Genomic DNA, 55,888 nt, shown 5'->3' on the forward strand with positions numbered 1-55,888 from the left:
CCACGGCCCGGGGTCCGGGCCCGGGCCCGGGCCCGGAGCGGGGGTGGGGGTGGGTCAGGGGGTGGGGGTCAGGGCGGTGGGGAGGTGGGGGAGGAGGAGGGTGATCTGCCACTCGCGGGCGTGGTGGGCGCGCAGGGCTTCGGCGACGGTGGTGTCGCTGATCTCCTCGGGGGGTTGCCAGGCGACCCGGCGGACGGTGTCGGGCGAGATCAGGTTCTCCGGGGGCAGGTTGTGCTCCCCGGCCACCCGCAACACCACCTCCCGGCAGCGGGTCAGCCGGGCGGCGGCAACCGGGTCCCGCTCCGCCCACCGGTGCGGTGGGGGTGGGCCCTCCACGGTCGGCGCCACCGGCAGGGCATCGTCCGGCAACTGCCGAGCGTCGTCCAGTGCCGCCAGCCAGGTACGCGCCAACCGCCGCACCGACCGACCACCGAAGCCGGGCAGGGTGAGCAGCGCCTTCTCGTCCCTCGGATCCAACTCCGCCGCCGCGACGATGGCCGAGTCGGGCAGCACCCGGCCGGGTGCCGAGTCCCGCCGAGCGGCGATCTGGTCTCGGGCGTACCACAGGGAACGGACCCGGGCCTGTGCCCGCGCGCCCCGGACCCGGTGGATTCCGGACGTCCGTCGCCAGGGTTCGGCGCGTACCCGGGGCGGTCGGGCACCGTTGCGCACGAGCGCGTCGAACTCCTCCGCCGCCCACTCGGACTTGCCCTGCCGGGCCAACTCCGCGTCGAGCGCGTCGCGTAGGTCGGTCAGCAGCTCGACGTCCAGTGCGGCGTAGGTCAGCCAGGACTCGGGCAGCGGCCGGCTCGACCAGTCCGCCGCGGAGTGGTGCTTCTCCAGGCTGAATCCGAGCACCTGCTCGGTGAGCGCGGCGAGCCCCACCCGCTCGAAGCCGGCCAGCCGCGCCGCCAGCTCGGTGTCGAACAACCGGCGTGGCCGCAGCCCCAGCTCCGCGAGGCAGGGCAGATCCTGGTTCGCCGCGTGCAGCACCCACTCCGTCTCGGCGATCGCGGCGTCGAGCGTGCTCAGGTCGGGCAGCGGCAGGGGGTCGATCAGCGCGGTGCCGGCACCGGCACGACGCAGCTGGACGAGGTACGCGCGCTGGCTGTAGCGGTAGCCGGAGGCGCGTTCGGCGTCCAGGGCCACCGGCCCGGCTCCGTCGGCGAAGCGCGCCACCACCTCGGCTAGCTGATCGGGGGTGGCGACTGGCTCGGGGGTGCCGTCGCGGGGCGCGGTCAGCGGCACGGACTCGCCGCCGGTGGGCTCGGTCCCCGCATCCGAGGGCTCCGACCGCGCCGACGGCGGGTGCAGCGTGTCGTTTCCCGTACGGCTTGCGGCGGCCCGACGGCGCAGGGGTGGTTCGTCGGTCACCTGACAACCCTAGTGCGCGAGTGGATCGAGTGCCGCCACCCGCCCCCGCCGCGTGTCGGCCTGGTCGCTCGGATGTGCTCAGCCGGTGGCGGCCGGGCGGCGTTCGGGCAGGGCGGTGACGCCGGGCGGCGGCAGGCCGGCGGTGGAGGCGAGCAGCGTGCACCAGGCGTCCAGGTGCGCGGCGAGGTCGACGCCGGTCGGTGTCCAGGAGGCGCGGATCTCGACGTCGCCGGCCGCGGGCGGCCCGGCCAGCTCACCGAACCGGGTCGACATCGTCTGCGTGATAGTGCCGCCGATGGCCCGGTACGCCGCGTCCTGGGCGTCGAGGGCGTCGGTCAGCCAGGTCCATCCCACTCCGGGCAGCAGCGGGTCGGCGGCCAGGTCGACCTCCATCTCGGCGGTCACGTAGGTGACCAGCCGCAGCGTGCCCTGCCACGCCTCGTGCCCGGCCGGATCGTGCAGCAGGATCAGCCGCCCGGACGCCACCTCGTCACCGTCACGCAGCACCGAGGCGGAGAGTGCGAAAGAGTAGGGGGCCAGCCGCTGCGGTGCCCCCACCTCCTCCAGCAAGATCTCCGGCCGGGGCGTCGCCGACCGGAGCCCTGCGACCGCGCGGGCGAACGTGTCCGGAAGCGCGATCGGGGGGGCCATGCCCGCAGCCTAAGCCGCCGCACGGGTCAGGTCGCGTCGGCACGCCGACGATCGACACCCCGTGATCCACGGATGCCAACGACGTTGATTGTCAGAAAGGGGCCTCTGCTGTACCGGAGGCGTTGACAAGGTGCCCGTCCTTCTACATCACAAAGGCGGCGGTGGGCGGGGGGCGACGATCGGCCGCGTGGCACGATTGCCGCGATGACCACCGACACCACGGGCACCGCCGCCCGAGACGACGAATCCCGCCCCGGCGGGCCCGCCGATTCGGCCTTCGTGCGGGCGTGCCGCCGCCGGCCGGTCCCGCACACCCCGGTCTGGTTCATGCGCCAGGCGGGCCGGTCGCTGCCGGAGTACCGCGAGATCCGGGCCAGCGTGGCGATGCTGGAGTCCTGCCGCCGGCCCGACCTGGTCACGGAGATCACCCTCCAGCCGGTTCGCCGGCACAACGTGGACGCGGCGATCCTGTTCAGCGACATCGTGGTGCCGGTGGCCGCCGCCGGGGTCGACCTGGACATCGTGCCCGGCACCGGTCCGGTGGTGGCCGAGCCGGTGCGTACCGCCGCCGACGTCGAACGGATCCGGCTCATCGGCCGCGACGACGTCGACTACGTCGACGAGGCCGTCCGGCTGCTGGTCAAGGAGTTGGGCGACAGGCCGCTGATCGGCTTCGCCGGTGCCCCGTTCACGCTGGCCAGCTACCTGGTGGAGGGTGGTCCGTCGCGTACCCACGCCAAGACCAAGGCGCTGATGCACGGCGAGCCCGAGCTGTGGCACGCCCTCGCCGGCCGGCTGGCCGAGGTGACCCTGGCGTTCCTGCGGGTGCAGATCGAGGCTGGTGTGTCGGCGGTACAGCTGTTCGACTCGTGGGCCGGCGCGCTCTCCGAGGCCGACTACCGCCGGTTCGTGCTGCCCCACTCGACGAAGGTGCTCACCGGGCTCGCCGACGCGGGGGTGCCCCGGATCCACTTCGGGGTGGGCACCGCCGAACTGCTCGGCGCGATGGGCGAGGCCGGCGCCGACGTGGTCGGCGTCGACTGGCGTACGCCGCTGGACGTCGCGACCCGCCGGATCGGGCCGGAGCGGGCCGTGCAGGGCAACCTCGACCCGACCCTGCTGCTCGCCCCGTGGCCGGTGGTGGAGACCGAGGTGCGCCGGATCCTGGAACAGGGCCGGGCCGCGCCGGGGCACGTGTTCAACCTCGGCCACGGCGTGCTGCCGGAGACCGACCCGGAGGTGTTGACCCGGGTGGTCGCCCTGGTGCACGAGCTGTCGGCCCGACCGGTCGACCGGGGCTGACCGTCATGGCGACGCGGCGGCGGGTGGCGGTGGTCGGCGGCGGCATCGCCGGCCTGGCCGCCGCGGTCCGGTTGCGCGACCAGGCCCCCGCCGACGTCGACATCACCGTGTACGAGCAGTCCGGCTCGCTCGGCGGCAAGCTGCGCACCGGCGAGCTGGCCGGCGGCCCGGTCGAGTTCGGCGCCGAATCGTTCCTGATCCGCGACCCGGCCGGCGGGGAGTCCGCCGCCGTGGCCCTGATCCGCCGGCTCGGCCTGGCGGGACGGATCGTCCACCCGACCGTCGGGCGGGCGGCGCTGGCCGTCGACGGCGGGCTGCGCCCGATCCCCGGCGGCACGCTTGTCGGCGTACCCGGTGATCTGGACAAGGTGGCGGCGGTGGCGCGGCCGACCCCGGAGGCCGACCGCGACGGTGGTGGGCCGCTGCTCGGCGACGACCAGGACGTCGCGGTGGGCGCGCTGGTCCGGGCGAGGTTCGGTGACGAGGTGGTCGACCGGCTGGTCGACCCGATGCTCGGCGGGGTGTACGCCGGCCGGGCCGACGACCTGTCGCTTGTCACCACCATGCCCGCGTTGGCCCGGGCCGCCCGGGTGGAACACACGCTTGTCGCCGCCGTGCGCGCGGCGCAGGCCGCCGCAGCGCGCGCCCCCGGCGAGCCGGTCTTCGGCACCCTCGACGGCGGGTTGAGCACCCTTGTCGACGCGGCGGTGGCGGCCAGCGGCGCGACCATCCGTCGCCACGCGGCGGTACGCGAACTCACCCCGACCGGCGCCGGTTGGCGGCTGACCGTCGGCCCGACCCGCGACCCGGAGCATGTCGACGTGGACGCGGTGGTGCTGGCGGTGCCGGCCCGGCCGGCGGCGCGGCTGCTCGCCGACGTCGCCCCGGAGGCGGCGAAGGAGATCGGCGGGCTGGACTACGCAAGCGTCGCGCTTGTCACCCTCGCGCTGCCCGGAGCGGTGCTGCCGGACCTCTCCGGCTTCCTGGTGCCCGCCACCGAAGGACTGCTGGTCAAGGCGTCCACCTTCTTCACCACCAAGTGGGGGCACCTGCGCCGGCCGGACGGGTTGGCCCTGGTGCGCGCCTCGGTCGGCCGGTACGGCGACGAGGAGCAGTTGCAGCGCCCCGACGAGGACCTCGCCGCCACCGTGCACCGGGAAGTGTCGGCGGTGCTGGGCGCGCCGCTGCCGGCCCCGGTCGCCGGGCACGTGCAGCGCTGGGGCGGCGCGTTGCCGCAGTACAACCCCGGTCATCTCGACCGGGTCGTCGCCGCCCGGTCGGCGCTGCGGGCGGCACATCCGACGCTGCGGCTGGCCGGCGCCGGCTACGACGGGGTCGGCATTCCGGTCTGCGTCCGCTCCGGCGAGACGGCGGCCGAGGAGATCATCACGGCACTGGAAGGATCGGGGAGATGACCGAGCAGACGAACGCGGCCCGACTGAAGGAACTCAACGACACCATCCGCTACACCATGTGGTCGGTGTTCCGGGCCAGCGCGCCGCTGCCGTCGCTGCGCGACAACGTCACCGGCGAGGTCGAGTCGCTGATCGAGGAATTGGCCGGCAAGGACGTGGTGGTACGCGGCACCTACGACGTGTCCGGGCTGCGCGCCGACGCCGACCTGATGGTGTGGTGGCACTCCTCGTCGAGCGACGCGCTCCAGGACGCGTACCTGCGGTTGCGGCGGACCGCCCTCGGCCGGGCGATGACCCCGGTCTGGTCGCAGATGGCGCTGCACCGGCCGGCCGAGTTCAACAAGAGTCACATCCCGGCGTTCCTGGCCGGTGAGGAGGCCCGCGCCTACCTCTGCGTCTACCCGTTCGTCCGGTCGTACGACTGGTATCTGTTGCCCGACGCCGAGCGGCGGGAACTGCTGGCCGAGCACGGCAAGATGGCTCGTGGCTACCCGGACGTACGGGCCAACACGGTCGCCTCGTTCGCGCTCGGCGACTACGAGTGGATGCTCGCCTTCGAGGCCGACGAGCTGCACCGGATCGTCGACCTGATGCGTGACCTGCGAGCCTCCCGCGCCCGGTTGCACGTCCGCGAGGAGGTCCCCTTCTACACCGGCCGTCGCCGCTCGGTCGCCGACATCGTCTCCGCCCTGGCCTGAGCCGGCCCGCCGGGTCGCCCGCCCGGCTCGTCCACTGAGCCGGGCGGGGCCGCGCCTGAGGGAGTGTGGCGCGGCCCCGGCCGGGGTCAGGTGGTGGCGGTGCAGGTCACCGTCGGTGTGGTCGTGCTGTTGCCGGAGGCCAGGAAGCCGAAGCTGGTGCTGGCGCCTGCACCTAGGTTGCCGTTGTAGCTGACGTTGGTGGCGGTCACCGTGGAGCCGCTGGAGCTGACTGTGGCGTTCCAGGCCTGGTTGACCTGTTGGCCGCTGCCGTTGGTCCAGCTCACTCGCCAGCCGCGGATGGCGGCGTTGCCGGCGGTCACCTGGACCTCACCCTGGAATCCGCCGGACCAGGTGGAGGTGACCCGGTACGTCGCCGAGCAGGCACCCGTCACCGGCGGGTTGGTGGTGGGCGGGGCAGTGGTCGGCGGGGTGGTGGTCGGTGGCGTGGTGGTCGGCGGCGTGGTCGTGGGTGGCGTGGTGGTCGGCGGGGTGGTGCCGCCACCGAACTGCACGTCGCTGCAGTGGTAGTACGACTGGTCGAAGTGGCTGGCCTGCCAGACGGTGAAGATGATGTGCCGGCCGGTGCGGCCGGGCGCGTTCACCGGAATCTGGATCGACACCCCGTCGACCTCCCGTTGCCACTGCGACGCCGGCGTGTAGCCGATCTGGCCGACCAGTTCCAGGTCGGACCAGGCCAGTGGCTTGGTGAGCGTGTCCACACCCTGCCGGGTGGCGTACACCCGGAGATAGTCGGCGCCGTGGCTGGCCTGGTCGAAGAACTTCAACTGGAAGCTGTTGGGGACCGGGGTGGTCCGCCAGGCACCCAAGGTGTCGAGGGCGTTGTAGCGACCGCCCTCGGCCCGCCCGCCCGAGCAGAGCTGGCCGTTCGGTACGGCCGCCTGGTGGTTGCCGCCCACCCCCTCGCGGAGTTGGCCGTTCCAGTTCCACATGGCGGCCGGGTTGGCCTGCCAGGCCTGCCAACACATCGGGTCCTCGGTGGCCATCCGCGGGTTCATGTGGTCACCACCCCAGCGTTCCCAGCAGCCGTAGGCGCGGGACCCGGGGTTGACCGTGGCGCCGTGCGCGGAGACGGGGTTTGTCAGCGCGGTGGTGAGCAGCAACAGGGCGACGGCCGCGACGGCCAGCAGCCAGGCGGCGCGTGGTGATCTGAGTACGTTCGACATGGAGCTCCCCAAGGGAATCGTCAGTTCGCGACTGCGCCCGGACGCTCGGGAGTTGCCTCTCCCGTGGCCGATCTGCGTTGCCCCTGTGGTGTTGGCTCCGGAGGAAGCGTGCCACGAAGCATCGGCGTACGTCAACGCGGGAAGCGCTCTCCGGAGCGGGACTCCGGCACCACCACCAGACGGGTGCTGGCCACCCGCCCGACTACCGGCGGCCGCTGCCTGACGTGCCGGTTGCCGGCTGAGCCGGGCGGGGCCGCGCCCGAGGGAGTGTGGCGCGGCCCCGGCCGGGGTCAGGTGGTGGCGGTGCAGGTCATCGTCGGTGTGGTCGTGCTGTTGCCGGAGGCCAGGAAGCCGAAGCTGGTGCTGGCCCCGGCACCGAGGTTGCCGTTGTAGCTGACGTTGGTGGCGGTCACCGTGGAGCCGCTGGAGCTGACTGTGGCGTTCCAGGCCTGGTTGACCTGTTGGCCGCTGCCGTTGGTCCAGCTCACTCGCCAGCTGCGGATGGCGGCGTTGCCGGCGGTCACCTGGACTTCGCCCTGGAATCCGCCGGACCAGGTGGAGGTGACCCGGTACGTCGCCGAGCAGGCACCCGCCGGTGGCGGGTTGGTGGTCGGCGGGGGAGTGGTCGGTGGCAGCGTGGTCGGTGGGGTCGTGGTGGGCGGAGGGTTGGTTCCGCCGCCGAACTGCACGTCGCTGCAGATGTAGTACGACTGGTCGGAGTGACTGGCCTGCCAGATCGTGTAGATGACGTGCCGGCCGGTGCGGCCCGGGGCGTTGACCGGGATCTCGATGGAGACTCCGCCCGGCTCCTGCTGCCACTGCCCGGCCGGCGTGTTGCCGATCTGACCGACCAGTTCCAGGTGCGACCAGGCCAGCGGGGTGGTCAGCGCGTCGTAGCCCTGCCGGGTGGCGTACACCCGGATGTAGTCGGCGCCGTGGCTGGCCTGGTCGTAGAACTTGAGCCGGAAGCTGTTGCCGACCGAGGTGGTCCGCCAGGCGCCCGGCACGTCCATCGCCCGGTAGCGGCCGTTCTCGGTGCGTCCGCCGGAGCAGAGTTGGCCGTTCGGGATGGCGGCCTGGTGGTTGCCGGCCACGCCCTCGCGGTAGAGGCCGTTCCAGTTCCACATGGCGTTGGTGTCGGTCTGCCAGGCCTGCCAGCACATCGGGTCCTCGGTGGCCATCCGGGGGTTCTGGAAGTCACCGCCCCAGCGCTGCCAGCAGCCGTAGTTGCGGGAGATGGGGTTGGCCACCGAGCCGTGCGCGGAGGCGGACCGCACGAATGCCGTGGAGAGCAGCAGCGTGGCGACGGCCGCGACGGCCAGCAGCCAGAGCGCCCGTGATGATCTGAGCGAGTTGGACATGGAACCCCCAGGGGGAGTCGTCGGATCTCGACATCGCCCGGACGCTCGGGAGTTGCCCTCCCCCGTGCCGTCGGTGTGGCCCTCGTGCGCTGACTCGGAAGGATGGCACGTTCAATCGTTTACCGTCAATGGGGAAAGCGATTTCCTGCACCCGGTGCGAGGGGTCGTCGAAGCGCTTCCACCACCGGGTTCGGGTCGCCTACCACTTCCGGCGCATGGGGGTGTGCGGGATGCCGTCCTCGACGTATTCCGGCCCGCTGACGGTGAAGCCGTGCCGGGTGTAGAAGTCGACCAGATGCGACTGGGCGTCCAGCACGCACGGTCGGTCGCCGATCTCGGCGAGCGCCGCCGTCATCAGGCGGCCCGCGTGCCCGGCACCGCGCACCGCCGGGGCCACCACCACCCGTCCGATCCTGGCCACCCCGCCCGGGTCGGCCAGGATCCGCAGGTACGCCACCGGAGCGCCGTCGTGGGTCAGCCACAGGTGCCGGGTGCCGGGCTCGACGTCCCGCCCGTCGATCTCCGGGTACGCGCACTCCTGCTCGACCACGAACACGTCGACGCGCAGCCGCACCAGGTCGTGGAAGGTGCGCGCGTCCAACTCGGCGAAACCGGCGCTGTGCAGCTGCGTGTCAGACATCCCGCCAGGCTAGTGCGCTCGCCGGCACGCGCCCTGGAGCTGGATTGAGGATCTTGGAGACTTTCCGTTAGCTGAACCGAATCTTTCCAAGATCTGGTGTGGCGTCCTTCGTTCTTCGGGTGGTTGGTTGCTGCGGATGATCGGTCGACGGGCGTCAGGCTGGGCGGGCGCCGACGGTGTCGCGGATCTCGGCGCCCTGCTCCGTCTCCACCGCGCGGGCGCAGTGGCCGCAGCAGAAGAACCGACCGGAGACCTCGACCCCGTGGCCGACGATCTTGATGCCACAGTGCTCGCAGATCGGCGCCAGCCGGTGGATCGCGCACTCGAAGCTGTCGAAGGTGTGCACGTCACCGCTGACCGTACGCACCTCGAACGCCAACCAGTAGTCGTTGCCGCAGACCTCGCAGGTTGCCACGCCCCGTACCTCCATCAGAAAGACCTTTTGTCCCATCTTGCGGCACGGCGCCAGACGGCTCTCGTTTTATTGACATCGGTCTTTACTGTTAACAAGGTTTAAATTATGTTTGGGGCACCTCACCAGGCACCACGCCGACAAGGAGTTGCCGCCATGCGTCGAAGATTCACCCTTCCGCTCGTCGCGACGGGCGCCATGGTCTCCACCCTGGCCGTCGCCACCCCCGCCCAGGCCCACGGCTACGTCTCGTCGCCACCGAGCCGCCAGGCACTCTGCGCCCAGAACCGGGTACCCGACTGCGGGCAGATCAGGTGGGAACCGCAGAGCGTCGAGGGCCCGAAGGGGTTGCGCAACTGCCACGCCAACATCTCGCACTTCGCCGTCCTCAACGACGACAACCGTGGCTGGCCCGCCACCTCGGTCGGCACCACCGTGACGTTCACCTGGGTCAACACGGCCATGCACGCCACCCGCGACTGGGAGTACTTCATCGGCAACACCCGGGTCGCGGTCTTCTCCGGCGGCGGGCGCCAGCCCGGCGCGACCGTCTCGCACACCGTCAACCTGTCCGGCTACTCCGGCCGGCAGAAGCTGCTGGCGGTGTGGAACATCTCTGACACCGCGAACGCCTTCTACTCCTGCGTCGACCTGCAGATCGGCGGTGGCGGCGGCAACCCCACGCCCAGCCCGAGCCCCACCGCCAACCCGCCCGCACCGTCGCCCACCCCGACGGTCGCGCCGACCACCAACCCGCCGAGCGGAGGCACCTGGGCCGCCGGTCGGGCGTACGCGGTCGGGGACCAGGTCACCTACGGTGGCCGCACCTACCGCTGCCGGCAGGCACACACCGCCATCGCCGGCTGGGAGCCGCCGAACGTACCGGCGCTGTGGAGCCAGATCTGACCAACGGGAGGTGCGGCCGGAGCTGGCCGCACCTCCCGCCCGCCGTACCGCCGCACCCGCCCGCCGTGCTGTGCGCGGGAGCTGGTGTGCTGTCGGCCGGAGCCGCCGTGTCGCGGGCCGGAGCCGGCGTGCTGGGGGCCCGAGTCGTCGGGTCGTCGGCCCGCTGGCCCACAGTGCGTGCCGTGGTGCGGGCACGGCGTGCCACGCTGCGTGTGCTGCCGCTGCACCTGATCGCGGTGCTGCTGGTTGCCGGCTGTGGCGGCTCGTCCGGGCAGCCCCCGCCCGCCGACGCCACGACGCCGGTGGTCGCGGCCTCTAGTGGGACGCCGGCCCGCACGCCTGATGCCACCAGCGAGATGACCGGTATCGACCTGCTGTTCCTGTCGATGATGGCCGGGCACACCGAGCAGACCCTCCAGATCGTCCGGCTCGTTCGGGACCGACTGACCGACAGCGAACTGCGCACCCTGGTCGCCGCCGTCGCGGCGACCGAGTCCGACGAACTGGCCACCGCACGCGGCTGGCTGGCAGGTGCCGGGCGCAGCGCCCGCGCCGACGACCACGCCGGACACGGCACGGGCCCCGAGCAGTTGGCGCGGCTGCGCGACGCCCCGGCCGCCGAGGTCGACGCGGTGCTGATCGAGGTGCTCAGCGCGCACCAACAGGCCGCGGCCGACCTGGCCCGGGCCCATCAGGCGGCGGGTACCGACGCACGGGTGCTCGACCTGGCCCGGCGTGTGGAGCAGTCCCGTACCGCTCAGGTCGCGCTGATGGCCGGCCGGCCCGCGTCCGGCTGACCGCCCGGCGGCGCGGGCCTGGGTCAGGCGGTGCTCGGGTCCAGGCGGATGGAGAGCGAGTTCACGCAGTGCCGGGTGTCCTTCGGGGTGAAGCCCTCGCCACGGAAGACGTGGCCGAGGTGGCTGTCGCAGCGGGCGCAGCGGATCTCGGTGCGGCTCATGCCGAGGGAGTTGTCCTCGATCTCCTTGATCGCGCCGGGGATGGCGTCGTCGAAGCTCGGCCAGCCGCAGTGCGAGTCGAACTTGGTGTCGCTCGGGTACAACTCGACACCACAGGCCCGGCACCGGTACATGCCGGGCGTCTTGGTGTCGACGTACTCGCCGGTCCACGCCGGTTCGGTGCCGTGCTCGCGCAGCACCCGGAACTCGGCGGGGCTGAGCCGGACCCGCCACTCGTCCTCGGTGTGGGGCAGTTCGCTGTCGGGAAGAGTCACAGGTCAACGGTACGCCGAAGGTCGGACCCATCGCATATGGTCGCGCAATGGGTGGCACGAAGGCTGCGGCCGAGCAGATCGAGGTGGCCGGGCACACCGTACGACTGTCCAGTCCCGATCGGGTGATCTTCCCGGAGCGGGGCTTCACCAAGGCCGACGTCTTCCACTACTACGTCAGCGTCGGCGACGGCATCATGCGGGCGCTTGGCGACCGGCCGACGACGTTGCAGCGCTTCCCCGACGGCATCGAGGGGGAGATGTTCTTCCAGAAGCGGGTGCCGACCCGGGGCGTGCCGCCCTGGGTGCAGACTGCCGAGATCAGCTTTCCCAGCGGGCGCAAGGCCGCGGAGCTGTGCCCGGCCGACCTGGCCCACGTGGCCTGGGCGGCGCAGATGGGCACCGTGGTGTTCCACCCCTGGCCGGTCCGCGCCGCCGACGTCGACCGGCCCGACGAGCTGCGGGTCGACCTCGATCCCCAGCCCGGCACCGACTTCGCCCATGCCGCCACGGCCGCCACCGAGCTGCGGGCGATCCTCGACGAGCTGGGCGTGCCGGGCTGGCCGAAGACGTCCGGCGGCCGGGGCGTGCACGTCTACCTGCGCATCCAGCCGCGCTGGACGTTCGTCGAGGTACGCCGGGCCACCATCGCACTGGCCCGGGAACTGGCCCGCCGCCGGCCCGACCTGGTCACCACCGCCTGGTGGAAGGAGGAGCGCGGCGAGCGGGTCTTCGTGGACTACAACCAGATGGCGCGGGACCGCACCATCGCCTGCGCGTACTCGCTGCGCGCCAACGCCCGGGCGACCGTCTCCACCCCGGTCACCTGGGACGAGCTGACCGACGTCGAGCCGGACGACTTCGACCTGCGTACCGTGCCGGAACGGCTGGCCCAGCGTGGTGACCCGCACGCCGGCATCGACGACGCCGGGTGGGACATCACCCCCCTGCTGGAGTGGGCCGAGCGGGACGCCGCCGCCGGAGAGGGTGACCTGCCCTACCCGCCCGACCACCCGAAAATGCCCGGCGAACCCAAGCGGGTCCAACCCTCCAAGGACCGCGACCGCCCCCGCTGACCGGGCTGGGCTACGCGGGACGGTTGCCCTTGAGGGTCTGCACAAAAGACCGCCACTGGTACGCGTCGAACAGCAGGATCGGACCGGTGACGTCCTTGCTGTCCCGCACCCCCACCACGCCCGCAAGACCTTCCGCCACCTCGACACAGTTCCCCTGAGCGGTGCTGCGGCTGCTCTTGCGCCACGTCGCGCCGGTCAGATCAGTCATGATGTCTCTCCCTGATTCGCCGCAGGAGTGTGCGTGACTCCTCAACACTCAGCGCCTCCGCGCTGAGTTCGGTCCAGACCCCGGCGTAGGCCCGGACCTCTGCCACCCGGTCAAGGTACAGCGCGCCGGACAAGCCTTCCGTGTACACGGTCGTGGGCTCGGCTGACCTCGCACCACGCGTCGGGAAATCCAGGATTGCGAAGTTTCCGACCACGGCCGCGTCGCTGAGTTTTCTGCCGAGCGGCAGCACTCTGACCGTCACGTTGGCGGCATCGCTGGCGGCGACCAGCTTGTCGATCTGCTTGGCCATGCCGGGCATCGTCTTGTACAGCAGGCTCTCCTCCAGAATCGCGTCCAGAGCGGGAGCTGCCGGTCGTCTCCTCGTGAGGACGCGCTGACGTTCGATCCGTAGTTCGACGTGTTTCGCAACGTCATCTTCGGTTGCGCCGCCGGACTGAGTTCGCGCCAACTCGCTCACGTATTCGGGGGTCTGGAGGAGTCCTGGCACCAGAGCGTGTTCATACGAGCGGATGCGACAGGCGGCGGATTCGAGTCCCACGTACAGCTGGAACCAGCGGGGGATCACCTCGCCGTAGGCGTGGTACCAGCCTTTGCTCTTGGATTCCTTGGCGAGACTGACAAGCACCTCGGACATCTCGGGGGCGGCACCGTAGAGGCGGCACATCTGCTCGACGTCCAAGGCCCGGATCGGGGTCTGGCCAGCCTCGATGCGGTACATCTTGGCCCGGGACCATTCAAGGTCCGAGGCGGCGGCCTCCAGGCCGATGCCGGCCTGTTCCCGCGTCTGTCTGAGCAGCCGGCCGAGTTCACGGCGCGGCACTGTCGATCCTGTCTCGGTCACGCCCCCTCCGGTTGTCTCATCCTGACGCATCATCGGCTCCGCTCCGAGGAATTCGAGGTCTCATCGGCTCATTTACGTGTCGCCGGATGACTGTCTCACGCGGAGCCTTGCATCCATTGCCGACACTCCCGCAGGCTTCCCGCAGGAATGGCGACAATTGATCCGGTGAGACGAGGCGGCATGAATTCTGGGGAGCAGGGGTGGTTGTCCGCGACGGTCGAGGATCTGCCCGAGATCGACGTCGACAGCAGGCCGGAACTGCTGGTGCTCGTGGCGGAGGACAGCGGTGCCCCGGCCGGTTGGGTGATCGTGCTGCCCGGCGGTGACTTCTGGATGATCCGCAATTCGACCCGGAGCATGATCCACGGGTCGAGTCTGTCGACGCTCACGAGCTTCTGGGCCACCGTCCTCGGCTGCGAGGTGGGACGGCCCCGGCTGTCGGACTCACCGGCAGGCGAGGAAGTCAGAGGCTGAGCTTCATACCCTCGTGGCTGGCGACGAAGCCGAGCCCGAGATAGAAGCGGTGCGCGTCGTGGCGGGCCTTGTCGGTGGTGAGCTGCACCAGCCCGCAGCCGCGCTGCCGGGCCGCATCGATCGCCCAGGTCATCATCTGGCGTCCCAGCCCTCGACCGCGTTGGTCCGAGCGGACCCGGACCGATTCGATCAACTGCCGCTCGGCGCCGTGCCGGCCGAGCCCGGGGATGTAGGTGAGCTGCATGCAACCCACCACCTCGCCGTCGGTCTCACCGACCACGAGTTGGTTGCGCGGGTCGGCGGTGATGTCCGCGAACGCCTTCTCGTACGTGGCGTCGACCTCCCCGACGTCACGGGTGCGTCCGAGCACGTCGTCGGCGAGCAGGTCGAGCACGGCCGGCAGGTCCGCCCGGACCGCCTCACGGAAGATCACCTCACTCATCCCGCGAGCGTCCCACAACGGTGCGACCCGATGCGCGGCGGAGCACCGTCAACTGTCGCTCTGCCGGCTGACGCGTTCCAGCACCGCCACGGAGGTGCCGACGGAGGCGCATCCGACCGGGACGGGTGGCAGATGTTCTGGCGGGCCGCCCTCTGTGAGCGGGGTCTCGAAGAATCCGCCACCGCCGTCGACCCGATCACCCACGACGATCTCTCCGACGTCAGGCACGCGTACGCCCACCTGGCCGTTCGAGAGCAACGTGGTGCCCGGCGGCCAGACCAACACCTCCGCGGCCCCTGTTTCGTCCCGCAGGATCAAACAGCCGCCAGCACCGACGCCCACCCGACCGTGCATCGCCGCGAGAAAGTCGTACGTGGCACCGGCGACCAGGGTCCGGTAACCGTCTCCGTTCAGCACCCGGCCGCTCCCGGTCGCCGGGGCAGGCGTCGGTCCCGGCGGCTGCCCCGACGAGATCCCAGGGGGCTGTTCGGTGCTGGTAGGTGTTCGAGGGCTACCGGCGCAGCCGGTCAATGCCAGCAACAACCCTGCAACAAGGACATCGATCCGTAGCACGAACCCATTAGATCCGTTATGTCCACACCTATCCCCAGGGACATGCCGATCACATCGCCGACCTGGGCGCGCCATAGGGGCCATTCCCTGGGCCGGACTACGGCGGGCCCAGGGAATTCGTTCAAGCCCCGTTGACCCGAGGTGCGTGACTACGAGGCGCCCCGAGGTGCTCAGTGGCAGTGGTGCTGGTCCGACTGGACGGGCGTGGCGCCGGGGCGGGTCCACTGGGCTACCGGGCGGCCGTCCTTGCGCCACCAGCTGTATGTCGGGTCGGCCTGCGGCCAGCCGTCGGGAGAGTCCTCCCAGGCTTCCTGTCGTCCATAGGCGGTCATGTCGAGCAGCTTGAGCGAGCCCATGATCGCCTCGACGCCGCGTCCGGTCGTCTCGTAGGTGAGGAACACCCGGTCGCCCCGGCGCAGGTAGCAGGCGATGTTGCCGCCGCCGGCGACGGCGGGATCCTCGATGCCGTAGTTCGAGTACCACGGGTGGAGGTAGCCCATGAACTCGCGGAACGGTGCGATCTCCTCGTACGGTCCCTCGGCGAAGACCGCGAACCTGATGCCCCGTGCCGCCAGGTAGCTAGCCTCGTGGAAGTTCCAGATGCTGATGGTGCAGCCTTCACACTGCTCCTCGAACGGCTTGCCGAGGTGCCACATGTGCTTGTAGACCACGAGTTGGTCTTGCCCGTCGAAGATGTCGAGCAACGAGACCGGGCCCTGCTCGCCGATCAGCTTGACCGGGTTGACCTCGGTCATCGGCAGGCGGCGGCGGGCAGCGGCGATGGCATCACCGGCCCGGGTGTGCTCCTTCTCCCGGACGAGCAGTGCGTTCCGTTCCCGGAGCCAGGTGTCGCGGTCGACCACCGGAGGTGCTGGCTGTGTGTCCATACTCGGCATGCCGCTACTATAAACATAGCGAAGACTCGTGTGAAAGAAGTTGATTAGGATTGCCTACCAAGTTGACCTACGCGCACCACGGCGACGCCTGCCGAGCTGCCAACGCGCTCGACCTGGTGGGTGACAGGTGGACGCTCATCGTCGTCCGCGAACTGCTCCTCGGACCCAAACGCTTCGCCGACCTTCAGGAGTCCGTCCGTGGCATCACCCCGGCCGTCCTCAGTGACCGGCTCAGATCCCTGCGTCAGGCCGGCATCATCGACCAGGTGACCCTGCCCGACCTGGCCCGCACCCGCGCGTACGCCGTCACCGAGTGGGGTCGTGGCCTGGAGTCGGTCCTCGCCTCGCTCGGGCGGTGGTACTCCTCCGGGCCGGACCCCCGCACCAGCGGTGGCATGACACCTGACGCCATGGTCCTCGCCATGCGCACCATGGCACCCCCTGTCCCAGAGGGCCTGCCGCCGACCGCCCTGCGCCTCCACGACACCCGCCAGCCCGACCCACCGGTCCGCGACTATCGGCTGACCACCGCCGACGGGCTGCTGGACGTCCGGCCCGGTACCGCCGTCGACCCGGTGGCGACCGTGACCGCCGACTCGACGGCCTGGAGCGAGGTGCTGTTCGGTGGCCTGCCGCTCACCGACGCCGAACGCGCCGGCACCGTACACGTGGAGGGCGACCGCGACACCGTCACCCGCGTCATACGCCTCTACCTCGGCGCGAGCGTGAGCCGTTGAACGGACGACGCCCCGCCGTCAGTACGGCGAGCGACCGCCGGCCGGTCAGCGGGCTGGGCAGCGCTTGCCGTCGGGTGGGACGGTCAGGTCGATCAGGTACGCGTTGACCGCCTGGGTGATGCAGGCCGTCTGCGGGTAGGCGGTGTGCCCCTCGCCCTCCCAGGTGAGCACCCGGCCGACACCCAGCATCTCGGCCAACGCCGGGGTCTGCTCGTACGGTGTCGCGGGGTCGCCGGTGGTGCCGACGACGAGGATCGGCGGGGCACCCTCGGCGCGGCCGGTCGGATAGGGGTCGCTGCCGCCCGGCCACTCCGTGCAGGAGACCAGACCGGCGGCGAGTGGTGCGCCGAACAGCGGGTACTGGCTGCGCCACTCGGACTGGAGCTGGCGGATCCGCTCCAGGTCGGGGCGTTGTTCCTCGTCGGCGCAGTTGATGGCCAGGTTGGCGTCGAACAGGTTGCTGTAGTTGCCGTCGGAGTCGCGGTCGGTGTAGTTGTCGGCGAGCCGGAACACGTCCGTCGGGTTGCCCTCGTTCAGCCGGTCGATGGCCTGGGCGAGCTGCTGCCAGCCGGGCTCCGAGTACAGCGACGAGACGATGGCGTAGAAGATCCAGCCGGCGGTGGCTTCCCGGCCGTCGGCGGAGCGGACGGGGGAGACCTCGGCCTTGTCGATGGCCGAGGTGACCGCCGCCCGGGCGTCGGGGGCGATGGGGCAGCGGGCCGCGTTCGCCGCGCACCACCTGGTGAAGTTGTCGAAGGCGCGTTCGAAGCCTTTCGCCTGGCTCTCCGAACCCTCGATCAGATCTTGCCGGGGGTCGACCGCGCCGTCGAGGACAAGCGCCCGCACCCGCTGTGGGAACAACTGGGCGTACGTGGCCCCCAGCAGGGTGCCGTAGGAGTAGCCGAGGTAGGTCAACTTCTCGTCGCCGACGGCGGCCCGGATCGCGTCCATGTCGCGGGCCGCCTGCTCGGTGCCGTACAGCGGTAGCTGGTCGCCGTACTTGGCGCCGCAGCCCTGGCCGATGCGCTCGTTGAGCGCGACGAAGTCGTCGAACGACGCCTGGCTCTCCGGGTCGGGGTTGTAGCCGAAGACGGCGTCGAGGTCGGCGTCGGAGATGCACTCGACCGGGCTGGACCGGGACACCCCGCGCGGGTCGAAGCCGACGATGTCGAAGCGTTCGAGGATGGCGTCGGGCAGGCCGCCGTACTGCTCGCCGAAGGTGAGGTAGACGGCGGTGTCGACGCCCGAGCCGCCGGGGCCGCCCGGGTTGACCAGCAGCGAGCCGATCCGGTCGCGCTGGTTGGTGGAGCGGGCCCGCAGCAGCGCGATCTCGAAGGTCTCACCGGCACCGGGACCGGTCGTGGCGGCGCTGCCGCCCGCCCAGTCGCGCGGCACCTGGATGCGGGTGCACTCGTACCTGATGTCCGGTGCCTGCCGCCCGACCACCTCGTCGGCCACCTCCGGGCAGGACCGCCAGGTCGCCGCGGACCCCGGTGCCGCGGCCTCGCCGTCGACGTCGGTGCGCGGCGCGAACGCCGGCAGCGTGCAGCCGGCGGTGACCACCACGGCGGCGGTCAGGCCGGCCACGGTGAGCCGGAAACGGCGGATCCGGTCGGGCGTACGGGTCACGAACGAGCCTCCGTGATCAGATCGACGGCCAAGCTATGCGGACCCGGCCGACACCGCCGGGTCACCCCGCAGCACCTGGTCCACGTCGAACCGGACCGGCCGGTCAAGTTGATCGTATCGGCAGGAGAGCGGGTCACGGTCGGGTCGCCAGCGAACGAAGCGCGCGGTGTGCCGGAACCGGTCACCCTCCATCGCGTCGTACGCCACCTCGACCACCAGTTGCGGGCGCAGCGGCTCCCATTCCAGGTTCTTCGTGCCGGTCCAGCGACTGACCCCGCCCGGGATGCGTTGCCCGCGCTCGTGGTCGCCGTGCACCCACGGGTGCTCGTCCCCGACGTCGCGGTAGGGGGCCAGCTCCTCCAGCAGCTCGGCGCGGCGGGCCATGGTGAACGAGGCGCTCACCCCGACGTGGTGCAGCACTCCGGCGTCGTCGTAGAGGCCGAGCAGCAGCGAACCGACCACCGGACCGGACTTGTGCCAGCGGAACCCGGCCACCACCGCGTCGGCGGTGCGGGCGTGCTTGACCTTGGACATCAGCCGCTTGCCCGGCTCGTACGGCAGGTCGGCGGGCTTGGCGATCAACCCGTCCAGGCCGGCGCCCTCGAAGACGTCGAACCAGCGGCGCGCCACCTCGGCGTCGGTGGTGATCTGGGTGACGTGCACCGGGGGTCGTACCCCGGACAGCGCCTGCTCAAGCCGGGCGCGGCGGGTCGGGTAGGGGGCGTCGAGCAGGCCCTCGTCGTCGAGCGCGAGCAGGTCGAAGGCGACGAAGTCGGCCGGCGTGGTCTCGGCGAGCAGCTTCACCCGGGAGGCCGCCGGGTGGATGCGCTGGGCCAGCAGCTCGAAGTCGAGCCGGGGCTGCCCGTCCGGGCCGTCGCGGCGGATCACGATCAGCTCGCCGTCGACCGCGCAGCGCGGCGGTAGCTGCCGGCGGGCCTGCTCGACCACCTCGGGGAAGTAGCGGGTCATCATCTTGCCGCCCCGGCTGGCCAGCTCCACCTCGTCACCGTCGCGGAAGACGATGCAGCGGAAGCCGTCCCACTTGGGCTCGTAGGTCATCCCCGGGGCGGTGGGGATCGAGCTGACGCTGCGGGCGAGCATCGGCTCCACCGGCGGGTTGATCGGCAGGTCCACGGCGATCAGTCAACCAGACGGCACCGACAGCGGTGACCCGGATCACGGCCGCCCGGTGGGCGGCGTGTCTTGCTGACGCCCGTCACGTGCCGTCCGGGCGAATCGGAAAACCGCAGGTCAGAGCTACTTTCGCGAGGTGGCGGAGTGGGTGTGCGGGTGCTGCGGACGGTGGCGGGTGAGCGTCGAGCTGATCCACGGCCGGTACCTGTACCGGTTGGTGCACACCTATCCCCGACGCTTCGGCGGCGGCAAGAACGTGCTCGGCGAGGTGGGATCGGTCGACGAGTTGGCCGAGCTGCTGCGTCGGCGTACCCCGGTCGACCTGGCCGACCTGCGCGAGGCCGCCTGAGACCGGCGTTCAGTAGTGGGCGAAGGAGCGGATCGGGGCGCGCGGGCCGAACTTCGGCGCCTGCACGGCGGCGGCCTCCAGCAGCCAGCAGACCCGGCCCCGGTGGCCCCGGAACGGTTCCAGCAGCTCAAGCATCCGGGCGTCGTTGCCGCGTGGCTCACCGGCCAGGGCCCAGGCGACCGTGTTGGGTACGTGGTAGTCGCCGACGCTCACCGCGTCCGCGTCGCCGTACGCGACCCGGACGACCTCGGCGGCGGTCCACGGCCCGATGCCCGGGATCGACCGCAGCAGGCGAGTGGCCTGGGCCGAGTCGGCGCATCGTTGCAGTCGGTCGGCCATCCGGGCGGCCCGCGTCAACGTCTCGGCCCGGCGCTGCTCCACGCCGAACGGATGGAAGACCCAGTACGGCGCGGCGGCCACCGCCGCCGGGTCGGGTGGCAGCAGCAGCCGTACCGGCCCGGGCGCCGGCTCGGCGAAGTGGCGCACGGTCGCCGCGTACCCCCGGTAGGCCTCCTTGCCGGTGACCTTCTGCTCCAGCACGGCCCGCAGCACCCGGGGAAAGACCAGCCCGCTGGCCGGCATCCGTAGCCCCGCCTGCTGACTGGCCAGCCTGGCCACCACGGGGTGGCTCCCGGCCAGCTCCGCGAAACCGGTCAGGTCGTCGCGGAGCCCGGCCACCGCGTCGGCGTGCTCGACCATCCAGCCGGCACCCGGGCCGTGACCCTCGGCGGTCAGATCGCCGCCCTCGGGTCGCAGGGCGAGGGTGGCCGGTCCGTCGGGCGTGCGCGCCGCCCACCAGAAGACGCCCGCGATCATCCGCGCACACGGGTCGTACGGGCTGAAGGTGAGCGGGCGCACCGAAGCGGCGAAGCGGTAGCCGGGCGGGGTTCGCAACACCCGGTTGGTGGTCGGCGGCGTCCAGCTCACCGCCTCACTCTGCCACGCGGGCCACTCGGTCAGCGCGGCGCACCTGGTCCGGGTAGGAACGCCGGTGGCCGGCCGCGCCATTGCTGGCTGCGGCCGGCCACCCGACGTGCTGATGGATCAGTAGTCGTAGTCGGAGTCCGCGTCGTTCGACTCGGTCTTCGACGGCGGGGCGACCGCCTTCGGGGTGCCCTTGGGCAGGCACTCCAGGTTCTTGCTGCCGTCCGGGTTGACCACGAACCAGGTGCCGCCGACGCCCTGGCCCTTCCAGGCGCCCGGCTTCTTGTCACCGATGTAGGTGTAGAGCGGCCAGCCGTCGAGGGTGATCTGACGGGTGCCGTCCTCGCGGGTGATGGTGCCGACGTCGTCGTCGGAGACGCCCTTCAGCTCCGGAGCGCCGTCGGTCAGTGCCGGCGGCCACACCTCGGCGCACTGGCCGTCGCAGTTGGACGACGGCGGGTCGTTGGTGTCGCGGTCGAAGCGGTACAGGATGTATCCGTCCTGGTTGACCACGGCGCTGCCCATCCGGGGGAACTTCTTGCCGGTCAGGCTGGCGGTCAGTTCGACACCGTCGGGCAGGGGAGCGTCGGTCTCGGCCTCCGCGCCCGGTGACGCCGAGGCGCCCGGTTCCGCGCTGGCCTCGGGGTCGGCGGTCACGCTGGGCTCGGCCGCGGCGACGGCGACCGGCTCGGCCGCGCCCGCGTCCGCCCCGTTGTAGCCCGCGGGTGCGCAGGCCGTAAGTGCGAACATGGCGCCCACGGCGATGACGGTCCGCTTCATCTGTGCCACGTGCCCTCCTCATGCTTGGCAAGTTCACCGGGAAGTACGGACCGATCGCTGTCAAGGATGAATCCGAAAGGGTGGGCAAGTTCACAAGGATCCATTGAACCGTCCGGGTGCTCTGTCCGTGTGAGTCCGTATCCCCAGCTGGCTGAGTCGCCTGACACCGGGGAAAGACCGAAGGCCCGCCTCGGGCCGAGGCGGGCCTTCGTGGACGTGGATCAGGCCGTGGGGACGGTCACCAGAGTCTCAGTGGCTCCCCGCGAGTCGATTTCCTGCACCTCGAAGTGCTTGATGTCGTCCAGCTTCGTCGAGGTGGCCGCCGACAGGGCCAGCAGGTTCGGGTTGGCGTTTGTGCCGTACCCGCCGTCCGGCACCGACCAGGTGGAGACGACCTCGGTGGAGCCGTCGTCGCGCACCACCACCAGGCGGCAGGTGCGCGGCCCCGGCAGCTTGCCCAGGCTGAAGTCCATCTTGGTGCCGAAGTCCTTCGAGGTCAGCCAGAACGTCGCCTCGACGCCGGTGGCCGGGTCGGTGACATCGACCTGCTCACCCTCCTGCTCGTTGCCGCCGAAACCCGGACCGCTGGGGTTGCCGGGGCGGTCGCTCGGCGGGTCCACCGGAGCCGTGGTCGGCCCGGCGATCGGCGGCGCCGTGCTGCTGTCGGTGAGGTTGCTGAACACGACACCGGTCAGCCCACCGAAGACCACCACGGCCGCCGCGGTCGCCAGGACCTGCCGGAACCGGGCCCGCCGACGGTGCGTACGCAGCGCCACGAGCGTCCGGTCCAGCAGGACCGGATCCGAGTGGGTCTGCTCCAGCGCCGTGATCGACTCCTCGTCGATGTCGGAGAGCAGCCCGACCACCGGCACCATCGTCTCCAGCTCGGCGGCACAGGCCCAGCAGGTCGCGAGGTGTTCCTCGAACCGCTCCATGTCCTGTTCGTCAAGCACGCCGAGCGCGTACGCGGCGACGTCCATGTGGTCAACCCGGCTCATTCCGTCACCCCCCTCTCCTGCAGAGCTGTGCGCAGCGCGCGCAGCGCGTAGTAGACCCGCGACTTCGCGGTGCCCAACGGCAGACCGAGTTCCTCGGCCGCCTCCGGCACCGTACGGCCCCGGAAGTACGTCGCCACCAGGATCTCCCGGTGCGACTGACTCAACGTTCGCAGCGCGTCCGCCACCGTCATCGACCGCAGCACCCGGTCGGTGCTGTCGGCCTCGGCGAACGCGGTCAGGTCCCGGTCGTACGTCTCGGCCGGGCGGGCCTGCTCGCTGCGGTGCTCGTCGATGGCGATCCGGCGCGCCACCGTGACCAGCCACGGCCGTAGCGACCCCTGTCCCTGCGCGCCCAACCGGTGCGCGTTGCGCCAGGCTCGCAGCAGCGTCTCCTGGACGATGTCCTCGGCCCGTTGCCGGTCTCCGCCGGTCAACCGCATCACGAACATCAGCAGCGGTCCGGCGTGTTCCGCGTAGAGCGTGCGGACCAGCTGGTCGGAGTGGGCGGCTTCGGTGGTGGAAGCCTGGTGGCGGCCAGGGGTGGGTCGCGGCGTCACCGGGCTATTCTGGCCAGCCGCCGCACGAGAGTCGACCCCACGGGTGGACGTGATCGGCCGCGACTGGGACCGGGCGGACATCCAGTCCACCCGCACCCGGTCGCCCTGCCAACCGACCGCCAGTGCGTGCATGCAGACCTCCGACGTCCCTGGACAGAAAGCCGTCCCCCCACGGGCATGGCTGCTGACTGGTACGGAAGGCGGTGCCGAACGGATCAACGTCGGGCGGAAAAAATCCCCGGCGGCGGTGGCGTCGAGTCGACGGCGTCGCCGTCGTGCACCACCGTGGCGCCCCCGGTGAAGTGGTCGAGTTCCGCCTCGGCCAGCACCCGGCCGGGAAACCAGTCGCCGGCGGCCCGGCGAACCAGCGCCGCCACCGGCGGCTCCTGCCGGCCGGCGACGAGCACCAGATTGCCGTAGCGCCGGCCGCGCAGCACGGCGGCGTCGGCGACCAGGCACGCCCGGGGCAGCACCGTGCGTACGGTGGCCACCTGGCCCCGGGCGAAACGCAGCGGCGGGCCGTCGGCGACGTTGGCCAGGTACCAGCCTGCCGGGTGCAGTACCCGGGCCGCGTCGGCGACGTACTCCACCGAGGTCAGCCGGGCCGGTGTCCGGGCACCGGCGAAGGCGTCGGCGACCACCACGTCGTAGCTGGCCTCTCGGTATGAGGCGAGCACCGCCCGCGCGTCACCCACCCGTACCTTCAGGCGCGGATCGGCCCGCCACGGCAACGTCCGCCGGACCAGCTCGACGAGCGCCCCGTCCACCTCGACCACCCGCTGCGTCGAGCCGGGACGGGTGGCGGCGACGTACCGGGGCAGGGTCAGCGCACCGCCACCCAGATGCAGCACCCGCAGCGGGGCACCCGCCGGTGCCACCAGGTCGATCGCGGCGGCCAGCCGGCGGACGTACTCGAACTCCAGGTGCGTGGGATCGGTCAGGTCCACATGCGACTGCGGTGCGCCGTCGAGCAGCAGCGTCCACGAGCCGGACCGGTCCGGGTCGGGCACCAGTTCGGCGAGCCCGGTGTCGACCGGCTCGGAGATCCGGTCGGCGTCGCGCCGCCGGCCCATCAGCGCCCGGCCCGGGCGGCGGTGCGGGCGGCGACGGTGAGCGCGCGATGCAGCAGCCGCGCGTCGCCCAGGCGGGAGCGCAGCAACCGCTCCAGCCCGGCGATCGGCACCAGGTTCTGCGGGGCCCGGGGATCCTTGTACGGGCTGGACGCGAACCGGGGCAGGGTGACGAGCGACAGGTCGGCCAGCCGTACCGCCTCGGCGATCTCCAGGTCGGCGGAGCACTCCAGCCGCACGATTCCGGCCCAGGGCGCGCCCGCGGTCACCGGCAGCCGCAGATACCACGACCAGCCACCCCAGGCGGTGCCGAGCCGGAACACCGGTGACCGCTGGCCTGGCGCGAGGCCGGTGACCACGGCGGTGAGCCGGGCGTCGAGGTACTGGCTGTGCTGGGTCTTGATGTAGCCGAGCGTGCGCGGCAGCTGCCGTCGGTTGCGCAGCGGCCCGTCCACCACCAGCAGGTCGTCGTCGGTACGCGCGGCGGCCGAGACCTGCACCTCCAGGGCGGTCAACGGCCCCTGCACCGCCGCCGGCAGCTTGGCCAGCTCACCGCTGCCGCCGACCCGGTGCACCGGGTAGCGGACGTTGCCGGCCACCACGTCGGTCGCCGACGGGCTGGCGGTGAACAGGCCCCGCCCCACCGTGGCGCCGGCCAGTTGCGCGGCACCGCGATCCAGGTCGCAGCGCATCACCCCGGCCGCGTACGAGGCGGCCAGCCCGGGAAACGAACCGCCGTCCTCCTCGGCCGTCCAGATGCTGGCGTCGATCCGGCGTACCCCGTCGACGAGCAGCACCACGTCGGGTGCCCGGACGCCCGGACGGGGGCCGATCGCCCGCCAGTCCACCGCCGGCAGCTCGTGTTCCGCCTCGACCTGGGCGCTGCTCGGTGCGGCCGGGCCGGCCGGCGACGCCTCGAACGACGCGCCGTAGCCCGGATCCCAGGCGTCGACGAAGAAGCGGTTCATGCCCGCATCACCGGCCGGTCCGTTCCACCCGGGCCGAGCGGGCGTCCTTGTGCACCTCGAAGCGGACCGGGATGCGCTCGGCCAACGCCGGCACGTGGGTGACCACGCCGACCATCCGGTCGCCCCGGGCGGCGAGATTTTCCAGGGTGGCGGCGACCGTGTCGAGGGTGGCCGCGTCGAGGGTGCCGAACCCCTCGTCCAACACGATGGACTCCAGGCTCGCCGCGGTGGTGGACATCCCGGCCAACTGCTCGGACAACGCCAACGCCAGCGCCAGCGACGCCTGGAACGTCTCACCGCCGGAGAGCGTCCGCACCCCGCGCCGCAGCCCGGCGTCGTGGTGGTCGACCACGAAGAACTCACCCTTGTCGTGGACCAGGTCGTACTGGCCGCCGGAGAGTTCCCGCAGGATCCCCGACGCGCCGTCGACAAGCAGATCCAGCGCCTCGGCCAGCAACCACCGCTCGAAGTTGTTGGCCCGCAGGTGCCCCGCCAGCGCCCGAGCCGTCTGCGCCTCGCGTTCGTGCCCGGCCCGCTGCTCGCGCAGCGTGCCGGCCTGCTCGCGTCGTTCGGTCAGCCGGCGCAGCTCCGCCTCGGCCCGCTCCACCGCGACGGTGGCGGCGCGGACCGGGTCGTCCGGGGCGGGCAGCCCGGCGTCGGCGAAGATGCCGGCGATGCGATCCGCCGCCGCGCCGGCCGCCGTCTCGGCCTCGACCACCGCACCGGCCAGCCCGTCCCGCTGCGACCGGCGGTGCTGCGCCTGGTCCCGCGCCCACTTCGCCAACGCGGACCAGGCGGCGGCGACATCGTCGCGGTCGGTGGCCGGCGGCCCGAACCGGGCCACCGCGTCGCGGGCGCCGTCGAAGCGCCGCCACACCGTCCGGAGCCGATCCTGTGCCGCCTCGACCGCCGCCCGAGTCTGCCGGGCGGCGTCCCGGCCGGCCCGGAGCGCCGTGGTCGCCTCGTCCAGCCCCCGCCGCAGCCGGGCCAGCTCCGCCAGCCGCGCCCGCAGCGCCTCGGGAGTGGCGGCACCGGCGAGCCGCTCGTCCAGCTCGGCGAGTCGGGCCCGCAGCCCGTCGTGTTCGGTGCGGGCGCGCAGCAGCACCCGTTCCAGGTCACGTGCGGCGGCGTCCCGCTCGGCGACGAGTTTCCGGGCCGCCTCGTTGGCCGCCCGGGCCGCCTTGCCGGCGGCCACCGCCCGGGCCACCGCCGAGCCGGCCGGAACCGCCGGCACCCGGGCCACCGTCTGCTCGCACACCGGGCAGGCGTCCCCGTCGGTCAGGTGGGCCCGCAACGCCGTCGCCTGGTCGGCGGTCTTCGCCTCCTCGTGCGCCTGGAACGCCGCCGCCAACTCCGCCTCGGCGCGCTCGGCCGCCGCCTGCGCCCCGGTCAGGGCCCGCACCGCCGCGTCGTGCTCGACGCCGGCCGCCTCCATCCCGGCCCGCACCTGGTCCGCCTGGGCGGACAACTGCTCCCGGTCGGCGTACGCCCGCAGCAGCATCCGCAGGGCGCTCTCGTCGCCGGCGGCGGCCAGCTCGCCGCGCAGCTTCTCCTCGCGCTCCTCGGCCAGCGACACCGCGGCCGCCGCCGCCTCGGACTCGGCCCGCGTCGCCGTCACCGCCCGGGCCACCTCGGCCACTCCGTCCGGCGCCCGCACCTCGTCCAACGTGGCCAGTTCGCCGTCGAGCGTGGCCAGCGCCGCGTTGGCCTCCCGCACCGTCGTGCGCGCCGCTTCCAGTTCCGGTACGGCGGCGGTCACCGACCCGGCCAGTTCCCGCATCCGGTCCACCTGGCCGGTGGCCTGCTCCAGTGCCGCGTCGTCGACGTCGGTCAGCGCGGCCAGCAGCTGGTCGACCGCCTCCAGCTTCGCCTCCGCCTGCCCGGCCCGGGTGGTGGCCCGCTGCTGCACCTGCTCGTACACGCCGAGACCGAGCAGGTTGACCAGGATCTGCTGCCGGGTGGCCGGGCGGGCGTGCAGGAAGTCGGCGAACTGGCCCTGCGGCAGCACCACACAGCTGGTGAACTGCTCGTACGGCAGCCCGACCGCCGCCAGCACGGCCGCGTCCATCTCCGCCGGGGTGCCGGCGACCACCTCGCCGAGATCCTCCGGGCTGAGCCCGGTGTCCAGCTTGGTGACGTCGAACCCCTCCGGCATCAGCTGCAACCCGGCACCGGCGGTCTTGACGTTGCCCCGGCCGTCGCGGCGCACCACCCGGGTGGCGACGTAGCGGGCCCCACCGGACTCGAAGACCAACCGGACCCGCGCCTCGGTGGCCGACGGCGCGAGCGCGTTGCCCAGCCCCCGGGTGCCGCCCCAGCGGGGCACCGTGCCGTAGAGCGCGAAGCAGATCGCGTCGAGCACCGTCGACTTGCCGGAACCGGTCGGCCCGACCAGGGCGAAGAAGTCCGCGTCGGTGAAGTCGATGGTGGTGGCGTCGCGAAATACGGTGAAACCGGCCAGGTCCAGGCGCATCGGCCGCATCAGTGATCAACCTCTTCGAGCAGTTCGTCGAAGAGTTCCCGGACGCCCTCGTCGGCATGGCCCCGGCTGTCCAGATAGTCGGCGAACAACTGCCGGGGTGAGCGGCCGGACCGCTGCGCCACCCGGGTGCCGCTGCCGGGTGCCGGCACCAGCTCCGGGTCGATGCGGATCTCCAGGGCCCGGGGCAGCAACTGCTGCACCTCCTCGCGCAGGCCGGCGCGGGGCTGTTCGCGCACGTACACCCGCAGCCAGCCGTCCGGCGGGGTGATCTCGGCGAGCTGGGCGAGGGTGCCGCGTACGGTGCGCAGCGTGGTCGCCGCGGTCACCGGCTCCTCGCGGATCCGCGCCGCCGTGGTCGCGGTGACCTCGACCAGGGTCACCGCCGGGACGTTCTCCTGCTCGCCGAAGTCCACTGCGAGCGGAGCACCGCTGTAGCGGATCGGGCACGGCCCTGGCACCCGCTGGGCGCGGTGCAGGTGCCCGAGCGCCACGTAGTGCGCGGTGCCGGGGAAGACCGAGGCGGGCACCGCGTAACCCATGATGGTGTGCGCGTCCCGTTCGCCGCCGCCGGTGGCCGCGCCGACCACCGTCAGGTGGGCGGTGACCAGGTGCACCCGGTTCGGCTCGTCGAAACCCTCGGTCAACCGGGCCAGGATGCGGCCCAGATGGTCGGCGTACGTCTGGGTGGTCTCGGCGGCGGTCAGCTCGTACATCTCCACCGCCCGGACCGCGTACCGCTGGGACAGGAACGGCAGGGCGGCCAGCCGCCAGCGTTCCCCGGCGGCGGTGGTGCCGTCGATGACGTGTTCGGCCGGATCCTCGCGTACGCCGCCGCGCAGGGTGATGCCGGCTGCCTCGGCCCACGGGCGCAGCGCGTCCAGGGCCGGGCCGTTGTCGTGGTTGCCGCCGATCGCCACCACGTCCGCGCCGGTGCGGCGCAGCGCGGTCAACGCCCGGGTGACCAGGCGGGTCGCCTCCGGGGTCGGTGCCGCGGTGTCGTAGAGGTCACCGGCGATGACGACCAGGTCGGGCCGTTCCCGCCGGGCGATCTCGATGACCCCGGCCAGCACCTGCTTGTGTTCCTCGGCCCGCGACTGCCCCTTGAGGACCTTTCCCACGTGCCAGTCGGAGGTGTGCAGGATCTTCATGCTGTTACCCCCGGGCTAGAACGGGATGTCGTCGTCGGTGCCGCCGCCGGACCCGACGACCGCGAACGGGTCGGCGGACTGGGTGATCGACCGCAGGGTCTGCGACGGCGCGGCCCCCGCCTCGGAGACCCGCGTCGCCCAGGCCGGGAACGGGAACTCCAGACAGAGCGGCACCGGGATGTCCGGCTGGTTGACGAACATCGTGCCCGGCTTGGCCAGCAGCGCGCGTTGCCGTTGGGCGGGCGGGAGGAAACCGTACTCCGGGCGGGACGCCTCGGCCGGATCCAGCCGGCCCACCACCCGGATCGCCGAGTTGGTGACGATGCGTCGCTCCACCTCGCTCGCGGTCTGCTGCGCGCCGATCAGGATCACGCCGAGCGAGCGGCCCCGCTCGGCGATGTCGAGCAGCACCTCCTTGATCGGGGAGGAGCCCTCCCGGGGGGCGTACTTGTTCAGCTCGTCGAGCACCACGAACAGCAGCGGCTTGGCGGTGCCGGACTTCTCCTTGCGTTCGAACTCGCTCTTGAGCGTCACGCCGACCACGAAACGTTGCGCCCGGTCCGGCAGGTTGTGCAGGTCGACGACGGTGACCTGGGCGGACTCGGCGGTGTTGATGCTGTGCGGGCGGCGGGTGGCCAGGTCGCCGCGGATCAGCCGGGACAGATCCTTCTTGCTGCCGATCAGCCGGCGGGCGAACGCGTTCACCGTGCCCAGCCCGACCGCGCTGCCCGCCCAGTCGCCGCGCGTCTCGTCGTCGCTGAGCTGCTCGACGACGTGGTCGACCAGGTCGCCGTAGCTGCCCAGCCGGACGCCGTCGATGCTGACGCCGCCGTCGGCGGGCTGGGCGTACCGGGCCAGGTGGGCGGCGACGGAGTGGACCACCATCGTGTACTGCTGGCGTTCGTCGTCGGCGTCGGCGAAGACGTACGGCAGCAGGCGGTCGGCGCAGAACTCGGTGAGCGTCCAGTAGAAGCTGTCCACGCCGGTGAGCCGACTGCTCACGTCCGGTGTGCCGGACGAGTCGCCGACCCGGGGCGGCGCGTAGACCCGTACGTCGGGGAAGGCGTCCGCGGCCAGGCCGAGCCGGGCGTACGCGGCCCGGGTCGGATCGTCGAGCCGGGCGTTCGGGTGGTCGAGGAAGAGCAGGTCCTCGCCCTTCACATTGAAGATCAACGCCTTGGCGTTCACCGCGTCACCGCCGAGCTGACCCGAGCGGAACACCGAGTAGAGAAGAAAGGTGGCGAAGCTGGTCTTGGTGGCCACCCCGGAGATGCCGGAGATCGACACGTGCGCGCCCCGGCTGCCGTCGAGGAAGTCGGCGTTCAGGTAGACCGGGACACCGTCGCGGCCGGTGCCCATCGGGATCCGCCGTTCCATCCGGTCGAAGTGCAGTGCCCGGGCGCGGGCGTCGCCCTCGGCCCGGTGCACCACCGCACCCGGCTGCGGCGGCACGTAGAACTCGGGGTCGACCCGGGTGGTGGTGATCTCGGCGGCCTCCTGCACCTGCGCCGGCAGTGTGCCGTCGGCGATGGCGAATACGTCGGAGTCGAACTGCGCGCCCTCGTGCCGCGCCCGGACCTGGGTGACCACCCCGGCGATGGTCACCGGCTCCCGGTCGGGCAACTCCCGCCGGGTCACCACCACGTCGTCCAGCTGGAGATAGCTGCCCGGGGCGACCGCCGTCCAGAACTGCAGGGGAGTGGCGTCGGCGGTGCCCAGCACCCGGCCCACCCCCTCGCCCGGGCCGTCGAACCCCTGGTCGATCATCGGGCAACTCCGCTCGGTCGGTCGTCGCGGTCGGCACACACGCCCTGCATCCTGCCGGAGGAGTACGACAGGTCGCCACGCGACGCGGCGCAGGCCACGTAACGACATCGCGCCGATCGCACAGGGCGATCGGAGTCTGACGGCGGGTGTCCGCGCCTCGTCCGGCAAGCCCCGCCGGGCCGCCGAACTGCCGGGCCGCCGAACTGCCGGGCCGCCGGGCCGCCGGACTGCCGGGCCGCTCGGCGGCGGGGCCGTCAGGGCGTCGGGTGCAGGCTGGTCCCGGTGGCTGGCCGCAACCGCCCGGCCAGGTCCCGCACGGCCGCCTCGTACGCCTCGTCGGTGTGGTACGGCCAGTGCCGGTTGACCGGCGGCGGGACGGTGTCGTCGGGCGGCACAGTGATGCCACGGGGATCGCGCAGCCGCCGGTCGACCGTGCCGACGGGCCCGGTGACCCGTGGCCGCTGGCCGGGGCGGTGGGCCGAGAAGATCGGTCCGCCGACCGAGTCGGTGTCCCGCCACAGGTTCACCCAGCGCCACCCGATCCGGTCGCCCAGTTCGGTCAAAATGGGGCTGCCGAAGAAGGCCGGGCACAGGCGCGCGTACACCCGGTGCAGCGGGCTGCCGTGGGTCAGCAGCGCCACCCGGGGCAGCACCCGGGACGGCAGTTGGAGCAGGGTGGCGGCGGCCAGCACCGAACCGTGGCTGTGCCCGGAGAGGATCACCCCGCCGTGGTCGGCCAGCGCGGCGACCCGTTTGGCCAGTTCCGGTACCGCCCGCTCGGCGTAGCAGGGCGGCGCGAACGGGTGCACCGTGCGTGGCCAGAAGGTGCCGAGGTCCCAGATGGCCGCCACGGTGCGTCGGGTCTCCTCGGAGCGGTAGGAGAACAGCCCGAGCACCACGATGCCGAGCCCGAGCAGGCCGATGACGTAGATCCCCGCGTCGGTCACGAGGGCCAGGTCAGTGGCCACCTGACCATCGGTGCCGGCCAGTTGCCGGCTCAGCTCCGACGGCCCGATGCCGATCAGGTCCAGGGCGACGACGGCGACGCCGACCACCGACAGCACCAGGAAGACGGTGAACATCGGGCCGAGATGCTCGGCGATCGCGGACCGGGCGACGATCTCCCGGACGTCCGCACGTCGGGGCAGCGCCTCCGGCGGGGGGTCGGGGAAGTCCCGCCGGACGACCTCCTCGGCCATCCGGCGTCGTCGCCGACGGGTCACGGCGATCCGCCAGAGCGCCGTCGCGGCGACGACCAGGACTGTGATCAGACCGGCCAGGGCCGCCCATCGGTAGGAGACCGGTGGTTCCAGCGGTGGCGCGCCGGACCGGTCCGGCCGGGCCGGATTCGGGATGTCGCCGCGGTCGAGCAGGTCGGCGACGCGGTAGACGAGCGCGGCGGCGAACCCGTACGCGACGGCGATGGACACGGCAGCGAAGATCGGCGTCGCGAGCCCGCTCAGCCAGAACGTGCCGGCGGTGCGGCTACGCCGCCGCTGCTGCAGCGTGGCCGCGACGAGCCCGCCGAGCAGCGCGGCCTGGACCGCCACCAACCCGGCCGCCGCGCCCTCGTACCCGGGCAACTGTCCGTGCGGCGGCTCCGGCTCCACCACCACCGCGCTGTAGAGCAGCGCGAGCACGGTGAGCGTGACGGCACCGATCCGCAGTGGCCGGATGCCGCGCAGGTCGACCGGTCCCCGGCCCTGGCCCTCCGGCGCGGCGCGCGCCGGTCGGAGCAGCAGGGCGACGCAGGCCGCCAGCAGCACCCAGGTCGCACCGAGAAGCAGGTGCGCGACCGGCGTGGAGTGCACATGAACCAGCGCGGCGAGCAGGCTCGCGTCGAGCACACCCAGCCCGACCGCGACGTGAATGGCGCGCAGCCGGTGCACCACGAGTGCGTCGTTCCAGAAGCCCGGACTGTCGATGCGATCCTCTCCGCCGCTGGTGCGGTCCTGCCCCCGGGCGGCTGGAAACGCCTCGAACACCCGGGCCGACCGTTCGCCGAGCCACCAGAGCAGCCGCAGGGCGCCGATCGGCACCAGGGCGAGCAACGCCAGGCGAGGTCCGAGCGGCAGGTGGGCCAGCCAGGACAGGTAGCCGCGACCACGCAGGCAGGGCTGGTAGGGAACACACTGCCAGCCGATGATGTCGACGGTCACGCCGACCACGGAGAGCATGAACGCGGCGGTCAGGGTGGCGGCGAGCAGCCGGCACAGCGGACCGATCACACCGCCGGCCCCACCGGTCGCCGGCCGCGTCCACACCGCGAGGTTGACGAGCATGAACGGCAGCAGGAACAGCAGCGACGCGGTCCGCACCGCACCGCCGGCGGTCAGCGCCCCCCAGCGGTACGCCTCGACCCGCAGCGCCTGCGGTCGGTCGCTGACGCCGAAGCCGGGCCGGGGACGGTAGAAGCCGGCGTTGTCGTCGCCGGCCACCCTGGTCACCACCGGGTGGTCCAGCAGTGTCTCGGCGGCGGCTCCGGAGACCCCGTGGACCCGCAGCTCGACCACCTCGTACGCCACGTCCCCGCCCTCCGGCAGCCGTCGACACGGGTTCACGCTAGTGAGCAGAACTGCGGTTGTGTGGCCTTTTCGGGCGGGTCGCCGGTCAGTGCCGGGCGTGGCGCAGCAGCAGGGTGCCGTCGTCGGCGCGAAGTACGTGCCGCAGCGGCAGGCTGCGGGCGGGACTCGGGACACCGGCGGTGATCCGGCCGGGTCCGGCCCCGGCGAGCAGGGGCGCGATCGAGAGGCACACCTCGTCGACCAGGTCGGCGGCGGTCAGGGCGCCGAACAGGTGTGGACCGCCCTCGCAGAGCAGTTGACCGAGTCCGCGTCGGCGCAGTTCGGCCAGCCCGGCGACCAGGTCGACCAGGTCGTCACCGTGGCGTACCAGATCGGCCACGGCGGTCAGGCCGGGCGGCGCCGCCGCGTTGCGGTGAGTGAGCACCACGGGTCGCACGGGTGCGTCGGCGAAGGCGGCCTGGGCCGGATCGAGGTCGAGGGTGCCGGAGACCACGACCAGGGTCGGGTACTCGGCCAGTCCGTGCGCACGTCGCCAGGCCCGGCGTCGCTCGTCGAGCCGGATCGCCCGGTAGCCCTCGTGGCGCAGCGTGCCGGCGGCCACCAGCAGTGCGTCGCAGAGCATCCGGAGCAGCCCGAAGACCCGCTTGTCGGGTGTGCCGGACAGCCCGGCCGAGTAACCGTCGAGACTGACCGCACCGTCGACGCTGGTCACGAAGTTCATCCGCAGGCGCGGCTGGTCGGCGCGTCCGTACCTGGCGATGAGCGTGTCGTCGTCCACCGGCTCGGGTGACGGGTCCGGCCAGAGGATGGAAATCGGTGCTCTGTCGCTCATTCGCCGGCCGGACCGGTGACGGGAGGGGTCGGTCGGGGGGTACGGTGCTGGCAGTCGCACCAGTTCCGGCCCGGGCAGTCGTCATGCCGCCGCGCCCGGCACGCTCGGCAGATCATGCTCGCAGCCTATGCCGAGGGAGGATGGCACACCCATGCCGCGTCAGATCTTCCAGCTGAGGATGTCCCTGTCCGGCGTTCGTCCGGCGATCTGGCGTCGGGTGCTGGTACCCGGCGGCTACACCCTGGATCGGCTGCACCGGGTGGTGCAGCACGCGATGGGCTGGCGGGACTGCCACCTGCACTCGTTCGAGATCGACGGCGTGCAGTACGGCGAACCCGACCCCGACGGCGAGCTGGCCCTGCACGACGAGTTGGACGTCCGGTTGGACGCGGTGGTCGGCAAGGGCAGCCGGTTCCACTACACGTACGACTTCGGTGACTGGTGGGAGCACGACCTGCTGGTGGAGGACGTCTTCGGTGCCGAGGTGGACGAGCGCTATCCGAGCTGCCTCGACGGGGAGCGGGCCGGTCCGCCGGAGGACGTCGGTGGCCCGCAGGGCTATCGGCTGCTGCTCGCCGCGCTGGCCGAGTCGGGTCATCCGGAGCATCGGACGATGCGGGACTGGGTCGGCGCCGCCTTCGACCCGGCGGTCTTCGACGCCGGTCGGGTCGACACCCTGCTGCGTCGTCTCTGTTGACTGCCGCCGACTCCATCGACCATTGTCGGTGCGCAACCTATCAGCCATTCCCGATTGCTTGCCGGGTCAAACGAGCTGCGTGGTAACGATCTGGGATCGCTCCCACTGGACTATTGACACTCCCGACACGTGCCGGCAATCTCATGGGAGCGTTCCCAAGAGGCGTGGATCACATGGCGCGCCCTTTGGTCGCCGACGCCGGCTGACCGAGTCGGTGTCGGCAGGCGCTGCGGCACCCCCCACCACAGACAAAAGCAGCCTCACCATCGAAAGAGGGGTCAGGATGAGCCTCACCACGCGGCGTTCCCGCATGGCGGCAGCCACCCTGGCCGCGATCACCGCCATCGGCGGCCTCGCGGCCTGCGGCAATGACGACGACACGCCGGCCGAGGGCGAGAAGCCCGAGAAGCTGGTCGTCGACACCTTCGGCGAGTTCGGCTACGACGAGCTCGTCAAGCAGTACGAGCAGGAGACCGGCATCAAGATCGAGCTGCGCAAGACCGCCCAGCTCGGCGAGTACCGGCCGAAGCTGGTCCGTTACCTCGCCACCGGCAAGGGCGCGGCCGACGTGACCGCCCTGGAAGAGGGCATCCTCAACGAGTTCAAGGCCAACCCGCGCAACTGGGCCGACCTGACTCCGCTGGTGTCGTCCGAGATCTCCGACGACTACCTGCCGTGGAAGTGGGAGCTGGGCAAGGCGCCGGACGGTCGCCTGATCGGCCTGCCGACCGACGTCGGCAGCCTCGCGGTCTGCTACCGCAAGGACCTGTTCGAGGCCGCCGGCCTGCCCACCGAGCGGGACGCGGTCTCGGCGCTCTGGCCGGACTGGAACGGCTTCCACCAGGCTGGCCAGAAGTACAAGCAGGCCACCGGCAAGGCGTTCGTCGACTCGATCACCGCCGTCTCCAACGGCGTGCTGTTCCAGCAGGGCAGCGACCTGTTCTACGACAAGGAGAACAACATCATCGCGGACTCCAGCCCCGCGGTGAAGTCTGCCTGGGAGACCGCCACCTCGATGGTGGACATCTCCGCCAAGGCGTCCACCTGGTCGCCCGAGTGGTCCGGCGGCTTCAAGCAGGGCACCTTCGCGGCCACCTTCTGCCCGTCCTGGATGCTCGGCATCGTCGCGGACAACTCCGGCGAGGAGAACAAGGGCAAGTGGGACGTGGCGGCCGTGCCGGGCGGCGGCGGTAACTGGGGCGGCTCGTGGCTGGCCGTGCCGGAGCAGAGCAAGTACCCGGAGGAGGCGGCGAAGCTCGCCCAGTTCCTGACCAACGCCACCAGCCAGGTGGAGGCATTCAAGGCCAAGGGCCCGCTGCCCACCAACCTGGAGGCGCTGAAGAACGAGGCCTTCCTCAGCTACACCAACGAGTACTTCAGCAACGCGCCGACCGGCAAGATCTTCGGCGAGAGCGTCGCTCAGATCGAGCCGATCCACCTGGGCCCGAAGCACCAGGCGATCAAGGAGAACGCGTTCGAGCCGGCGATGCGGGCGTTCGAGAACGGGCAGGCCAGCAAGGATGCGGCCTGGGAGCAGTTCACCAAGGACGCGCAGACCCAGGGCGTCTTCTGAGTGATTCCCTTCCGGTGGCGTTCGGGACTACCCGAACGCCACCGGTCGGTCCCCACCGCGCAGCATCCTGCGCGAGGGCCCCCGGGCCTCGCTGGAAAAGGAAACTCGAATGAGCGAGCGTAAGCGAGCGAATCATCACCTCAGTGCCGTGGTGCCTCGTGGCGGCACGGAGCGCAGCGGAGTGTCGTCATGAGCCTGTCGGCCACGACGGCACCGCCGTCGCCAGCAGCACCACCCCCCGACGTCCCCGCCCGACGCCGGCGGGGCTATCTCTTCAACCGCCTGGATCTCAAGTACTCCCCGTACCTCTACATCGCGCCGTTCTTCCTGATCTTCGGAGCCTTCGGGCTGTACCCGATGCTGCGCACCGCCTGGATGTCCCTGCATGACTGGGACATGGTCGGCGAGCACACGTTCATCGGGTTCGACAACTACACCGCGTTGTTCTCCGACGAGTACTTCTGGAACGCGCTGATCAACACGTTCGGCATCTTCGCCCTGTCGACCATCCCGCAGCTGCTGATGGCGCTGTTCCTGGCGAACCTGCTCAACCAGACCCTGCTGCGCGCCAAGACCTTCTTCCGGATGGCCATCTTCGTGCCGAACGTGGTCTCGGTGGCCGCCGTCGCGATCGTCTTCGGCATGCTGTTCCAGCGTGACTTCGGCCTGTTCAACTGGCTGCTCGGCCTCGTCGGGGTGGACCAGATCGACTGGCGTGCGCAGGAGTGGAGTTCCTGGACCGCCATCGCCACGATGGTCAACTGGCGGTGGACCGGCTACAACACCCTGATCCTGCTCGCCGGCATGCAGGCCATCCCGAAGGATCTGTACGAGGCGGCCGCGATCGACGGGGCCAGCCCGTGGCGGCAGTTCTGGCAGATCACCCTGCCGATGCTCAAGCCCACCTTCATCTTCGTGGTCATCCTCTCCACGATCGGCGGCATGCAACTGTTCACCGAGCCGCTGCTCTTCGCCAACGGCAGCATCATCGGCGGCAACCAGCGGGAGTACCAGACGCTGGCCATGTACATGTACGAGAAGGGCATCTACAACCTGAGTACCGCAGGTTACGGCGCCGCGGTGGCCTGGGCCATCTTCATGATCATCGTCTTCGTGTCGCTGATCAACTTCGTACTCGTCCGCCGCGCGGCCAAGTGAGGAGAGATCGATGATCTCGGCTTCAAAGCGCCTGTGGCGCACCAGTCCACTCACCTACATGGCGCTCGTCCTGGCGGCGCTGCTGTCGATCTACCCCTTCTACTACATGATCGTGATCGGCACCCGCAGCCTGGAGTCGATCAACGACGTGCCACCGCCGATGACCCCGGCCGGCGCCTTCGGTGACAACTTCGGCCGGGTGCTCGACAACGACGCGGCCAACTTCCTCAAGGGCCTGATGAACTCGATCATCGTCTCCTCGGTGGTCACCGTGTCGGTGGTGCTCACCGGCTCCCTGGCCGGCTTCGCCTTCGCGAAGCTGCGCTTCCGCGGTCGCAACGTGCTGCTGCTGGCGATCATCGTCACCATGATGATCCCGACCCAGATGGGTCTCATCCCGCTCTGGAGCATGATGCAGTCGCTGGGTTGGTACGACACCCTCTACGCGGTGACCGTGCCGTTCCTGGTGAGCGCCTTCGGCGTGTTCATGATGCGGCAGTACGCCAGCCAGGCGATCTCCGACGAGCTGATCGAGGCCGGTCGGGTCGACGGTGCCAGCACGTTCCGGATCTACTGGAACATCGTGCTGCCCGCGCTGCGGCCGGCGGCCGGCGTACTCGGTCTGCTCACCTTCATGGAGACCTGGAACTCCTTCCTGTGGCCGTACGCGATCCTCACCCCGGAGAACCCGACCCTGCAGGTCTCGCTCTCCTTCCTCTCGTACGCCTACTACACGGACTATTCCCAGGTCTTCGCCGCTACGGCGGTCGGCACCATCCCGCTGGTGCTCGTCTTTCTACTCTTCGGCCGCCAGATCATCGGCGGGATCATGGAAGGTGCAGTCAAGTCGTGAGCAACCCCGCCACCCCGCCCGCCGTCGGCGTCCTCGACGAGCGTCCGCCGCTTACCTTCCCGCCCGGCTTCCTCTGGGGCGCGGCGACCGCCGCATACCAGATCGAGGGCGCGGCGAACGAGGGCGGCCGGACCGCGTCGATCTGGGACACCTTCAGCCACACCGAGGGCCGGACGGTCTCCGGGCACACCGGCGACGTCGCCTGCGACCACTACCACCGGCTCGGCGACGACGTCCGGCTGATGGCCGAGCTGGGGTTGAAGTCGTACCGGTTCTCGGTGTCCTGGCCCCGGGTGCAGCCGGGCGGGTCGGGTCCGGCAAACGCCGAAGGGCTCGACTTCTACCAGCGGCTGGTCGACGAACTGCTGGCCAACGGGATCGAGCCCTGGCTCACCCTCTACCACTGGGATCTGCCGCAGGAGTTGGAGGACGCCGGCGGCTGGCCGGCCCGGGACACCGCCGCCCGGTTCGCCGACTACGCGCTGCTGATGGCCGACGCGCTGGGCGACCGGGTGAAGTACTGGACGACGCTCAACGAGCCCTGGTGCTCGGCCTTCCTCGGGTACGGCTCCGGGGTGCACGCCCCGGGCCGCTCCGACGGGGCCGACGCGGTCCGCGCCGGACACCACCTGATGCTCGGGCACGGGCTCGCGGTGCAGGCGCTGCGTACGGCGGTGCCGCAGGCGCAACTCGGGGTGACCGTCAACCTGTACCCGGTCACCCCGGCCAGCGACTCGCCTGGTGACGCCGACGCGGCCCGGCGGATCGACGCGCTGGCCAACCGGTTCTTCCTCGACCCGATCCTGCGCGGCGCGTACCCCGACGACCTGGTGGCCGACCTGGCGAAGGTGACCGACTTCAGCCACGTCCACGACGGCGACCTGGCCACCATCTCCACGCCGCTGGACGTGGTGGGCGTCAACTACTACAGCCGGCACGTGGTGGCCGCACCGGTCTCGGGCGAGCAGCCGGAACCGTACTGGCGGGCCCAGTCCTGCTGGCCGGGCAGCGAGGACGTCCGGTTCGTCACCCGGGGAGTGCCGGTCACCGACATGGACTGGGAGATCGACGCTCCCGGTCTGGTGGAGACGCTGCGTCGGGTGCACGAGGAGTACACGGACCTTCCGCTCTACGTGACCGAGAACGGCTCGGCCTTCGTCGACGAGGTCGTCGACGGTCGGGTCGACGACGTCGACCGGCTCGCCTACTTCGACGCCCACCTGCGCGCCTGCTACGAGGCGATCAGCGCGGGCGTCCCCCTGCGGGGATACTTCGCCTGGTCGCTGATGGATAATTTCGAGTGGGCCTGGGGCTACACGAAGCGGTTCGGCATGATCTACGTCGACTACGACAAGCAGACCCGCATCCCCAAGTCCAGTGCCAGGTGGTACGCGGAGGTGATCCGACGCAACGGTCTGGCCGCACAATAGGGCGATGGCCAGCCAGTAACGGGCGGCCCGGCACCGACGCTGGTGAAGGTGCCGGGGCCGCCTGACGTCGGAGGAGCAGACGATGACAACGCAGCGCACCCGGTCGCTCGGGCGGCCGACGCTCGACGCGGTCGCCGCCCGCGCCGGAGTCGGCCGAGGCACGGTCTCCCGCGTGGTCAACGGCTCCCCTCAGGTGAGTCCGGAGGCCCGGGCCGCCGTGCAGCAGGCCATTGCCGAGCTGGGGTACGTACCCAACCGCGCCGCTCGGGCGCTCGTCACCCAGCGGACCGACTCGGTGGCCCTGGTGGTCAGCGAGTCCGGTGAGCGGATCTTCGCCGAGCCGTTCTTCGCCGGCATCGTCCGGGGGATCAGCTCCGCCCTGCTGGAGACGCCGTTGCAGCTCTGGCTGGCCATGGCCCAGTCGCCGCTGGAGCGGGAGCGGGTCGAGCACCACCTGACCAACCAGCACGTCGACGGCGTACTGCTGCTGTCGCTGCACGACGACGACCCGCTGCCCACCCTGCTGGAGGAGCGTGGCCTGCCCACCGTGCTCGGCGGGCGGCCCGCGCGGATGCTGCACCCCGAGGCGCAGCCCGTGTCGTTCGTCGACGTCAACAACGCCGGCGGGGCGCGGCAGGCCGTCGAGTATCTCGCCGGCCGGGGACGGCGGCGGATCGCCACCATCGCCGGCCCGCAGGACATGGGCGCCGGCCTGGCCCGGTTGTCCGGCTACCGGGACGCGGTCCGCACCGCCGGGTTCGGCGTCAACCCCGACCTGATCGCGTACGGCGACTTCAGCGAGGAGAGCGGGGTGACCGCGATGCGGGGGCTGCTGGAGCGCTGTCCCGACCTCGACGCCGTGTTCGTGGCCGCCGACCTGATGGCCTTCGGTGCCCTGCGGACACTGCGCGAGGCCGGCCGTCGGGTGCCGCAGGACGTGGCGGTGGTCGGCTTCGGCGACGAGCCCATCGCCCGGCAGGCCAACCCGCCACTGACCTCGGTGTTCCAGCCGGTGGAGGAGATGGGCCGGCAGATGGCGCGGCTGCTGGTCGACCGGATCCGCGGCGACGAGATCCTCACCCCACACGTCGTCCTGGACACCCAGTTCGTCGAGCGCGCCTCCGCCTGAACCGCGCCTCCCCTCGTTCGTGCCGCCGCACCGCGGCCGGTCGCCACCGTGGTCGGCGCTCGCTGACTCCACGTGTTTCTGACGCTGCGTGACTACCAACCGTCCCACCCACCTGCCACCTCGCACGCTTTGCTCTGCTTCAACGGACGCACTGGCGTCTGAGCAGTGGTAACGCGATGGCGTGTCTTGCCTGCCGGCCGTGCATGGATGCGGAGCGTTAGCGTTGCGTCGGTTGAAGCAGAGCAAAGGCGGCGACCTGGTACATCGGGGGTCGGCCTGATGTGCACGGGGGGTGATGTTCGGCGCAGTCGCCGCTCAGGTGGGGGCGGTCCAGCGGCGCAGCTCGCGCTTGGCGAGGCTGTTGCGGTGCACCTCGTCGGGGCCGTCGGCGAGACGCAGCGTGCGAGCCTGGGACCAGAGCGCGGCAAGGGGGGTGTCCTGGCTGACTCCGGCCGCGCCGTACGCCTGGATGGCCTTGTCGATGACCCACTCGGCCATCGCCGGGGTGGCGATCTTGATGGCCTGGATCTCGGTGTGCGCACCCTTGTTGCCGACGGTGTCCATCAGCCAGGCGGTCTTGAGCACCAGCAGCCGGGCCTGCTCGATGCGGACCCGGGCCTCGGCGATCCACTCGCGTACCACGCCCTGTTCGGCGAGCGGGCGACCGAAGGCGATCCGCTCGATGGTCCGGCGGCAGAGCAGCTCCAACGCTCGCTCGGCCATCCCGATCAGGCGCATGCAGTGGTGGATCCGGCCGGGACCGAGCCGGGCCTGGGCGATGGCGAAGCCGGTCCCCTCGGCACCGACCAGGTTCTCCGCCGGCACCCGTACGCCGTCGAAGTCGATCTCGGCGTGCCCGCCGTGCGAGGCGTCGCTGTAGCCGAAGACCCGCATCCCCCGGCGGACGGTGACCCCGGGGGTGTCCCGGGGAACCAGGATCATGCTCTGCTGCCGGTGCCGCTCGGCGTCCGGGTCGGTCTTGCCCATCACGATGAGGATCGCGCAGGTTGGGTCCATCGCGCCGGACGACCACCACTTGCGGCCGTCGACGACGTAGTGGTCACCGTCGCGGCGGATCGACGTGGCGATGTTCGTCGCGTCGGAGGAGGCCACGTCGGGCTCGGTCATGCAGAACGCGGAGCGGATCTCGCCGGCCAGCAGCGGGGTGAGCCAGCGTTCCTGTTGATCGGGGGAGCCGAACTCGGCGAGCAGTTCCATGTTGCCGGTGTCCGGCGCGGCGCAGTTGAGCGCCTCCGGTGCGAGGTGCGGGCTGCGCCCGGTCAGCTCGGCCAGCGGGGCGTACTGGAGGTTCGTCAGCCCGGCACCGTGGCGCGGATCGGGCAGGAAGAGGTTCCACAGGCCGCGTCGGCGTGCCTCGGCCTTCAGTTCGGCCAGCACCGGCGGGCGGGCCCACGGGTCACCGGCCGCGGCCACCTGTGCGGCGTGCACCGGTTCGGCCGGGTACACGTGCTGCTCCAGGAAATCGGTCAGCTCCGCGCGCAGCTGCTCGGTCCGGGCGTCGTACGCGAAGTCCATCAGGTCTCCCTCACCGCGGTCAGTCCGTGGGCGACAAGCGGGGCGACCAGATCCCCGATGGTGTCGAAGCCCTCGCCGAGGGTCTGGCCGAGGGTGTGCCGGTAGTGGATGCCCTCGCAGATGACGGCGAGTTTGAAACAGCCCAGCGCGACGTGCCAGTGCAGGGGACCGACGTCGACGTCGCTGCGGCCCGCGTACCGGTCGATCAGTTCGGCGCCGCTGGGGAAGCCGGCGCGCGGGCCGAGGCCGTCGGCGACCGGGTTACCTGCGGGGGCCGCGCCTGCGCCGAGCACGTCCCAGTAGGTCAGCAACAGCCCGAGGTCGGCCAGCGGGTCGCCGAGGGTGGCCATCTCCCAGTCCAGCACCGCCGTGACCGTCACCGGGTCCACGGTGGCGAGCAGGTTGTCCAGCCGAAAGTCCCCGTGCACGATCCGACCGGCGTTGGCCCCCTCGGGCGCGGTGGCGGCGAGCCGGTCGCGCAGCTCGTCGATGCCGGTCAGCGGTCGGCTGCGGGACCGGTCGAGCTGTCCCGACCAGCGGCGGACCTGCCGGGCCAGGAACCCCTCCGGGCGGCCGAAGTCGGCCAGGCCGACCGCCGCCGGCTCGACCGCGTGCAGCGCCGCCAGGGTGTCCATCATCGTCATGGCCAGCCCGTGTCGCTGTTCGCCGGTGAGCCGGTCGGTGCGGGCGCGGCTGCGGAACACCTCGCCCGGCACCCGCTCCATCAGGTAGAACGGCGCCCCCAGCACGTCCGGCTCGGTGCAGAGCAGCAGGGCGCCGGGCACCGGGACGTCGGTCGGAGCGAGCGCCGAGACGACCCGGAACTCCCGGGCCATGTCGTGCGCGGTGGCCAGCACGTGCCCGAGCGGTGGACGGCGCAGCACCACGTCCCGGTCACCGGCGTGCACCAGGTAGGTCAGGTTCGACCGGCCACCGGCGATCAGCTCGGCCCGCAGCGGGCCGGCGGCCAGATCGGGACGGTGCGCCGCCAGGTAGCCGCCGAGCCGGTCGAGATCCAGACCGGCGGGCGAGCCGGCGGTCGGTTCGGTCATCCGGACAGTTCATGGCAGCTCCGGCGGCTTGTCAAGGTCAGGTTTGACCCTCGGGACATGCCACCGCAACAGGGACGAAATGGTCAACTGTCAGGCTGACACCAGCCTGCCGGCCACCGCGTCGGCCCGCCAAGCGGAGGGGTTTGAGATGTTGCTGCGCGTTCGGGTCACCCTGCCGGACCGTCCGGGCACCCTCGGTCAGGTGGCGCGCACCCTCGGCGTGTCCGGGGCGGACATCGTCCAGGTGGTCGTGCTGGAACGCCTCGGCGGGCGGGCGGTCGACGACTTCACGGTGGTGTGGCCGGGCGCCGCCCGGGTGGAACGACTGCTGGCCGGCCTGGCGGCGATCCCCGGCGTACGGGTGGACGGGGTCTGGCGGGCGATCGGCGCGCCGACCACCACCGGTCAGGACGCCGAGCTGCTGGCCCAGGTCGCGGCGAACCCGGCCGACGGGCTGGCCACCCTGGTCGACGCGGTACCCGGGCTGCTCGCCGCCGACTGGTCCGTCGCCGCGGTGGTGCCGGTCGACTGGGCGTCGCGTACCGGGGGTGGTGGTGCGACGGTCGGGCACGCCAGTTGGCGTACGCCCGTGCCACCGAAACTGCCGGAGGTGACCCCGCTGCGCGCCCGGGCGATGACCGCACCCGATGGCGGTCACTTCGCGGTCGCGCCGTTCGGCCGGGCCGGGCTGGTCCTGGTGGTCTCCCGCGAGCACAACGAGACGCTCATGCCGGCGGCGTTCCACTCGACCGAGGTGGATCGGCTCGCCCAGCTGGTCCGCGCCTGTGCGGTGATTCTCGGCGACCGGCTCGACCTGGTGGGTTCCCCACGGTGAGCGCCAATCCCTGACCAGGCGGCTGTGACGTAGACCGCAGGGCCGGACGCGGCTGGACATGGTGAGGCAACCGACCGGCAACAGCCGCGCACGAGGGTGGCAGGCGAAGGGAGGCAACGATGACGCTGTGGCGGATCCGAGCCACCGTGGACGACCGGCCGGGCTACCTGTCGGTGCTCACGGCGAGCCTCGCGTTGCGTGGAGTCAACATCCTCACCGTGCAGGTGCACACCACCGAGCACGGTGCCGTCGATGATTTCCTCGTCGACGCGCCGGACACCCTCGACGATGCGGGACTGATCGCCGCCGTCGAACGGGGCCGGGGGCGGGACTGCTGGGTGGCGCGCAGTGAGGCGCGTGGCCTGGCCGATCAGCCGACCCGGGTGCTCGGGCTGGCGACCCGGCTGGTACACGACCCGGACGCGACCGGTGAGGTGCTCCGGGCGCTGCTCGGTGCCGACGAGGTGACCTGGCGGGCCGCTGCGGCGCCGGCCCGCCCCGGGATCGACGGCATGACGATGTCGCTGGCCGACCCGAACGGCGGGTCGTACACCCTGCGCCGGGTCGCGCCCAGCTTCACCCCGGCCGAGTACGCCCGGGCCCAGGCGCTGCTCGAACTGGGGGCCACCGCCGCCCGCCGCAGCACCGAGCAGGTCACCGTGGTCCTACCCGACGGTGCCGAACTGACCGTGCGGCCCGCCGTCGCGGACGACCTGACGGCGGTGGTCGAGTTGCATCAGGCCTGCTCGGCGCGCAGCCGGCAGCGTCGCTACCTGGGGGGAGCGGGTCTACCCTCCCCGGCCCGACTGCGCCGGCTCCTGGAGCCGGCACGCGGGCTGACCCTGGTCGCCGCGACGACCGGCTCCGGCGGGGCGGCGGAGTCGGTCGTCGCGATGGCCAACCTGCTCGCCGAGGGCGACGAGGCCGAGTTGGCGTTGCTGGTACGCGACGACTGGCAGCGTCGTGGGCTGGGCTCGACGCTGCTGCGCCGGCTGACCCGGCAGGCCGAGTCGGCTGGTTACGCGGCGATGGTGCTGCACGTCCAGGCGGACAACGCCCCGATGCTGCGTACGCTGCGCCGGTTGTCCCGGCCGACCACCGTCCAGCGGGACGCCGGCCTGCTGACCATGACCGTACCGTTGGCCACCGAGGCGCCGGCAACGGCGGGAACCGCCGGCTGACGGCTCAGACGACCGACCTCCGGTGCGGAGGCCGGTGAGGTGGGCAGGACTCCCGGTGCGGGAGTCCTGCCCACCGCGTGCTTACTGGTCGGCTCCGCTCAGATGTTCGGGGGCAGGGCGGTCCATGCCGGCGGCCGTTCTCGGGTGGTGTCAGCTGGTGAAGGTGATCCCGTCACGACGGCGTCGCAGTGCGACAAGGGCGACGCCGCCACCGATCAAACCGACGCCGACCAGGGCCATGGTCGTCACCGCCGCACCGGTGACCGGCAGGCTGCCGTCGTCGTCACCGCCGCCACCGCCGGTGCCGTCCGACGGAACCGGCGACTCCGGGACCGTCGGCGTCGGGGACTCCGGGACGGTGGGTGTCGGCGAGGGTGACTCCGGGGTGGTCGTGGGTGTGGGGGTCGGCGACTCCGGCGTTGGCTGGCCGGCGCAGGTGTGACTGAGGTTGAAACGGTCGCCTTGGCCGCTGATCGTGGCGCTACCGTCCACAAGCGTCCACCCGGCCGGGGTGAACAGGTAGGCGTGGATGAGCCGGGAACCGTTCTGCCCAGCGGGGTAGAGCGCGTCCGGGTAGGCGTCGGCGGTGTCGGGCACGGTGACGTCGACCGTGTCGGAGCCGTTGTCGAAGGTCAGTGTCAGACTCTCGAAACCGCCTGCGGACGGACCGCCGGGCAGGACGAAGTGCCAACCGTCGTGGTCGGCGGGACGGTCGGCGAACCTGCTGTCCGCGCACTGCTGTTGGAAATCGGCGGCAGTGGAACCCTGGTGGGCCGAGTGGAGCGGAACGGTGCTGCTCGCCCAGGCCGGGGCGGCGAGGGCGAGGAGGGCCGTGGCGGCGACGCCGGAAACGGCCGCACGCGCCACGTGCCGACACTGTGGCATGAGAATTCCTCCGGATCTCAGCGGGATGACGGCACATGCTCGCATCCGGACGGCCGGTCCTGATCTCGGACGAACGGCCTGACCTGGGCAGACGCGAAGTTGCGATGTGCCCGCGAGGGTGTCTCGGGGGCTGTCGGCGCGCGTGTCGGTGTAACGCCACACGGCCGTCCGACGCTCGACGTCGTCGCCGAGCGGGCTTCCCAACCGTCGGTGCTCGGATTACATTGTCAACTATCCATGGGAGCGCTCCCGGTCCTGTTGGAGCCACCTCGCCGCCACCACCACCACCGCCGGCAGCCGTCCACTCCGACGCGGGCACGCGTCCGGTCGATGCCGTCGGGCACGCATCGACAGGAGTAGTCGCATGCACCTACCCACACGGTCGGGCCGCGTCCACGGCAACCGACCTCTGCCGGATCAGCCCTGGCCGCGCCACCGTCCCGACCAGCCCTGGTCCCGCCGGATGCTGGCCACCGTCACCGCACTCGCCGCCGGCCTCGCGCTCGCGCTCGGCGTACCCGCGACCGGTGCCGTCGCCGCACCGACCGACGGTGCCGCGACCACCGCCGCCGCGCCGGCCTTCAACTATGCCGAGGCGCTCCAGAAGTCCCTGCTGTTCTACGAGGCGCAGCAGTCCGGGAAGCTGCCGGACTGGAACCGCGTCTCGTGGCGCGGCGACTCGGCGCTGCGCGACGGCTCGGACGTCGGAGTCGACCTCACCGGCGGCTGGTACGACGCCGGTGACCACGTGAAGTTCGGCTTCCCGATGGCGTTCAGCGCCACCATGCTGGCCTGGGGCGCGGTCGAGTACCGATCCGGGTACGCCGCCTCCGGCCAGCTCACCCACCTGCTGAACAACCTGCGTTACGTCAACGACTACTTCGTCAAGGCGCACCCGTCGTCGAACGTCCTCTACGGACAGGTCGGCAACGGCGACGACGACCACAAGTGGTGGGGTCCGGCCGAGGTGATGCCGATGGCGCGGCCCGCGTACAAGATCGACGCGAGCTGTGGCGGCGCGGACCTGGCGGGGGAGACCGCCGCCGCGATGGCCGCCTCGTCCATGGTCTTCCGGCCCACCGACGCCGCGTACGCCGACAAGCTGCTGACCCACGCGAAACAGCTCTACACCTTCGCCGACACCGTGCGGAAGAACTACCACGAGTGCATCACCGACGCGACAAGCTTCTACCGCTCCTGGAGCGGTTACCAGGACGAACTGGTCTGGGGTGCGATCTGGTTGTACCGGGCCACCGGCGACGCCGCGTACCTGGCCAAGGCGGAGAGCGAGTACGACAAGCTCGGCACCGAGCCGCAGACCACCACCCGCTCGTACAAGTGGACCGTCGCCTGGGACAACAAGCAGTTCGGGGCGTACGTGCTGCTGGCCAACCTGACCGGCAAGCAGAAGTACGTCGACGACGCCAACCGGTGGCTGGACTTCTGGACCGTCGGGGTCAACGGCGAGCGGGTCCGGTACTCGCCCGGCGGGATGGCGGTGCTCGACTCGTGGGGTGCCCTGCGCTACGCCGCAAACACCGCGTTCGCCGCACTTGTCTACAGCGACAAGACCACCGACGCGACCCGCAAGGCGCGCTACCACGACTTCGCCGTCCGGCAGATCAACTACGCGCTCGGCGACAACCCGCGCAACTCCAGCTACGTGATCGGCTTCGGCGCCAACCCGCCGAAGAACCCGCACCACCGCACCGCGCACGGCTCCTGGTGGGACAGCCAGACCGTGCCCACCGAGACCCGGCACACCCTCTACGGCGCGCTTGTCGGCGGGCCGTCCTCGCCGAACGACGCGTACACCGACAACCGGTCGGACTACGTGATGAACGAGGTCGCCACCGACTACAACGCCGGCTTCACCTCCGCGCTGGCCCGGCTCTCCCAGGAGTACGGCGGCACCCCGCTGGCCAACTTCCCGGTCCCCGAGCAGCCCGACATCGACGAGCTGACCGTGGAGACCACGGTCATGCAGAACGAGACCCGAGCCACCGGCATCAAGGCGATCATCTACAACAAGTCGGCCTTCCCGGCGCGGGCACTCACCGACGCGAAGTTCCGCTACTACTTCCGGCCCGACGGCACCGGTCCGGTGCAGGTGACCTCCAGCTACACCCAGGGCTGCCCGGCACCGACCACCGCCCGCCAGGCCAGCGGCGACCTCTGGTACGTCGAGGTCGACTGCACCGGGCACACCATCGCGCCGGCCGGCCAGTCGCAGCACCGGATGGAGGTGCAGTTCAAGGTCGGTGTGCCCGAGGGCGGCACCTGGAACCCGGCGAACGACCCGTCGTACCAGGCCACCGCCGGGCCGAACCGCAACGTGCCGCTCTACTCCGGCGGCGAGGTGGTGTGGGGCACGGAGCCCGCGCCGGACGCCCCCGACACCACCCGGCCGACCACTCCCGGCACTCCGGTGGCCACCTCGGTCACCTCCCGCTCGGTGAGTCTGACCTGGGAACCGTCCACCGACTCCGGCAGTGGCATCGACGTCTACCTGGTCAGCACCCGCCAGATCGGCAGCGACGCGATCGTGCTGGAAAACGCCAGCACCAACTCGTTGACGATCGACGTGCTGCCGGCCCGCACGTACGAGTTCAGCGTGGTGGCCCGGGACGGGGCCGGCAACACGTCGTTCTCGTCACCGTCGCTGAGCGTGACCACTCCCGCCGTGGACACGGGCGACACCGTCCCGCCGACCACGCCGGGCACGCCCACCGTCTCCGCCGTCACCTCGACCGGTGCGACGCTGACCTGGGCTCCGTCAACCGACAACGTGGGCGTCGTCGGGTACCGCATCTACCGTTCGTACCTGGTCGACACCCTGATCGACACGGTCACCGAGCCGACCTACCGGCTGACCGGCTTGACTCCTGACAGCACGACCCCGTTCTACGTGGTCGCGATCGACGCCGCCGGCAACGCCTCGCCGCCCTCGCAGACGGTGACGGTGACAACCTCGGCGCCGCTGCCCACGTCGCCCTGCCGGGTCACCTACGGCACCAACGACTGGAGCACCGGCTTCACCGCGAACATCACCATCACCAACACCGGCACGACCGCGATCAACGGCTGGACGCTGGCGTTCAGCTTCCCGAACAGCGGGCAGCGCGTCGGTCAGGGCTGGTCGGCCAGCTACGCCCAGACGGGTGCGGCGGTGACCGCCACCAACCTGTCGTACAACGGCAACCTGGCGGCGGGCGCGTCGGTCGGCATCGGCTTCAACGGCACGCACACCGGTAGCAACCCGAAGCCCACCACGTTCACGCTCAACGGCGCCAACTGCACCATCGGCTGACGCGACGACTGGATCACCCGGTCGGAGCCTGCCGTTGTACAGCTCTCCACGCCGGCATGCCACGCAGGAACGATCGCCCTGTGTGGCATGCCGGCGCAGAGGCGTCCGCTCGGGAGCGCGGGACCTGTGGCTGAGAACGCCTCCGGCAGGTCGGACACAGCGAGCGATGCTCACGCTGTGTGGCATGGGCGGCGTCGGACCTTTGCCACCCTCGCACGCTTTGCTCTGCTTCAACCCACGCAACAGCGCCTGATCAGGGGCTCTACATCGACTGAAGAGCAAGCAGGCGACGGTTGCCGTCACCGTCGGTGAGCGTTGCGTCGATTGAAGCAGAGCAAAGGGAATAGAGGGGGGTGACGGGAGGGGGTGGAATGTCACCGTCTGTCAGGAGCAGCGCGTCGGGAAGGAGAGCAGGCTCCGCCCGGATGAGTCCGGCCGGGGCGTGGCGTCAGCGCAGGTCGTCGGCGAGCAGGTCCATCAGCAGGCCGTCGTGCCAGCGGCCGTCCTCGCCGCGCTCGTAGCGGCGCAGCACCCCGACCGTCCGGAAACCCACTTTGGCGTACGCGCGGATGGCGGCGGTGTTCGCCGCCGCCGGGTCGATGGTGAAGCGGTGGTGACCGTGGACGTCGATCAGGTGGCGGATCAGCACGCGGATGGCGTCCCCGGCCAGCCCGGCGCCGCGTACCGAGGGGTCGAGGAAGATGTCGAGGCCGGCGTGCCGGTAGTCCGGATCATCCTCGGCGTGCCACTGGATCGCGCCGATCACCCTGTCGCCGTGCTCGATCGCGTACACCGAGAGGCCGTCCTCGGCGAGATCCGCCTCGACGGCCGCGACCAGGTCGTCGCCGCCGCGCCACCAGCGGCGTACCTCGGGTTCGGCGCGGATCCGCGCCAGGGCGGGCACGTCGGCGGCCGTCGCCGGTCGTAGGGTCACCGCCGTGCCGCGCAGCATCCGCTCAGCTCCGAATCTCGCCGTGCTCGACGCAGATCGCCGACCAGCCGACCGGCAGCACCTGCACCTTCATCCGGCGCCGGCACCGGGCGCAGTATCGGGGCGGCTCCAGGGCGCGGGCCGCCGCACACTGCTCGTGTGCGCCGGCCGCCGCCGCTTGCCCGCACCTGTCGCACCAGGTCTGACCCGCCACTGCCACCGTCACAGGGTCGCCGACAGCGCCTTGACCGGCATCTTCAGCTCGTCCAGCAGCTTGAGATCGTCGGTGGCCGGCCGACCGAGGGTGGTCAGGTAGTTGCCGACGATCACCGCGTTGATGCCGCCGAGCAGCCCGTCGCGGGTGCCGAGATCACCCAGGGTGATCTCCCGGCCGCCCGCGTACCGCAGGATGGTGCGCGGCATGGCCAGCCGGAACGCGGCGATGGCCCGCAGCGCGTCCCTGCCCTCGACCACCGGACGGTCACCCAGCGGCGTGCCGGGCCGAGGGTTGAGGAAGTTCAGCGGCACCTCGTGCGGATCCAGCTCGGCGAGCTGCGCGGCGAACTCGGCCCGCTGCTCGACCGTCTCGCCGAGGCCGAGGATGCCGCCGCAGCAGACCTCCATGCCGGATTCGCGGACCATCCGCAGGGTCTCCCACCGCTCCTCCCAGGAGTGGGTGGTGACCACGTTCGGGAAGTACGACCGGCAGGTCTCCAGGTTGTGGTTGTAGCGGTGCACGTCCATGTCGACCAGCTCGTCCACCTGCTCCTGGGTGAGCATGCCGAGCGAGGCGGCGACCTGGATGTCGACCTCGGCCCTGATCGCGTCGACGCCCTCACGCAGCTGCTTCATCAGCCGGGCGTCCGGACCGCGGACGGCGGCCACGATGCAGAACTCCGTCGCGCCGGTCGCGGCGGTCTGCTTCGCCGCCTGGACCAGCGAGGGGATGTCCAGCCAGACCGACCGCACCGGTGAGGTGAACAGGCCGGACTGGGAACAGAAGTGGCAGTCCTCCGGGCAGCCGCCGGTCTTCAGCGACACGATGCCCTCGACCTCGACCTCCGGGCCGCACCAGCGCATCCGCACGTCGTGGGCGAGCTGGAGGGTGGCGGACAGGTGCTCGTCGGGCAGGTTCAGCACGGCGAGGACACCGGCCTCGTCGAGACCGATGCCGTTGTGCAGCACCTGGTCCCGGGCCTGGTCGAGGATCTCTGGCATGGCACGTACCCTACAAGGCCGCCGCGCCGCCCGGTCCGACCCGGCCGCCCGGTGGCTCAGCGCGGCGAGCCGTACGCCGCCACGCCGGTGCGGGCATCCCGGGTGGTAACTTCGCCCGGCGGAAGCGCCTGACGGGCGGGAACCGGCGGGGAAGGGACGTGGCGGTGGCGGACTGGCTGGCGGCACTGGACCGCCGCGCCGAGCTACGGGCGAAGGCGGGGTTGACCCGCCGGCTGCATCCGCGCGCCGCCGATGACGGCGTGGTCGACCTGGCCGGCAACGACTACCTGGGCCTGGCCGCGCACCCCGAGGTGACCGCCGCCGCCGCGCAGGCTCTTGCCGCGTACGGGCTGGGTGCGACCGGTTCACGGCTGGTCCGCGGCTCCACCGACGTCCACCACACGCTTGAGGACACGATCGCCGACTGGCTCGGCTCCGACCGGTCGCTCGTCTTCTCCTCCGGGTACCTGGCCAACCTCGGTGCGATCCGCGCGCTGGTGCGTCCCCGTACGCTGCTGATCTCCGACGCGCACAACCACGCCTCACTCATCGACGGTTGCCGGATCTCCGGTGCGGAGACCGTGGTGACCCCGCACGCCGACGTGGCGGCGGTCGCCGCCGCCCTGCGGGCCGCGCCGGGCCGGCCGGCGGTGGTGGTCACCGAGTCGGTCTTCTCCGTCGACGGTGACCTCGCACCGCTGGCGCGGCTGCACGCCACCGCCCGCGAACACGGCGCGTTGCTGCTCGTCGACGACGCGCACGCGCTGGGCGTGCTCGGCCCGGACGGCGCCGGCGCGGTGGCCGGGGCCGGACTGACCGGCGAACCCGACGTAGTGGTCACCGCGACGCTGTCCAAGGCGCTCGGCGGGGCCGGTGGTGTGGTGGCCGGCCCGGCCGAGCTCGTCCGGCACCTGGTGGAGACCGCGCGGACCTTCATCTACGACACCGCCCTGCCGCCCGTGGTGGCGGCCGGGGTGCGGGCCGCCGTCGGGCTGGCGCGCTCCGGCGCCGGCCTGCGCGCCGAGCTGGCCGAGCGGGCCGCCGTCGCGGTCGACCGGCTGCGCGCCGCCGGCCTGGACGTCTCCGCTGCCGACGCCGCCGTTGTCTCGGTCACCGCACCCAGCCCGGAGGCGGCGACGGCGTGGGCCGCCGCCTGCCGGGACCGGGGGGTGGCGGTCGGCTGCTTCCGTCCGCCCTCCACCCCCGACAGCCGGTCGAGGCTGCGGCTGACGATCAGTGCCGGGGTGCCCCGGGGGGACTTCGAACATGCCCTGGAGGTCATCGTGGAAAGTGCGCCATGACGGATCAGTGGCGTGGACCGGTGCTGGTCACCGGGACCGACACCGAGGTCGGCAAGACTGTGGTGACCGCGGCGATCACCGCCGCGGCGCAGGCGGCCGGGCTGCGGGTCGCGGTGGTCAAACCGGGCCAGACCGGTACGGCCACCGGCGACCCCGCCGACGTCGAGACGGTCGCCCGGCTGGCCGCCCCGATGACCGGTCGTACGCTGGCCAGCTTCCCGGACCCGCTCGCGCCGCTGGCCGCCGCCCGGGTGGCCGAGCTGCCACCGCTGGAGCTGTACAACGCGGTGGACGCGGTGCGGGACGAGGCCGAGAAGCACGATCTGGTGCTGGTCGAGGGGGCCGGCGGGCTGCTCGTGCCGATGGGGCTGCGGCCCTCCGGCGAGCCGTGGACGGTCGCCGACCTGGCCGTGTCGCTCGGCGCCGCGGCGGTGGTGGTGGCCCGTGCCGGTCTGGGCACCCTGAACCACACCGCGCTCACCCTGGAGGCCCTCGAACGGCGGGCCGTGCCGGCGGGCGTGGTGATCGGTGCCTGGCCGACCGAGCCGGAACTGGTGCACTGGGCGAACCTGAGCGACCTGCTGCCGAACCTGCTCGGTGCGCTGCCGGCCGGCGCCGGGTCGATGGACCCGGGAGTGTTCCGGCGCTCCGCGCCGGGCTGGCTCACCCCGGCGCTGTACGGCGTCCTCGACGACTGGCGTGCCTGGGCCGACGAGACCACCTGAGCCGACCTGCCGATCTGCTGACTTTCGTCAGTGCCCACCTCGATCGGGGGTGGGTAGCGTGACTGCTGTGCACAAGAGGTGGCGTGACCTGCTGCTCTGGGCGGTGCTGGCCGCGCCGTTCGGGTACGTCGGTGCCACTCCGCCGCACTCCCGCGACGCAGTGGTGTCGCTGCTCATCGGCCTGAGCGGGGTCGGTGTCGCGGTCGCGGTCAGCCGGCGGCTGCCGCTTGTCGCCCTGCTCGTGGTGGTGCTCGGCACGCTGCTCGACGGGAACTTTGTCTTCGCCATCCCGGTGTTCAGCTACCTGGCTGGCCGACGCAGCTCCCGTACGCTGCCGGTGGCCGCGGTCTTCGCGCTGATCGCGGCCGGTGGCACGGTGCTCAACCTCGGGCTGCTCGGCACCGGAATGGCCACCTGGTTTCTGCTCGCCACGGTGCTGCTGTTCGCGGGCGTCTTTCCCTGGCTGATCGGCAGGTACCGGCGGCAGCAGGCCGCGCTTGTCGACGCCGGTCGCCGCTACGAGCAGGCTCGCGCGCACGAGCGACAGGGGGAGGCGGAACGGATCCGGTTGCGTGAGCGGGCCCGCATCGCGCGGGAGATGCACGACTCGCTCGGGCACTCGCTGAGCCTGATCGCGCTGCGTGCCGCCGCACTGGAACTCGCCGACGGACTCGATCCCCGGCACCGCGCAGCCGCCGGGGAGGTACGGGCCAGCGTGGCCGAGGCGACCGAGCGGTTGCACGGGATCATCGGGTTGCTTCGTGAGGAGACCGCACCGGTCACCACCCGTCCCGCCGGGGAGGACATCGCCGACCTGGTCGACGGCGCGCGGGAGGCCGGCATGGCGGTGCGACTGGACCTACGGGACCTGTCGCCGGATCCGCATGAGGCGCCGTCGGGTCTGCTGGACGTGTCGCCGGCCCTGCCCGAGTTGACGTCGCACGCCGCGTATGGGTTGGTCCGCGAGGCGCTGACGAACGCCGCCCGGTACGCGCCCGGAGCGGAGGTGACGGTCAGCCTGATCCGGCGGATGGACTGTGTGCTGGTCGAGGTGGTGAACGAGTCGCCGCCGGCCGGCCCGCTGCCGGGACCGCCGGCCACCGGCTCCGGCCTGCTCGCCCTGGCCGAACGGGTCCGGCTCGCCGGTGGCTCGCTCAGCGCCGACGCCCGCCCGCAGGGCGGCTTCGCCGTCCGAGCCCGGCTACCCGTATCGGCCCCCACCGCTGTGAACGCTGACGCCGCGCTCGCGGCCGGGGTCGACGTGACCGACCTGCCCGACGTGTCGCCGGCCGGCTCGGGTGCTGCGGCTGGCGGCCGCCACCCGGCCGGCGCGGCAGCCCGCCGGCAGGTCCGGCGCAGCCTGCTGGTGGCGCTCGGCGCACCGGTCGGCCTCACGCTGGCACTGTCGCTGATCTACTACCCGGTCGCCACCGTCGGCACGGTGCTGGACCGGAGCACCTTCGAGGAACTGCCGGTGGGTGTGGCCCGGGGCGACCTGGTTGGCCTGCCGCCCCGGCAGGTCGACCGGCCTGCCGGGGCCCGGCCGGACTGCGAGTACTACACCGACGGCAACTTCCCGTTGGCCCAGCCGACGTGGCGGTTGTGCTTCGCCGACGGGCGGCTGGTCAGCAAGGAACGGATGAACCGATGACGAGTTCCCCGTCGGAGCCGGTACGGGTGCTGTTGGCCGACGACGAGGCGATGATCCGGGCCGGGGTCCGGGCGATCCTGGCCACCGACCCGGCCATCGAGGTCGTCGCCGAGGCCGGCGACGGCCGGACGGCTGTGGAACTGGTCCGGGCCCACCGGCCCCGGCTCGCCCTGCTGGACATCCGGATGCCGAAGCTGGACGGGCTCGCCGCCGCCGCCGAGATCCGCCGGTCGGTGCCGCAGACGGCGACCGTCATGCTCACCACGTTCGGCGAGGACGACCATGTGGCCCGGGCACTGGGTCACGGGGCCAGCGGCTTCCTGCTCAAGTCCGGCGACCCGCGGGAACTCATCGCCGGGGTGCACGCGGTCGCTGGCGGCGGCGCGTACCTGTCCCCGACCGTGGCTCGCCGGGTGATCGAGTTGGGCGGCGACCGGGTCGCCCGCCGACCCTTGGCCCAGGATCGGCTGGCCGGGCTGACCACTCGCGAGCGGGAGGTGCTGGCGCTGGTCGGAGCGGGACTGTCCAACGCCGAGATCGCCCGCCGGTTGTATCTGGTCGAGGGCACCGTGAAGACCTACCTGACCAGCATCTTCACCCGACTTGAGGTGCGTAACCGGGTGCAGGCCGCGATCCTCGCGTACGAGGCGGGGCTGGTCGAACCAGTCGAGTGAAACCAGCCCCGCCTGACCTCTCACGCGTCGCGTCTGCGTAGCGCTGCTCGGCCGGCCAGCAGTGCCACGGCGGCCCAGCCGGCGAGCAGCAGCAGCCCGACCGCCGGCGGGTACGGTTGCCCGTCGCCGGTCAGGAGGTGTTTGCCG

54 protein-coding genes (1 of these 54 cut by a window edge) are annotated in these 55,888 nt (G+C 71.7%); 22 read left to right on the forward strand and 32 right to left on the reverse strand.

Going from position 1 to position 55,888, the window contains the following annotated elements:
• Positions 1 to 54 precede the first annotated feature (54 nt).
• Together KBX00_RS20240 and KBX00_RS20245 are read right to left on the reverse strand one after the other, a co-directional pair.
• Positions 55 to 1,374: a ribonuclease D gene (locus KBX00_RS20240; RefSeq protein ID WP_210829256.1), complete on the reverse strand. Its 1,320-nt coding sequence runs from the start codon at positions 1,372 to 1,374 to the stop codon at positions 55 to 57.
• Positions 1,375 to 1,452: 78 nt separating this feature from the next.
• Positions 1,453 to 2,025, reverse strand: coding sequence for a DUF3000 domain-containing protein (locus KBX00_RS20245; protein ID WP_210829258.1), 573 nt, complete (start codon positions 2,023 to 2,025; stop codon positions 1,453 to 1,455).
• 204 nt (positions 2,026 to 2,229) lie between these two features.
• On the opposite strand from KBX00_RS20245, the gene hemE reads away from it, so the two are divergent.
• Genes hemE through hemQ form a run of 3 tightly spaced genes read left to right on the forward strand, consistent with a single transcriptional unit; the run spans position 2,230 to position 5,440 of the window.
• Positions 2,230 to 3,327, forward strand: coding sequence for a uroporphyrinogen decarboxylase (gene hemE / locus KBX00_RS20250; protein ID WP_210829260.1), 1,098 nt, complete (start codon positions 2,230 to 2,232; stop codon positions 3,325 to 3,327).
• A gap of 5 nt (positions 3,328 to 3,332) precedes the next feature.
• Positions 3,333 to 4,742 carry a protoporphyrinogen oxidase gene (gene hemG / locus KBX00_RS20255; protein ID WP_210829262.1) on the forward strand — a complete coding sequence of 470 codons (1,410 nt, stop codon included), beginning with the start codon at positions 3,333 to 3,335 and terminating at the stop codon, positions 4,740 to 4,742.
• Positions 4,739 to 5,440, forward strand: a complete 702-nt coding sequence (hemQ, locus tag KBX00_RS20260; protein ID WP_210829264.1) for a hydrogen peroxide-dependent heme synthase — start codon at positions 4,739 to 4,741, stop codon at positions 5,438 to 5,440. The genes hemG and hemQ overlap by 4 nt, the downstream gene beginning before the upstream one ends.
• A gap of 86 nt (positions 5,441 to 5,526) precedes the next feature.
• Here hemQ and KBX00_RS20265 read toward each other — a convergent pair whose 3' ends face one another.
• From KBX00_RS20265 to KBX00_RS20280, 4 genes are all read right to left on the reverse strand, one after another.
• Positions 5,527 to 6,624, reverse strand: coding sequence for a lytic polysaccharide monooxygenase (locus tag KBX00_RS20265; RefSeq protein WP_210829265.1), 1,098 nt, complete (start codon positions 6,622 to 6,624; stop codon positions 5,527 to 5,529).
• 290 nt (positions 6,625 to 6,914) lie between these two features.
• Positions 6,915 to 7,985: a lytic polysaccharide monooxygenase gene (locus tag KBX00_RS20270; protein WP_210829266.1), complete on the reverse strand. Its 1,071-nt coding sequence runs from the start codon at positions 7,983 to 7,985 to the stop codon at positions 6,915 to 6,917.
• Positions 7,986 to 8,184: 199 nt separating this feature from the next.
• On the reverse strand, positions 8,185 to 8,625 hold the full coding sequence (locus KBX00_RS20275) for a GNAT family N-acetyltransferase (protein ID WP_210829268.1): 441 nt from the start codon (positions 8,623 to 8,625) through the stop codon (positions 8,185 to 8,187).
• 154 nt (positions 8,626 to 8,779) lie between these two features.
• The gene (locus KBX00_RS20280; protein WP_210829467.1) at positions 8,780 to 9,040 is read right to left on the reverse strand and encodes a Prokaryotic metallothionein; all 261 of its coding nucleotides are present in this window, start codon (positions 9,038 to 9,040) and stop codon (positions 8,780 to 8,782) included.
• A 153-nt stretch (positions 9,041 to 9,193) separates the two neighbouring features.
• Here KBX00_RS20280 and KBX00_RS20285 point away from each other — a divergent pair, with 153 nt between their 5' ends.
• Together KBX00_RS20285 and KBX00_RS20290 are read left to right on the forward strand one after the other, a co-directional pair.
• Positions 9,194 to 9,943, forward strand: a complete 750-nt coding sequence (locus tag KBX00_RS20285; RefSeq protein ID WP_210829270.1) for a lytic polysaccharide monooxygenase — start codon at positions 9,194 to 9,196, stop codon at positions 9,941 to 9,943.
• A gap of 182 nt (positions 9,944 to 10,125) precedes the next feature.
• A complete protein-coding gene (locus tag KBX00_RS20290; protein WP_210829271.1) occupies positions 10,126 to 10,740 on the forward strand; it encodes a DUF305 domain-containing protein in 615 nt (204 codons plus the stop codon).
• A 23-nt stretch (positions 10,741 to 10,763) separates the two neighbouring features.
• Here the strand turns inward: KBX00_RS20290 and msrB are convergent, their stop codons facing one another.
• On the reverse strand, positions 10,764 to 11,174 hold the full coding sequence (gene msrB, locus KBX00_RS20295; protein WP_210829275.1) for a peptide-methionine (R)-S-oxide reductase MsrB: 411 nt from the start codon (positions 11,172 to 11,174) through the stop codon (positions 10,764 to 10,766).
• 47 nt (positions 11,175 to 11,221) lie between these two features.
• On the opposite strand from msrB, the gene ligD reads away from it, so the two are divergent.
• Positions 11,222 to 12,247, forward strand: a complete 1,026-nt coding sequence (gene ligD / locus KBX00_RS20300) for a non-homologous end-joining DNA ligase (RefSeq protein ID WP_210829276.1) — start codon at positions 11,222 to 11,224, stop codon at positions 12,245 to 12,247.
• A gap of 10 nt (positions 12,248 to 12,257) precedes the next feature.
• Here ligD and KBX00_RS20305 read toward each other — a convergent pair whose 3' ends face one another.
• On the reverse strand, positions 12,258 to 12,455 hold the full coding sequence (locus KBX00_RS20305) for a DUF397 domain-containing protein (protein ID WP_210829278.1): 198 nt from the start codon (positions 12,453 to 12,455) through the stop codon (positions 12,258 to 12,260).
• Positions 12,448 to 13,317 carry a helix-turn-helix transcriptional regulator gene (locus tag KBX00_RS20310; RefSeq protein ID WP_307868966.1) on the reverse strand — a complete coding sequence of 290 codons (870 nt, stop codon included), beginning with the start codon at positions 13,315 to 13,317 and terminating at the stop codon, positions 12,448 to 12,450. Before KBX00_RS20310 ends, KBX00_RS20305 begins: the two co-directional genes overlap by 8 nt.
• Before the next feature lie 180 nt (positions 13,318 to 13,497).
• Here KBX00_RS20310 and KBX00_RS20315 point away from each other — a divergent pair, with 180 nt between their 5' ends.
• Entirely contained in the window at positions 13,498 to 13,791 is a 294-nt protein-coding gene (locus KBX00_RS20315; RefSeq protein WP_210829282.1) for a hypothetical protein, read from the forward strand.
• Here the strand turns inward: KBX00_RS20315 and KBX00_RS20320 are convergent.
• The 3 genes from KBX00_RS20320 to KBX00_RS20330 all read right to left on the reverse strand — a co-directional run bounded on the left by KBX00_RS20320 (position 13,781) and on the right by KBX00_RS20330 (position 15,702).
• On the reverse strand, positions 13,781 to 14,233 hold the full coding sequence (locus KBX00_RS20320; RefSeq protein WP_210829283.1) for a GNAT family N-acetyltransferase: 453 nt from the start codon (positions 14,231 to 14,233) through the stop codon (positions 13,781 to 13,783). The two genes, KBX00_RS20315 and KBX00_RS20320, sit on opposite strands and share 11 nt — an antisense overlap.
• Positions 14,234 to 14,281: 48 nt before the next feature.
• Positions 14,282 to 14,650, reverse strand: coding sequence for a hypothetical protein (locus KBX00_RS20325; RefSeq protein WP_210829284.1), 369 nt, complete (start codon positions 14,648 to 14,650; stop codon positions 14,282 to 14,284).
• 326 nt (positions 14,651 to 14,976) lie between these two features.
• On the reverse strand, positions 14,977 to 15,702 hold the full coding sequence (locus KBX00_RS20330; protein ID WP_210829285.1) for a DUF899 family protein: 726 nt from the start codon (positions 15,700 to 15,702) through the stop codon (positions 14,977 to 14,979).
• Positions 15,703 to 15,764: 62 nt separating this feature from the next.
• Here KBX00_RS20330 and KBX00_RS20335 point away from each other — a divergent pair, with 62 nt between their 5' ends.
• Positions 15,765 to 16,439: a helix-turn-helix domain-containing protein gene (locus tag KBX00_RS20335; protein WP_210829286.1), complete on the forward strand. Its 675-nt coding sequence runs from the start codon at positions 15,765 to 15,767 to the stop codon at positions 16,437 to 16,439.
• A gap of 45 nt (positions 16,440 to 16,484) precedes the next feature.
• On the opposite strand, the gene KBX00_RS20340 is transcribed toward KBX00_RS20335, so the two are convergent.
• Both KBX00_RS20340 and KBX00_RS20345 read right to left on the reverse strand, forming a co-directional pair.
• A complete protein-coding gene (locus KBX00_RS20340; protein WP_210829290.1) occupies positions 16,485 to 18,068 on the reverse strand; it encodes an alpha/beta hydrolase in 1,584 nt (527 codons plus the stop codon).
• Positions 18,069 to 18,101: 33 nt separating this feature from the next.
• Complete coding sequence (locus KBX00_RS20345) at positions 18,102 to 19,202, reverse strand: ATP-dependent DNA ligase (protein WP_210829291.1); 1,101 nt, start codon at positions 19,200 to 19,202, stop codon at positions 18,102 to 18,104.
• A gap of 136 nt (positions 19,203 to 19,338) precedes the next feature.
• Here KBX00_RS20345 and KBX00_RS20350 point away from each other — a divergent pair, with 136 nt between their 5' ends.
• The gene (locus KBX00_RS20350; RefSeq protein WP_210829292.1) at positions 19,339 to 19,551 is read left to right on the forward strand and encodes a hypothetical protein; all 213 of its coding nucleotides are present in this window, start codon (positions 19,339 to 19,341) and stop codon (positions 19,549 to 19,551) included.
• A gap of 9 nt (positions 19,552 to 19,560) precedes the next feature.
• On the opposite strand, the gene KBX00_RS20355 is transcribed toward KBX00_RS20350, so the two are convergent.
• From KBX00_RS20355 to KBX00_RS20405, 11 genes are all read right to left on the reverse strand, one after another.
• A complete protein-coding gene (locus KBX00_RS20355) occupies positions 19,561 to 20,478 on the reverse strand; it encodes a DNA-3-methyladenine glycosylase (protein WP_210829294.1) in 918 nt (305 codons plus the stop codon).
• A 117-nt stretch (positions 20,479 to 20,595) separates the two neighbouring features.
• Positions 20,596 to 21,264 carry a hypothetical protein gene (locus KBX00_RS20360; RefSeq protein ID WP_374225338.1) on the reverse strand — a complete coding sequence of 223 codons (669 nt, stop codon included), beginning with the start codon at positions 21,262 to 21,264 and terminating at the stop codon, positions 20,596 to 20,598.
• Positions 21,265 to 21,476: 212 nt separating this feature from the next.
• A complete protein-coding gene (locus KBX00_RS20365) occupies positions 21,477 to 22,253 on the reverse strand; it encodes an anti-sigma factor (RefSeq protein ID WP_210829298.1) in 777 nt (258 codons plus the stop codon).
• On the reverse strand, positions 22,250 to 22,942 hold the full coding sequence (locus KBX00_RS20370; RefSeq protein WP_210829299.1) for a sigma-70 family RNA polymerase sigma factor: 693 nt from the start codon (positions 22,940 to 22,942) through the stop codon (positions 22,250 to 22,252). Before KBX00_RS20370 ends, KBX00_RS20365 begins: the two co-directional genes overlap by 4 nt.
• Before the next feature lie 83 nt (positions 22,943 to 23,025).
• Positions 23,026 to 23,883 (reverse strand): spermidine synthase, encoded by an 858-nt coding sequence (locus tag KBX00_RS20375; protein WP_210829300.1) that lies wholly within the window; start codon positions 23,881 to 23,883, stop codon positions 23,026 to 23,028.
• On the reverse strand, positions 23,883 to 24,848 hold the full coding sequence (locus tag KBX00_RS20380) for a hypothetical protein (protein WP_210829302.1): 966 nt from the start codon (positions 24,846 to 24,848) through the stop codon (positions 23,883 to 23,885). Before KBX00_RS20380 ends, KBX00_RS20375 begins: the two co-directional genes overlap by 1 nt.
• A 7-nt stretch (positions 24,849 to 24,855) precedes the next feature.
• Positions 24,856 to 27,330 carry an AAA family ATPase gene (locus KBX00_RS20385; RefSeq protein WP_210829304.1) on the reverse strand — a complete coding sequence of 825 codons (2,475 nt, stop codon included), beginning with the start codon at positions 27,328 to 27,330 and terminating at the stop codon, positions 24,856 to 24,858.
• Positions 27,330 to 28,478 carry an exonuclease SbcCD subunit D gene (locus KBX00_RS20390; RefSeq protein WP_210829305.1) on the reverse strand — a complete coding sequence of 383 codons (1,149 nt, stop codon included), beginning with the start codon at positions 28,476 to 28,478 and terminating at the stop codon, positions 27,330 to 27,332. The genes KBX00_RS20385 and KBX00_RS20390 overlap by 1 nt, the downstream gene beginning before the upstream one ends.
• Before the next feature lie 15 nt (positions 28,479 to 28,493).
• Positions 28,494 to 30,245, reverse strand: coding sequence for an ATP-binding protein (locus KBX00_RS20395; RefSeq protein WP_210829306.1), 1,752 nt, complete (start codon positions 30,243 to 30,245; stop codon positions 28,494 to 28,496).
• Positions 30,246 to 30,499: 254 nt separating this feature from the next.
• A complete protein-coding gene (locus KBX00_RS20400; protein ID WP_210829307.1) occupies positions 30,500 to 32,806 on the reverse strand; it encodes a hypothetical protein in 2,307 nt (768 codons plus the stop codon).
• A 49-nt stretch (positions 32,807 to 32,855) separates the two neighbouring features.
• Complete coding sequence (locus KBX00_RS20405; RefSeq protein ID WP_210829308.1) at positions 32,856 to 33,602, reverse strand: pyrimidine reductase family protein; 747 nt, start codon at positions 33,600 to 33,602, stop codon at positions 32,856 to 32,858.
• A 151-nt stretch (positions 33,603 to 33,753) separates the two neighbouring features.
• On the opposite strand from KBX00_RS20405, the gene KBX00_RS20410 reads away from it, so the two are divergent.
• The 6 genes from KBX00_RS20410 (at position 33,754) to KBX00_RS20435 (ending at position 40,442) form a co-directional block, all read left to right on the forward strand.
• A complete protein-coding gene (locus KBX00_RS20410; RefSeq protein WP_210829309.1) occupies positions 33,754 to 34,299 on the forward strand; it encodes a plasmid pRiA4b ORF-3 family protein in 546 nt (181 codons plus the stop codon).
• 283 nt (positions 34,300 to 34,582) lie between these two features.
• Entirely contained in the window at positions 34,583 to 35,872 is a 1,290-nt protein-coding gene (locus KBX00_RS20415) for an ABC transporter substrate-binding protein (protein WP_210829311.1), read from the forward strand.
• Positions 35,873 to 36,061: 189 nt separating this feature from the next.
• Positions 36,062 to 37,030, forward strand: a complete 969-nt coding sequence (locus KBX00_RS20420) for a carbohydrate ABC transporter permease (RefSeq protein ID WP_210829313.1) — start codon at positions 36,062 to 36,064, stop codon at positions 37,028 to 37,030.
• Between the two features lie 10 nt (positions 37,031 to 37,040).
• Positions 37,041 to 37,883 carry a carbohydrate ABC transporter permease gene (locus KBX00_RS20425; protein WP_093402872.1) on the forward strand — a complete coding sequence of 281 codons (843 nt, stop codon included), beginning with the start codon at positions 37,041 to 37,043 and terminating at the stop codon, positions 37,881 to 37,883.
• The gene (locus tag KBX00_RS20430) at positions 37,880 to 39,313 is read left to right on the forward strand and encodes a GH1 family beta-glucosidase (protein WP_210829315.1); all 1,434 of its coding nucleotides are present in this window, start codon (positions 37,880 to 37,882) and stop codon (positions 39,311 to 39,313) included. The genes KBX00_RS20425 and KBX00_RS20430 overlap by 4 nt, the downstream gene beginning before the upstream one ends.
• 82 nt (positions 39,314 to 39,395) lie before the next feature.
• Positions 39,396 to 40,442, forward strand: coding sequence for a LacI family DNA-binding transcriptional regulator (locus KBX00_RS20435; RefSeq protein WP_210829317.1), 1,047 nt, complete (start codon positions 39,396 to 39,398; stop codon positions 40,440 to 40,442).
• Positions 40,443 to 40,757: 315 nt separating this feature from the next.
• Here the strand turns inward: KBX00_RS20435 and KBX00_RS20440 are convergent, their stop codons facing one another.
• Positions 40,758 to 41,978, reverse strand: coding sequence for an acyl-CoA dehydrogenase family protein (locus tag KBX00_RS20440; protein WP_210829318.1), 1,221 nt, complete (start codon positions 41,976 to 41,978; stop codon positions 40,758 to 40,760).
• Positions 41,978 to 43,030, reverse strand: coding sequence for a phosphotransferase family protein (locus tag KBX00_RS20445; protein ID WP_210829319.1), 1,053 nt, complete (start codon positions 43,028 to 43,030; stop codon positions 41,978 to 41,980). Before KBX00_RS20445 ends, KBX00_RS20440 begins: the two co-directional genes overlap by 1 nt.
• Positions 43,031 to 43,178: 148 nt before the next feature.
• Here KBX00_RS20445 and KBX00_RS20450 point away from each other — a divergent pair, with 148 nt between their 5' ends.
• Together KBX00_RS20450 and KBX00_RS20455 are read left to right on the forward strand one after the other, a co-directional pair.
• Positions 43,179 to 43,865 (forward strand): amino acid-binding protein, encoded by a 687-nt coding sequence (locus KBX00_RS20450; protein WP_210829320.1) that lies wholly within the window; start codon positions 43,179 to 43,181, stop codon positions 43,863 to 43,865.
• Between the two features lie 119 nt (positions 43,866 to 43,984).
• Positions 43,985 to 45,046 (forward strand): GNAT family N-acetyltransferase, encoded by a 1,062-nt coding sequence (locus KBX00_RS20455; RefSeq protein ID WP_210829321.1) that lies wholly within the window; start codon positions 43,985 to 43,987, stop codon positions 45,044 to 45,046.
• Positions 45,047 to 45,196: 150 nt separating this feature from the next.
• On the opposite strand, the gene KBX00_RS20460 is transcribed toward KBX00_RS20455, so the two are convergent.
• Entirely contained in the window at positions 45,197 to 45,913 is a 717-nt protein-coding gene (locus KBX00_RS20460; protein ID WP_307868969.1) for an LPXTG cell wall anchor domain-containing protein, read from the reverse strand.
• 481 nt (positions 45,914 to 46,394) lie between these two features.
• On the opposite strand from KBX00_RS20460, the gene KBX00_RS20465 reads away from it, so the two are divergent.
• Positions 46,395 to 49,241 (forward strand): glycoside hydrolase family 9 protein, encoded by a 2,847-nt coding sequence (locus KBX00_RS20465; protein WP_210829477.1) that lies wholly within the window; start codon positions 46,395 to 46,397, stop codon positions 49,239 to 49,241.
• A gap of 448 nt (positions 49,242 to 49,689) precedes the next feature.
• On the opposite strand, the gene KBX00_RS20470 is transcribed toward KBX00_RS20465, so the two are convergent.
• From KBX00_RS20470 to bioB, 3 genes are read right to left on the reverse strand one after another with little or no spacing between them, the layout of a single operon-like run.
• Positions 49,690 to 50,193: a GNAT family N-acetyltransferase gene (locus KBX00_RS20470; protein WP_210829323.1), complete on the reverse strand. Its 504-nt coding sequence runs from the start codon at positions 50,191 to 50,193 to the stop codon at positions 49,690 to 49,692.
• A 4-nt stretch (positions 50,194 to 50,197) separates the two neighbouring features.
• Positions 50,198 to 50,398, reverse strand: coding sequence for a hypothetical protein (locus KBX00_RS20475; protein ID WP_210829325.1), 201 nt, complete (start codon positions 50,396 to 50,398; stop codon positions 50,198 to 50,200).
• Positions 50,395 to 51,390 carry a biotin synthase BioB gene (gene bioB / locus KBX00_RS20480; RefSeq protein WP_210829328.1) on the reverse strand — a complete coding sequence of 332 codons (996 nt, stop codon included), beginning with the start codon at positions 51,388 to 51,390 and terminating at the stop codon, positions 50,395 to 50,397. The genes KBX00_RS20475 and bioB overlap by 4 nt, the downstream gene beginning before the upstream one ends.
• 164 nt (positions 51,391 to 51,554) lie before the next feature.
• Between bioB and KBX00_RS20485 the strand changes: the two genes are divergently transcribed.
• The 4 genes from KBX00_RS20485 to KBX00_RS20500 are packed head-to-tail and all read left to right on the forward strand — an operon-like array spanning position 51,555 to position 55,741.
• Entirely contained in the window at positions 51,555 to 52,691 is a 1,137-nt protein-coding gene (locus tag KBX00_RS20485) for an 8-amino-7-oxononanoate synthase (RefSeq protein ID WP_210829486.1), read from the forward strand.
• Positions 52,688 to 53,416, forward strand: coding sequence for a dethiobiotin synthase (gene bioD / locus KBX00_RS20490; RefSeq protein WP_210829330.1), 729 nt, complete (start codon positions 52,688 to 52,690; stop codon positions 53,414 to 53,416). The genes KBX00_RS20485 and bioD overlap by 4 nt, the downstream gene beginning before the upstream one ends.
• A gap of 58 nt (positions 53,417 to 53,474) precedes the next feature.
• Positions 53,475 to 55,067 (forward strand): histidine kinase, encoded by a 1,593-nt coding sequence (locus KBX00_RS20495; RefSeq protein ID WP_307868971.1) that lies wholly within the window; start codon positions 53,475 to 53,477, stop codon positions 55,065 to 55,067.
• On the forward strand, positions 55,064 to 55,741 hold the full coding sequence (locus KBX00_RS20500; RefSeq protein ID WP_210829332.1) for a response regulator transcription factor: 678 nt from the start codon (positions 55,064 to 55,066) through the stop codon (positions 55,739 to 55,741). Before KBX00_RS20495 ends, KBX00_RS20500 begins: the two co-directional genes overlap by 4 nt.
• Positions 55,742 to 55,761: 20 nt before the next feature.
• Here the strand turns inward: KBX00_RS20500 and KBX00_RS20505 are convergent, their stop codons facing one another.
• A protein-coding gene (locus tag KBX00_RS20505) for an ABC transporter permease (RefSeq protein WP_210829340.1) crosses the window boundary here: on the reverse strand, positions 55,762 to 55,888 show its 3' end. 626 nt of this gene lie beyond the right edge of the window; 127 of the gene's 753 nt are visible here — the last part of the coding sequence; the start codon falls outside the window, past its right edge; it ends in the stop codon at positions 55,762 to 55,764.

The organism is Micromonospora sp. C95 (genome assembly GCF_018070465.1).
Lineage (GTDB): Bacteria > Actinomycetota > Actinomycetes > Mycobacteriales > Micromonosporaceae > Micromonospora.

Bases quoted from the DNA above. Each gene is read 5' to 3' on its own strand.
- KBX00_RS20245 (WP_210829258.1), bottom strand. From the start codon at position 2,025: ATGGCCCCCCCGATCGCGCTTCCGGACACGTTCGCCCGCGCGGTCGCA.
- hemE (WP_210829260.1), top strand. From the start codon at position 2,230: ATGACCACCGACACCACGGGCACCGCCGCCCGAGACGACGAATCCCGC.
- hemG (WP_210829262.1), top strand. From the start codon at position 3,333: ATGGCGACGCGGCGGCGGGTGGCGGTGGTCGGCGGCGGCATCGCCGGC.
- hemQ (WP_210829264.1), top strand. From the start codon at position 4,739: ATGACCGAGCAGACGAACGCGGCCCGACTGAAGGAACTCAACGACACC.
- KBX00_RS20265 (WP_210829265.1), bottom strand. From the start codon at position 6,624: ATGTCGAACGTACTCAGATCACCACGCGCCGCCTGGCTGCTGGCCGTC.
- KBX00_RS20270 (WP_210829266.1), bottom strand. From the start codon at position 7,985: ATGTCCAACTCGCTCAGATCATCACGGGCGCTCTGGCTGCTGGCCGTC.
- KBX00_RS20275 (WP_210829268.1), bottom strand. From the start codon at position 8,625: ATGTCTGACACGCAGCTGCACAGCGCCGGTTTCGCCGAGTTGGACGCG.
- KBX00_RS20285 (WP_210829270.1), top strand. From the start codon at position 9,194: ATGCGTCGAAGATTCACCCTTCCGCTCGTCGCGACGGGCGCCATGGTC.
- ligD (WP_210829276.1), top strand. From the start codon at position 11,222: ATGGGTGGCACGAAGGCTGCGGCCGAGCAGATCGAGGTGGCCGGGCAC.
- KBX00_RS20305 (WP_210829278.1), bottom strand. From the start codon at position 12,455: ATGACTGATCTGACCGGCGCGACGTGGCGCAAGAGCAGCCGCAGCACC.
- KBX00_RS20315 (WP_210829282.1), top strand. From the start codon at position 13,498: ATGAATTCTGGGGAGCAGGGGTGGTTGTCCGCGACGGTCGAGGATCTG.
- KBX00_RS20320 (WP_210829283.1), bottom strand. From the start codon at position 14,233: ATGAGTGAGGTGATCTTCCGTGAGGCGGTCCGGGCGGACCTGCCGGCC.
- KBX00_RS20330 (WP_210829285.1), bottom strand. From the start codon at position 15,702: ATGCCGAGTATGGACACACAGCCAGCACCTCCGGTGGTCGACCGCGAC.
- KBX00_RS20365 (WP_210829298.1), bottom strand. From the start codon at position 22,253: ATGAGCCGGGTTGACCACATGGACGTCGCCGCGTACGCGCTCGGCGTG.
- KBX00_RS20370 (WP_210829299.1), bottom strand. From the start codon at position 22,942: ATGCACGCACTGGCGGTCGGTTGGCAGGGCGACCGGGTGCGGGTGGAC.
- KBX00_RS20375 (WP_210829300.1), bottom strand. From the start codon at position 23,883: ATGGGCCGGCGGCGCGACGCCGACCGGATCTCCGAGCCGGTCGACACC.
- KBX00_RS20380 (WP_210829302.1), bottom strand. From the start codon at position 24,848: ATGAACCGCTTCTTCGTCGACGCCTGGGATCCGGGCTACGGCGCGTCG.
- KBX00_RS20385 (WP_210829304.1), bottom strand. From the start codon at position 27,330: ATGCGGCCGATGCGCCTGGACCTGGCCGGTTTCACCGTATTTCGCGAC.
- KBX00_RS20390 (WP_210829305.1), bottom strand. From the start codon at position 28,478: ATGAAGATCCTGCACACCTCCGACTGGCACGTGGGAAAGGTCCTCAAG.
- KBX00_RS20395 (WP_210829306.1), bottom strand. From the start codon at position 30,245: ATGATCGACCAGGGGTTCGACGGCCCGGGCGAGGGGGTGGGCCGGGTG.
- KBX00_RS20405 (WP_210829308.1), bottom strand. From the start codon at position 33,602: ATGAGCGACAGAGCACCGATTTCCATCCTCTGGCCGGACCCGTCACCC.
- KBX00_RS20410 (WP_210829309.1), top strand. From the start codon at position 33,754: ATGCCGCGTCAGATCTTCCAGCTGAGGATGTCCCTGTCCGGCGTTCGT.
- KBX00_RS20415 (WP_210829311.1), top strand. From the start codon at position 34,583: ATGAGCCTCACCACGCGGCGTTCCCGCATGGCGGCAGCCACCCTGGCC.
- KBX00_RS20420 (WP_210829313.1), top strand. From the start codon at position 36,062: ATGAGCCTGTCGGCCACGACGGCACCGCCGTCGCCAGCAGCACCACCC.
- KBX00_RS20425 (WP_093402872.1), top strand. From the start codon at position 37,041: ATGATCTCGGCTTCAAAGCGCCTGTGGCGCACCAGTCCACTCACCTAC.
- KBX00_RS20435 (WP_210829317.1), top strand. From the start codon at position 39,396: ATGACAACGCAGCGCACCCGGTCGCTCGGGCGGCCGACGCTCGACGCG.
- KBX00_RS20440 (WP_210829318.1), bottom strand. From the start codon at position 41,978: ATGGACTTCGCGTACGACGCCCGGACCGAGCAGCTGCGCGCGGAGCTG.
- KBX00_RS20445 (WP_210829319.1), bottom strand. From the start codon at position 43,030: ATGACCGAACCGACCGCCGGCTCGCCCGCCGGTCTGGATCTCGACCGG.
- KBX00_RS20450 (WP_210829320.1), top strand. From the start codon at position 43,179: ATGTTGCTGCGCGTTCGGGTCACCCTGCCGGACCGTCCGGGCACCCTC.
- KBX00_RS20455 (WP_210829321.1), top strand. From the start codon at position 43,985: ATGACGCTGTGGCGGATCCGAGCCACCGTGGACGACCGGCCGGGCTAC.
- KBX00_RS20465 (WP_210829477.1), top strand. From the start codon at position 46,395: ATGCTGGCCACCGTCACCGCACTCGCCGCCGGCCTCGCGCTCGCGCTC.
- KBX00_RS20470 (WP_210829323.1), bottom strand. From the start codon at position 50,193: ATGCTGCGCGGCACGGCGGTGACCCTACGACCGGCGACGGCCGCCGAC.
- bioB (WP_210829328.1), bottom strand. From the start codon at position 51,390: ATGCCAGAGATCCTCGACCAGGCCCGGGACCAGGTGCTGCACAACGGC.
- bioD (WP_210829330.1), top strand. From the start codon at position 52,688: ATGACGGATCAGTGGCGTGGACCGGTGCTGGTCACCGGGACCGACACC.
- KBX00_RS20500 (WP_210829332.1), top strand. From the start codon at position 55,064: ATGACGAGTTCCCCGTCGGAGCCGGTACGGGTGCTGTTGGCCGACGAC.